This window comes from Arcicella sp. (genome assembly GCF_964672035.1).
Map to the genome: position 1 here is coordinate 1 of NZ_CBABQS010000026.1, position 50,623 is coordinate 50,623.

43 protein-coding genes and 2 pseudogenes are annotated in these 50,623 nt (G+C 36.4%); 15 read left to right on the forward strand and 30 right to left on the reverse strand.

The features are described from left to right. Both AC1W31_RS09430 and folP read left to right on the forward strand, forming a co-directional pair. Window positions 1-660: hypothetical protein (locus tag AC1W31_RS09430; protein ID WP_481734183.1), on the forward strand; the 660-nt coding region annotated here is incomplete at its 5' end. 31 nt (window positions 661-691) lie between these two features. Then, window positions 692-1,516, forward strand: a complete 825-nt coding sequence (gene folP, locus AC1W31_RS09435; protein WP_481734184.1) for a dihydropteroate synthase — start codon at window positions 692-694, stop codon at window positions 1,514-1,516. 60 nt (window positions 1,517-1,576) lie between these two features. Here folP and AC1W31_RS09440 read toward each other — a convergent pair whose 3' ends face one another. Continuing rightward, complete coding sequence (locus AC1W31_RS09440) at window positions 1,577-2,311, reverse strand: MlaE family ABC transporter permease (protein WP_481734185.1); 735 nt, start codon at window positions 2,309-2,311, stop codon at window positions 1,577-1,579. Between the two features lie 160 nt (window positions 2,312-2,471). Here AC1W31_RS09440 and AC1W31_RS09445 point away from each other — a divergent pair, with 160 nt between their 5' ends. After that, complete coding sequence (locus AC1W31_RS09445) at window positions 2,472-3,146, forward strand: SDR family oxidoreductase (protein WP_481734186.1); 675 nt, start codon at window positions 2,472-2,474, stop codon at window positions 3,144-3,146. Window positions 3,147-3,192: 46 nt separating this feature from the next. Here AC1W31_RS09445 and AC1W31_RS09450 read toward each other — a convergent pair whose 3' ends face one another. The 5 genes from AC1W31_RS09450 to AC1W31_RS09470 all read right to left on the reverse strand — a co-directional run bounded on the left by AC1W31_RS09450 (window position 3,193) and on the right by AC1W31_RS09470 (window position 10,684). Further along, window positions 3,193-3,933: an SDR family oxidoreductase gene (locus AC1W31_RS09450; RefSeq protein WP_481734187.1), complete on the reverse strand. Its 741-nt coding sequence runs from the start codon at window positions 3,931-3,933 to the stop codon at window positions 3,193-3,195. 171 nt (window positions 3,934-4,104) lie between these two features. Further along, on the reverse strand, window positions 4,105-4,860 hold the full coding sequence (locus tag AC1W31_RS09455; protein WP_481734188.1) for a hypothetical protein: 756 nt from the start codon (window positions 4,858-4,860) through the stop codon (window positions 4,105-4,107). A gap of 117 nt (window positions 4,861-4,977) precedes the next feature. Next, window positions 4,978-5,718, reverse strand: coding sequence for a hypothetical protein (locus tag AC1W31_RS09460; protein WP_481734189.1), 741 nt, complete (start codon window positions 5,716-5,718; stop codon window positions 4,978-4,980). A 220-nt stretch (window positions 5,719-5,938) separates the two neighbouring features. Then, window positions 5,939-7,375, reverse strand: a complete 1,437-nt coding sequence (locus tag AC1W31_RS09465; RefSeq protein WP_481734190.1) for a DUF1501 domain-containing protein — start codon at window positions 7,373-7,375, stop codon at window positions 5,939-5,941. A 3-nt stretch (window positions 7,376-7,378) separates the two neighbouring features. Further along, complete coding sequence (locus AC1W31_RS09470; RefSeq protein WP_481734191.1) at window positions 7,379-10,684, reverse strand: DUF1553 domain-containing protein; 3,306 nt, start codon at window positions 10,682-10,684, stop codon at window positions 7,379-7,381. Window positions 10,685-11,053: 369 nt separating this feature from the next. Between AC1W31_RS09470 and AC1W31_RS09475 the strand changes: the two genes are divergently transcribed. Next, window positions 11,054-11,356, forward strand: coding sequence for an isoamylase early set domain-containing protein (locus tag AC1W31_RS09475; protein ID WP_481734192.1), 303 nt, complete (start codon window positions 11,054-11,056; stop codon window positions 11,354-11,356). Window positions 11,357-11,445: 89 nt separating this feature from the next. Here the strand turns inward: AC1W31_RS09475 and AC1W31_RS09480 are convergent, their stop codons facing one another. Both AC1W31_RS09480 and AC1W31_RS09485 read right to left on the reverse strand, forming a co-directional pair. Further along, on the reverse strand, window positions 11,446-12,555 hold the full coding sequence (locus tag AC1W31_RS09480; RefSeq protein ID WP_481734193.1) for an acyltransferase family protein: 1,110 nt from the start codon (window positions 12,553-12,555) through the stop codon (window positions 11,446-11,448). A 138-nt stretch (window positions 12,556-12,693) separates the two neighbouring features. Beyond that, window positions 12,694-13,932: a M16 family metallopeptidase gene (locus AC1W31_RS09485; RefSeq protein ID WP_481734194.1), complete on the reverse strand. Its 1,239-nt coding sequence runs from the start codon at window positions 13,930-13,932 to the stop codon at window positions 12,694-12,696. A gap of 121 nt (window positions 13,933-14,053) precedes the next feature. On the opposite strand from AC1W31_RS09485, the gene AC1W31_RS09490 reads away from it, so the two are divergent. Then, window positions 14,054-15,175 carry a tetratricopeptide repeat protein gene (locus AC1W31_RS09490; protein ID WP_481734195.1) on the forward strand — a complete coding sequence of 374 codons (1,122 nt, stop codon included), beginning with the start codon at window positions 14,054-14,056 and terminating at the stop codon, window positions 15,173-15,175. Window positions 15,176-15,290: 115 nt separating this feature from the next. Here AC1W31_RS09490 and AC1W31_RS09495 read toward each other — a convergent pair whose 3' ends face one another. After that, window positions 15,291-16,037 (reverse strand): ABC transporter ATP-binding protein, encoded by a 747-nt coding sequence (locus AC1W31_RS09495; RefSeq protein WP_481734196.1) that lies wholly within the window; start codon window positions 16,035-16,037, stop codon window positions 15,291-15,293. 248 nt (window positions 16,038-16,285) lie between these two features. Further along, window positions 16,286-17,818, reverse strand: a complete 1,533-nt coding sequence (locus tag AC1W31_RS09500; RefSeq protein ID WP_481734197.1) for a cryptochrome/photolyase family protein — start codon at window positions 17,816-17,818, stop codon at window positions 16,286-16,288. Window positions 17,819-18,266: 448 nt separating this feature from the next. Between AC1W31_RS09500 and AC1W31_RS09505 the strand changes: the two genes are divergently transcribed. The 4 genes from AC1W31_RS09505 (at window position 18,267) to AC1W31_RS09520 (ending at window position 20,953) form a co-directional block, all read left to right on the forward strand. Further along, the gene (locus tag AC1W31_RS09505; protein WP_481734198.1) at window positions 18,267-18,704 is read left to right on the forward strand and encodes a PH domain-containing protein; all 438 of its coding nucleotides are present in this window, start codon (window positions 18,267-18,269) and stop codon (window positions 18,702-18,704) included. A 9-nt stretch (window positions 18,705-18,713) separates the two neighbouring features. Next, complete coding sequence (locus tag AC1W31_RS09510) at window positions 18,714-19,250, forward strand: DUF1599 domain-containing protein (RefSeq protein ID WP_481734199.1); 537 nt, start codon at window positions 18,714-18,716, stop codon at window positions 19,248-19,250. A gap of 84 nt (window positions 19,251-19,334) precedes the next feature. Beyond that, the gene (locus AC1W31_RS09515; RefSeq protein ID WP_481734200.1) at window positions 19,335-20,435 is read left to right on the forward strand and encodes a BT_3928 family protein; all 1,101 of its coding nucleotides are present in this window, start codon (window positions 19,335-19,337) and stop codon (window positions 20,433-20,435) included. A 5-nt stretch (window positions 20,436-20,440) separates the two neighbouring features. After that, window positions 20,441-20,953 carry a shikimate kinase gene (locus AC1W31_RS09520; protein WP_481734201.1) on the forward strand — a complete coding sequence of 171 codons (513 nt, stop codon included), beginning with the start codon at window positions 20,441-20,443 and terminating at the stop codon, window positions 20,951-20,953. 78 nt (window positions 20,954-21,031) lie between these two features. On the opposite strand, the gene AC1W31_RS09525 is transcribed toward AC1W31_RS09520, so the two are convergent. Then, window positions 21,032-22,678, reverse strand: coding sequence for a hypothetical protein (locus tag AC1W31_RS09525; RefSeq protein WP_481734202.1), 1,647 nt, complete (start codon window positions 22,676-22,678; stop codon window positions 21,032-21,034). A gap of 143 nt (window positions 22,679-22,821) precedes the next feature. Beyond that, window positions 22,822-23,976: a hypothetical protein gene (locus AC1W31_RS09530; RefSeq protein WP_481734203.1), complete on the reverse strand. Its 1,155-nt coding sequence runs from the start codon at window positions 23,974-23,976 to the stop codon at window positions 22,822-22,824. Between the two features lie 446 nt (window positions 23,977-24,422). On the opposite strand from AC1W31_RS09530, the gene proS reads away from it, so the two are divergent. Next, the gene (proS, locus tag AC1W31_RS09535) at window positions 24,423-25,904 is read left to right on the forward strand and encodes a proline--tRNA ligase (RefSeq protein WP_481734204.1); all 1,482 of its coding nucleotides are present in this window, start codon (window positions 24,423-24,425) and stop codon (window positions 25,902-25,904) included. A 103-nt stretch (window positions 25,905-26,007) separates the two neighbouring features. On the opposite strand, the gene AC1W31_RS09540 is transcribed toward proS, so the two are convergent. The 6 genes from AC1W31_RS09540 to AC1W31_RS09565 all read right to left on the reverse strand — a co-directional run bounded on the left by AC1W31_RS09540 (window position 26,008) and on the right by AC1W31_RS09565 (window position 31,989). Next, on the reverse strand, window positions 26,008-26,427 hold the full coding sequence (locus AC1W31_RS09540) for a GNAT family N-acetyltransferase (RefSeq protein WP_481734205.1): 420 nt from the start codon (window positions 26,425-26,427) through the stop codon (window positions 26,008-26,010). 24 nt (window positions 26,428-26,451) lie between these two features. Beyond that, complete coding sequence (locus tag AC1W31_RS09545) at window positions 26,452-27,849, reverse strand: hypothetical protein (protein ID WP_481734206.1); 1,398 nt, start codon at window positions 27,847-27,849, stop codon at window positions 26,452-26,454. Between the two features lie 20 nt (window positions 27,850-27,869). Continuing rightward, window positions 27,870-28,931 carry a hypothetical protein gene (locus tag AC1W31_RS09550; RefSeq protein ID WP_481734207.1) on the reverse strand — a complete coding sequence of 354 codons (1,062 nt, stop codon included), beginning with the start codon at window positions 28,929-28,931 and terminating at the stop codon, window positions 27,870-27,872. 198 nt (window positions 28,932-29,129) lie between these two features. Then, window positions 29,130-29,663 (reverse strand): hypothetical protein, encoded by a 534-nt coding sequence (locus AC1W31_RS09555; RefSeq protein ID WP_481734208.1) that lies wholly within the window; start codon window positions 29,661-29,663, stop codon window positions 29,130-29,132. A gap of 128 nt (window positions 29,664-29,791) precedes the next feature. Beyond that, window positions 29,792-31,036 (reverse strand): ATP-dependent Clp protease ATP-binding subunit ClpX, encoded by a 1,245-nt coding sequence (clpX, locus tag AC1W31_RS09560; protein ID WP_481734209.1) that lies wholly within the window; start codon window positions 31,034-31,036, stop codon window positions 29,792-29,794. A 248-nt stretch (window positions 31,037-31,284) separates the two neighbouring features. After that, window positions 31,285-31,989 (reverse strand): ClpP family protease, encoded by a 705-nt coding sequence (locus tag AC1W31_RS09565; protein ID WP_481734210.1) that lies wholly within the window; start codon window positions 31,987-31,989, stop codon window positions 31,285-31,287. 396 nt (window positions 31,990-32,385) lie between these two features. Here AC1W31_RS09565 and AC1W31_RS09570 point away from each other — a divergent pair, with 396 nt between their 5' ends. Next, entirely contained in the window at window positions 32,386-32,739 is a 354-nt protein-coding gene (locus tag AC1W31_RS09570; RefSeq protein ID WP_481734211.1) for a helix-turn-helix domain-containing protein, read from the forward strand. 233 nt (window positions 32,740-32,972) lie between these two features. Continuing rightward, window positions 32,973-33,650 (forward strand): hypothetical protein, encoded by a 678-nt coding sequence (locus tag AC1W31_RS09575; RefSeq protein WP_481734212.1) that lies wholly within the window; start codon window positions 32,973-32,975, stop codon window positions 33,648-33,650. A gap of 67 nt (window positions 33,651-33,717) precedes the next feature. On the opposite strand, the gene ffh is transcribed toward AC1W31_RS09575, so the two are convergent. Beyond that, entirely contained in the window at window positions 33,718-35,052 is a 1,335-nt protein-coding gene (gene ffh / locus AC1W31_RS09580; protein ID WP_481734213.1) for a signal recognition particle protein, read from the reverse strand. A 92-nt stretch (window positions 35,053-35,144) separates the two neighbouring features. Here ffh and AC1W31_RS09585 point away from each other — a divergent pair, with 92 nt between their 5' ends. Beyond that, the gene (locus tag AC1W31_RS09585; protein ID WP_481734214.1) at window positions 35,145-36,596 is read left to right on the forward strand and encodes a hypothetical protein; all 1,452 of its coding nucleotides are present in this window, start codon (window positions 35,145-35,147) and stop codon (window positions 36,594-36,596) included. A 44-nt stretch (window positions 36,597-36,640) separates the two neighbouring features. Here the strand turns inward: AC1W31_RS09585 and AC1W31_RS09590 are convergent, their stop codons facing one another. The 7 genes and pseudogenes from AC1W31_RS09590 to AC1W31_RS09620 form a co-directional block, all read right to left on the reverse strand. After that, complete coding sequence (locus AC1W31_RS09590; protein ID WP_481734215.1) at window positions 36,641-37,405, reverse strand: class I SAM-dependent methyltransferase; 765 nt, start codon at window positions 37,403-37,405, stop codon at window positions 36,641-36,643. Beyond that, window positions 37,395-37,766 (reverse strand): hypothetical protein, encoded by a 372-nt coding sequence (locus AC1W31_RS09595; RefSeq protein WP_481734225.1) that lies wholly within the window; start codon window positions 37,764-37,766, stop codon window positions 37,395-37,397. Before AC1W31_RS09595 ends, AC1W31_RS09590 begins: the two co-directional genes overlap by 11 nt. A gap of 159 nt (window positions 37,767-37,925) precedes the next feature. After that, window positions 37,926-38,297: pseudogene (locus AC1W31_RS09600) on the reverse strand (glycosyltransferase); the annotation flags it as partial. Between the two features lie 21 nt (window positions 38,298-38,318). After that, window positions 38,319-39,407: a DegT/DnrJ/EryC1/StrS family aminotransferase gene (locus tag AC1W31_RS09605; RefSeq protein WP_481734216.1), complete on the reverse strand. Its 1,089-nt coding sequence runs from the start codon at window positions 39,405-39,407 to the stop codon at window positions 38,319-38,321. A 3-nt stretch (window positions 39,408-39,410) separates the two neighbouring features. After that, window positions 39,411-39,797 (reverse strand): sugar 3,4-ketoisomerase, encoded by a 387-nt coding sequence (locus tag AC1W31_RS09610; RefSeq protein WP_481734217.1) that lies wholly within the window; start codon window positions 39,795-39,797, stop codon window positions 39,411-39,413. Between the two features lie 643 nt (window positions 39,798-40,440). After that, window positions 40,441-42,015: a RagB/SusD family nutrient uptake outer membrane protein gene (locus AC1W31_RS09615; RefSeq protein WP_481734218.1), complete on the reverse strand. Its 1,575-nt coding sequence runs from the start codon at window positions 42,013-42,015 to the stop codon at window positions 40,441-40,443. Between the two features lie 54 nt (window positions 42,016-42,069). After that, window positions 42,070-45,213, reverse strand: a complete 3,144-nt coding sequence (locus AC1W31_RS09620; protein WP_481734219.1) for a SusC/RagA family TonB-linked outer membrane protein — start codon at window positions 45,211-45,213, stop codon at window positions 42,070-42,072. Between the two features lie 389 nt (window positions 45,214-45,602). Here AC1W31_RS09620 and AC1W31_RS09625 point away from each other — a divergent pair, with 389 nt between their 5' ends. Continuing rightward, window positions 45,603-46,436, forward strand: a complete 834-nt coding sequence (locus AC1W31_RS09625; RefSeq protein ID WP_481734220.1) for a glycoside hydrolase family 16 protein — start codon at window positions 45,603-45,605, stop codon at window positions 46,434-46,436. Window positions 46,437-46,500: 64 nt separating this feature from the next. On the opposite strand, the gene AC1W31_RS09630 is transcribed toward AC1W31_RS09625, so the two are convergent. Beyond that, complete coding sequence (locus AC1W31_RS09630; RefSeq protein ID WP_481734221.1) at window positions 46,501-46,743, reverse strand: hypothetical protein; 243 nt, start codon at window positions 46,741-46,743, stop codon at window positions 46,501-46,503. Window positions 46,744-47,233: 490 nt separating this feature from the next. Between AC1W31_RS09630 and AC1W31_RS09635 the strand changes: the two genes are divergently transcribed. Then, the gene (locus AC1W31_RS09635; protein WP_481734222.1) at window positions 47,234-49,351 is read left to right on the forward strand and encodes a peptidylprolyl isomerase; all 2,118 of its coding nucleotides are present in this window, start codon (window positions 47,234-47,236) and stop codon (window positions 49,349-49,351) included. 283 nt (window positions 49,352-49,634) lie between these two features. Here the strand turns inward: AC1W31_RS09635 and AC1W31_RS09640 are convergent, their stop codons facing one another. The 3 genes and pseudogenes from AC1W31_RS09640 to AC1W31_RS09650 all read right to left on the reverse strand — a co-directional run. Further along, the gene (locus tag AC1W31_RS09640; RefSeq protein WP_481734223.1) at window positions 49,635-49,970 is read right to left on the reverse strand and encodes a type II toxin-antitoxin system RelE/ParE family toxin; all 336 of its coding nucleotides are present in this window, start codon (window positions 49,968-49,970) and stop codon (window positions 49,635-49,637) included. Beyond that, window positions 49,967-50,221, reverse strand: coding sequence for a hypothetical protein (locus tag AC1W31_RS09645; RefSeq protein ID WP_481734224.1), 255 nt, complete (start codon window positions 50,219-50,221; stop codon window positions 49,967-49,969). The genes AC1W31_RS09640 and AC1W31_RS09645 overlap by 4 nt, the downstream gene beginning before the upstream one ends. Before the next feature lie 46 nt (window positions 50,222-50,267). Continuing rightward, window positions 50,268-50,623: pseudogene (locus tag AC1W31_RS09650) on the reverse strand (DNA polymerase III subunit beta); the annotation flags it as partial.

The following is a 50,623-nucleotide window of genomic DNA, read 5'->3' on the forward strand; positions in this document are numbered from 1 at the left end:
TTTTTAAATCAACTTGATGAAATACTTATTGAGTTTAATACAGTCAAATCAAAGGCTAAATATGAGGATTTATCTGGAAACGTCACACCGCAAGAGATTTCATCATGTACATCAAGATCAAAAGCTGCTGTTGAAAGAATAACTGGTAATAAATCAGAATATTATAAAGATATTGAAGATACGTTAAAGAAGATAGGTATTCACGATGGTGAAAAGCTTCTACGTATTATGGGAATTGTTGTTGCTTTGAGAATTGACCTTGATAAAGGGTATTTAAAGTCAATTAACGAAATAATTCAATCAGAGGTTTTTTCTGATTATTTGGAAATGGCTGAACATCTTTTGCAAGAAGGATACAAAGACCCTTCTGCCGTCTTAATTGGTACAACTATAGAAGTCCATTTGAGAGAATTATGTATAGCTAATGATGTTAGTCTTGAGATATTAAATAATAAAGAAAAACTTATTGCCAAAAAAGCGGATGTAATGAATGCAGATTTAGCAAAATTGAATGTTTATTCTGGACTTTATCAAAAACAAATAATTGCTTGGTTGGGAATCCGAAATTCAGCTGCTCATGGGAAATATGATGAATACTCTGTCGAAGAAGTAAAATTAATGTTACAAGGAATTCGACAATTTATACTGGTAACAAAATAATCTCCTTTCTTTGAATTTACAAATTTAAAAAATGCTAATCAACCTAAAACAAACCCTCCTCGACCTCACAAAACCTCGCATTATGGGGATTTTGAATATCACACCCGATTCTTTTTACGAAGGAAGTCGCTTTACTGATTTGTCGAAAATTCTGAGCCAAACCGAAAAAATGCTTTCGGCGGGTGCAACTTTCTTAGATATTGGCGGACATTCTACTCGGCCAGGTGCAATGCCCGTGAGTGAGGATGAAGAACTTAAACGGGTCTTGCCAGTCGTGGAGGCAATTATTCATAATTTTCCCGAAGCCTTAATTTCAATTGATACTTTTCGTTCAACCGTGGCACAGCAATGCGTGGAAGCGGGTGCTGTGATGATTAATGACGTTTCGGGGGGAACTTTGGATGATAAAATGTTTGAAACAGTCGCAAAATTAAACGTGCCTTACGTATTGATGCACATGAGAGGAACGGTTGAAAGCATGACGCAAATGACGCATTATGAAGATTTGGTAACGGATGTTTTGGATGATTTACAGAAGAAAATCTATCAATTACGACAATTAGGGCAAAAGGATATTATTATAGATTTAGGCTTCGGATTTGCCAAAACAGCCGACCAAAATTATGTTTTATTAAATCATTTAGAAGACTTCAAGCTCTTGGATAGCCCAATGTTGGTAGGCGTGTCGAGAAAGTCAATGATTTGGCGAAAACTCAATATTTCTCCTAATGATTCACTCAACGGTTCAACGGTTTTGAATACGGTTGCCTTATTGAAAGGGGCAAATATTTTGCGGGTACATGATGTGAAGGAGGCAGTTGAGGCGGTCTTTTTAGTTGAAGAGTTAAAGAGTTAAAATTTAGTTACATTCACATTTTTAACTCTTTAACAGTTTAACTTCTATAACTGTTAAACTCTAATTCGTTATCAGCAATGAAGCCAATAAATAATCGGCAATCAATACGGCAATGCAACTATTGGTTACAGCCTTGGTACTTGACTGACCCACTTCTAAAGCTCCTCCGCTCGTGAAATATCCTTGAAAAGAAGAAATTGTTACGATTAAAAACGCAAAAAATACGGATTTAATCAAAGCAAAAGTCACATTAAATGGCTTGAATTCATATTGAATTCCTTGAATATATTCCTGTGGTGAAATTGCCCCTGTAAGCCATCCCGCTAAATATCCACCCCAAATGGCCAGAAATGCCGCTAAAGTTACTAACATAGGAAACACGATTATGGCTGCAATGATTTTGGGTAAAACTAAATAAGAAGTCGAATTAATTCCCATCACTTCCAAAGCATCAATTTGCTCGGTGATTCGCATCGTTCCTAATTCTCCTGCGATATTTGAACCTACTTTTCCTGCCAAAACGATACCCGTAATGGTTGGTGCAAATTCTAAAATGGTAGAATCTCGTACAATTAAGCTAATAATATAATGAGGCACAAAAGGATTATCCAAATTGGCGGCAGTTTGCACACAGGTAACTGCCCCCAAGAAGAAAGAAACGATGGACACAATTAATAAAGAGCCAATCCCGATCAGAACTGCTTCATCGAACACTAACCCAAAATAAACTTTAAATTTTTCTCTGTTAGTGAAAAGTTTTCCAATAAAAATTAGATAGCGACCTAATACTGTCATTTTTTTAGTTTTTTTAAAGAGTTAGAGAAGTTAAAAAGTTAGAAAGTTAAACAGTTGAAATTTATATCAGTTAAAAAGTGATTCCCCAAAACTATTTAACTACTTTGACTCTTCAACTACTTTAACTTTTTAACTTTACAACTTAATATAAGCAAAGATAATGAACAAAACGATAGTAGTAACGGGTGGCACAAAAGGTATTGGTAGAGCCGTCGTTAATAAATTTGCCCATGAAGGCTTCACGGTGTTGACTTGTGCGAGAACTGAGGAGGAGAATTTTCCAGAAAATGTCCACTTTTTTAAGGCAGATATGTCCAAGAAAGCAGAGGTTTTAGCATTTGCAGATTTTGTAAAAGCTACTGTAAATCAAGTAGATATACTCGTAAACAACACGGGTTTTTTCTTGCCTGGGCAAATCCACAACGAAGAAGAAGGCACTTTGGAGGCCATGATTGAAACCAATCTTTACAGTGCCTATCACCTCACAAGAGCCTTAGTTGGCGACATGATAACACGTAAAGAAGGCTATATTTTTAATATTTGTTCAACGGCAAGTATTACGGCATATACCAACGGAGGGTCGTATTGTATCTCGAAATTTGCTTTATTGGGCATGAGTAAAGTATTGCGAGAAGAATTAAAACCGCATCATGTACGGGTAACGAGTATTCTGCCAGGGGCAACACTCACCAACTCATGGGCGGGTGTGGAATTGCCAGCCGAAAGATTTATAGCTCCCGAAGACATCGCTCAAGTGGTTTGGACGGCATACAGTTTGCCTGATTCAACGGTTTTGGAAGAGATTTTATTAAGACCAATGTTGGGAGATTTGTAATAGATTTCTACTAAAAAACCCTCGAAGTCTAAAACTTAGAGGGTTTTTACGAATTGGCAAAGAAGTATTGATTCATCCTATTAAATGTTGCTCGTATCTCTTCTGGATTCGCTTTAGAGACCATTTCACTCATTCCAAACGTCAATTCAGTTTTGCCTTCTTTCATTTGTTGGAAAACTGAATCGATAAAAGCACTTACGGGAGGCGCATAATCATGTAAGCCTTTTCCGCCTAAATCAGTATTCAAAGCGGGTGGAATCATCTCAATTACTTCGATATTTTTCTCTTTTAATAAATGCCTTACAGAAATCGTAAACGAATGAAAAAATGCTTTTGTAGCGCAATAAACGGGTACTTTTGCCAATTGTACAAACGATAATCCCGAGGTGACGTTAATGATTGTTTTGAGCGAATCAAGCTTGGAAAATAGCGAGGTTAAATGAATGGGCGCTAAAATATTCGTGGTAACTTCTTCATTTGCTTTTTGATAAAAATCCTCATCAGTTACGTTCATCCAATTCTGAATACCCGCATTATTTACCAAAGCTGTTAAATCGGGATGGTTTTCGGCAACCCAATTATAAAGTTCAACACGTTCAGATTCTGACGATAAATCGCAAACTTTTGTAATGACAGTAGGAAATTTGTCGGACACTTCTTTCAATACTGGTTCACGTCTGCCACAAATGATAACAGTATTTCCTTCCTGAATAAATCTTTCGGTGAGTCCTAAGCCAATGCCACTCGCACCACCTGTAATTAAAATTTTGTTGTTTGTTAAGTTCATTTTTTGATTTTTAAATTTGATGACACAAAATTGGCAAAAAAAAGATGTATAAGTTACAAAATTTAAATTTGACGAAATATTAACGAAATCCTAAAGGAGCAAGAGAAGTCTGTTTTTTGAAAAAATTTGAAAAATGTACTATTTCCTCAAAACCTAAACAATAGGAAATTTTCAAAAAGCAATTCCTAATTCTAAACCAATACTGGGGGCTTGTAATTTTGAAGAAACTCGCTCTAATTTGTTCAGAAAACGGGGTTTGTAAGAGTCAATTCCTAATTGTTCGACTGGCGTAAAATCTTGAGATCTAAGATCATTTTCACGAGCTATTAAAACTAAATACGCAAATTTTGCTCGGATAAAAAATGTTTCTGATTTATCTAACCAAAATGTTTTTTCGATAATTGGACCCGCCACAATGGTATTCATAAATGCTTCAACGACCTTATTTTCGTAAGCATTTTTTACTTCCGCAGAATAATTCAAAAGTGCTTCAATATTGGCCGCTTCTTCGGGTAAAATGCCTCGGGTGATATTTTTGGGTGTATCCCGAATGCTAGCATTGAAAGTTTGGGCCGTTAGACCTATAGAAATATTTTTACCAAAATCCAGTTTGAGCTCACCGCCAAATTGGATTTTGGGTTCGGCAGCATTTCGCAAGTAGCCTAATTCATCCACGTATTCATTCTTAATTTTTTGTAAAATTACAAATACTAAATCTTGGTAACGCTTGGGCGTGAATCCTACAAACCCGGCCATTTGCAAGCGTTTATATTGCAACTCGTAGCCAACATGAACTCGTAAAGGAAACTGCGCACCTCCAAAGATACGGTGCCGAAAATCAGGGGCTTCTGAATAAACATTCAAAGAATTTTGAGAGAATACTGTAAAGCAGGAAAAAAATAAAAGAATGAAAAGGATATTCTTCATAAGTTTCGAGATAAGATTTATTGATAATTTCAAAACGGCTTTTTCCGAATGTTATTACAAAAATAGGGGTTATGAATCAAATTATATTGATTTATAAACCCCTTTTTTACCAAAATTCTAAAAAGATAAACCCAATTCTAAGCCGAAACTGGGTGCTTGAAATTGGGAGGAAATTTTATCGATTTTTCTCAAAAATAAAGGTTTAAACGTATCAATGGCAAGTAATTCTTCTGGCGTAAAATCTTGACTTTTAAGGTCATTTTTACGATTTGCTAAAAACCAGTAACTCAATTTTGTTCTGATAAAAAGGGTCTTTTGGGTATTTAACCAAAAGGTTTTTTCAAGCACTGGCCCTACTAAAATGGTATTCATGTAGGCTTCCACTTGCTTATTTTGATAAATATTTTGCGCATCGGGCTGATTGCTCAAAAAACTTTCGATGTAAACCAAATTTTCGGGTAAAATTCCCGCAGTGATGCCTCTGGGCGTATCCGTGATGTTGGCGCTGAAAGTTTGAGCGGTTGCTCCAATTGAAATTCCTTTGCCAATATCTAATTTTAATTCACTACCAAACTGTGTTTTGGGACTCGCAAAATCTTTCAAATAGCCCAGTTCTCCCCTATAGTCAGACTTGATTTTTTGTAAAATCTCAAAGACAAAATTTTGGTAATTTTGAGACATAAAACCCACAAACCCATTGATTTGCAAGCGTTTATATTGTAATTCATATCCCGCATGAACCCGTAAAGGAAACGTGGTACCTACAAAGATGCGATGATGAAAATTACTGTTTTCGGAATATTGGGCAAATGTTGAAAAAGACGAGAATAAGATGATTAAGAGGAAAATTTTCTTCATGGGTTTGTGCTAAATGGAAAAAATATAGACTACGCACAAAGATAAGGGTTAAGAAAGTAAAATACTTGCCCTCTTATAAATTTGAGTTAAGCAAGTACCAGTTGGAGATTAGTTTATGTTTGAATATGTTATAATTTGCTGATAAATAGTAAGTTGTAGTACTAATAACCACTAAAACCTAACCCATACCTATAATAAATAAAATCTGAGGTCTAATACTTTAAATCAAAACAGGTTTCACCACCTTCCCTGCCACATCGGTTAAACGATAACGACGACCTTGATGCTTGAAGGTCATGCGTTCGTGGTCGATGCCCATGAGGTGCATAATAGTTGCTTGGAAATCGTGTACGTGAACGGGGTCTTTGGCCACATTATACCCAAAATCATCGGTTTCTCCGTAAGAAAAACCCTTCTTCACGCCCGCACCCGCCATCCAAACGGTAAAACATCTTGGGTGATGGTCACGCCCGTAATTATCAACCGTTAATTTTCCTTGAGAATAATTGGTACGCCCAAACTCTCCGCCCCAAACCACGAGCGTATCGTCCAACATTCCACGTTGTTTTAAATCTTTTATCAAAGCCGCTGATGCTTGGTCAACATCTTTGGCGATTTTTGCCATAGAAGCAGGCAGGTTTCCGTGATGATCCCAACCTTGATGGTATAATTGAATGAATTTTACATCTTTCTCGGCTAATTTTCTGGCTAATAAGCAGTTAGCGGCAAAAGTACCTGGCGTGCGAGCATCTTCCCCGTACAAATCAAAAATATAATCGGGTTCTTTAGAAATATCCAACGTTTCTGGAACGGAAGTTTGCATACGATAAGCCATTTCGTATTGACTTACCCTCGAATTTATTTCTACGTCTTTTACATGATTAAACTGTTCGTGTTGGAGTTTTCCTAAATAATCTAACATTCTTCTGCGAGACGTTCTGTCCATGCCGTTGGGGTCGTTTAGGTATAAAACGGGGTCTTTTCCCGACCGAAACATTACGCCTTGATGTTCGGACGGTAAGAAGCCATTTCCCCATAATTTAGCGTAAAGCGGTTGATCATAATTATTTGAACGTGATAGTAAAACGCAGAAATTTGGTAAATTTTGGTTGTCAGAACCCAAGCCATAAGAAACCCAAGAACCAATACTCGGACGACCCGCTTGTTGATTGCCCGTTTGGAAAAAAGTCACGGCGGGGTCGTGATTAATTGCTTCGGTATTTAAGGTTTTGATGAAGGTTATTTCGTCGGCAATTTGGTGGTGATAAGGCAAATAATCACTCATCCAAGCCCGAGATTGACCATGTTGATGAAAAGGCACTTTACCGATGGCCAAAGGAAATGATTTTTGAGCCGAAGACATTCCCGTGAGGCGCTGTCCATTCCGAATTGATTCGGGCAATTGCTCGCCAAACATTTCTTTCAATTTGGGTTTATAATCGAATAAATCCAATTGAGAAGGAGCGCCCGATTGAAATAAATAAATAATCCGTTTGGCTTTTGGGGCAAAATGTGGGCCTTTTACGCCATCACCCGCAAGAGCTTCCAAAGGATTCAGCATCGAACCCAAAGCGGCGGCACCAAGCGTTAAACCCGACTTGAATAAAAATTCACGACGGCTTAATTGATGTTCAACTTCTTGTATGTGATTTTTCATTTCTTACCTTTTTATAACCGTTCCATCAAAATTTATCAAGGTCATCGCCAAAACTGTATTTGCGGCTAACTCTTTCTGATTTAAGGATTTATCAACTTCTGATTCTCCGATTGATAATAATTCTTTTATTCTTTTGGGATTTTTTTGAATATCCAATAATTCTGCTTGATACATTTCTTTCAAAATAGTAACCTCTTCTTTCCGTGGATAACGAGATTCCATTGCCTTGTATGCGAGTGTGATGCGTCCTTCTTGCGTTGTACCTCCTTCACGCATCATTCGTTCGGCCAATTTGCGGGCAGCTTCGTTGTATTGTGGGTCATTCATCATCACTAATGACTGCAAAGGCGTTGAAGTTTTCTGGCGTTTCACCACACAGAAATACCGTTCGGGAGCATCAAAAGTTATGGCGGACGGGGGAGGGGAAGACCGTTTCCAAATGGTGTAAAGTCCTCTGCGGTACAATGAATCGCCGTGCTGTTGTTTGTAAGAAGTCGCATTTCGAGTTGCCAAAGCCTCCCAAATGCCAGCGGGTTGGTAAGGATACACACTCGAACCTCCAATTTTATGAACTAATAATCCACTTCCTGCCAATACGGCATCCCGAATTTGTTCGTGCGAATAACGATAACTTGGCCCACGAGCCAATAAGCGATTTTCAGCATCTATTTCCATCAAATCTTTTCGTTTCAAAGACGATTGTTGATACGTTGCCGACATGACAATAAGCTTCTGCATGGCTTTTACGTCCCAATTTGAAGTTCTAAATTGCGTAGCCAACCAGTCCAAAAGCTCAGGATGAGAAGGCATTTCACCCTGATTTCCGAAATCATCAGCGGTTTTTGAAAGTCCATATCCGAAGTAATTTTGCCAAAAACGATTCATTACTACTCGGGCAAATAGCGGATTTCGATCATCTAAAAGCCATTGAGCAAGCCCCAAACGGTTTTTAGGAAAATTATCATCGAATGGTAAAATTCTATTAATTACGCCATACGAAACCTCCGTAGAGGGTGCATCATACGAACCACGATTTAAGATAAATGTTTTGCGAGGCATTTTGAGGTCGCTCATGACCATTACCTCCTTTTCATCCGTGATTAATTGTGTTTCTTTGGCTCTCAATTTTATCAAATTTCGAGCATAAACATCAAAATAAGGGTCAAAATTGAGTCGGTAATAATCAAAAAGTGCTTGGTATTGTTGCTCCGTCCAGTCCTTTTTAGGAGTTTTCAAAATAGCCGAAACTTGTTCTTTATTTTTGGCAATTCCCAACACTTCAATAGGAGCCAATTGGCGTTCATATATTTTGAATTCGTCCACGGCAAAATTATCCAACGTTTCATGAAATTCCTTGCCAAGCATTAAAGGTAGGTCAGTCCAATGAGTATTATGTTCGCCATGTTTCATTGATTTTGTTAGATTATCGACCAACAAATTCCGTTGCATTTCTTTGCCATCCAGATAAAGTTTTACTCCCGAAGCCTTACTACTTCCATCGTAGGTTAAGACAATATTTTGCCATTTCTTATACGTAATTTTTTCAGTTGTAACAAAATCAATGCAGTTGGCGGGCCAAACGTAGCTGAAACTAACCTGTAAAGTGCCATCTTTCAACAACCAACAACGATATCCTCTGCGTCCTTCAAATTCACCATTATCAGAAGTATATATGGGTCCAAATTGCCCAGGTTTAAGCGCATTTACCCACAAACTAACTGAAAAAGGTTGATTTCGTTCAAAATCTAATTGTCTATGAAAATCAATCCCACATTCGCCTTTTAGTAATAATCCATTACCAACAGCGCCTTTAATAAACTTAGGTCGTCTATCCCAATCGCCTGCAATATAAGCGTTTATAGAATCAATCGCCATGTTTTGATAAGCGGCTGGCTTGAATTTTACGACTTCCTTTTTAAGTTTATCATCCATTTTTTTCTCCTTTTTAAGAATATTTCTTTCAAAAGGAAAATCGGCAACAAGGTGCTTTTTGCTAACGGCATATTTTGCTGGATTTTTTTGAGCTTCCACAATCCATTGCTCAAAATTGGCTTTATAAACAGGCTGAGATGGTTTTATGGCATTTTCCTGTGGAGCAATTTGCGTGCGGATATACTTCAATTTTGCCGATATTTCAGGCGTAGAAATAATGACGGTTGGCGATGCTTCACCGTTGTAGGGAATAATCCCTGATTCGTTATTTTGATTAAAAAAATGAGAAAGTTGATAAAATTCCTTCTGGGCGATGGGGTCATATTTGTGGTCGTGGCATCTGGCACATTCAACCGTCAAACCTAAAAATGCCTTGCCAAACATCCCCACTCGATCCAACACATATTCGGTACGATATTCTTCTTCAACCACGCCACCTTCTTGAGTTTGGGGGTGATTTCTGAGAAAACAAGTGGCTAATTTTTGCTCATTTGTGGCATTCGGTAATAAATCACCCGCCAATTGGTAGGTTATAAATTTATCGTAAGGAAGGTTTTTATTAAAAGAATTTATTACCCAATCTCTCCACGGCGATACATTACGCATGCCATCATCTTGATATCCGTGCGAGTCGGCGTAACGAGCTAAATCAAGCCATTCAACGCCAATTTTTTCGCCATAATGCGGAGATTTTAATAACCTATCCACCACTTTTTCGTACGCATTGGCAGATTTCTCTTTCAAAAAATTGTCTAATTCTTGTACGGTTGGAGGAAGTCCAATAATATCCATCGAAACTCTACGTAACAGGGTTTCTTTATCGGCTTGGTCGGAATGTTTTATCTTTTTTTCTTCTAATTTTTGTAAAACGAAATTGTCGATTGGATTCTTAACCCACTGTTTTTCAGAAACTTCTGGAACATTTGGATTCTCGATTTTGGCAAAAGACCAATGTTCTTTATATTCCGCCCCCTGCTGAATCCATTTGATAAGGAGCGCTTTTTCTTCATCGGTAAGCAAAAGATTAGATTTTGGCGTGGGCATTATCTCTTCGGGGTCGTGCGAGAGAATCCTTTTTACCAATTCACTTTTATTGATATTGCCAGAAACGATGGCGTGATGACCACTTTTGAGTTTTTCGGTTGCCCCTTCAAAAGTAACCAATTGCAAACCTGCTTCCACTTTGGTTTTGTCAGGGCCATGGCATTTAAAACACCTATCCGACAAGATAGGCTTGATATGCAGATTATAATCAACAGTTTGGGGAAGTTTTTCATCAAAAGCTACTACGGTAGGTGGAATTTCTTTTCCACCACAATTTAATAAAATAATGCAGGATAAAATGGCTGAAATTTTTGCTAATATTCTAATGATCATAACTTTACTTATTTTTAAAATATCTATGTAAATATAATCTTGAAAAAGTGATATTTCAAGTGTTATCAGATTCAAGCCTCTAAAAATGTAGATTTATGCGCACAGAGCATGGTAAGATTTTTTGAACTGAAGTACAATGGGAAATGCTCCAAAACGAAATTGTGAATCAAGGAAAAAAATATTCTAACTTCTTTTTTACAAATTATTTTTACTTATTATTTTATAAAATATAATTATTTAAACAATTTAAAAAATTAAACTGTTGATTATTAGGTAATTATAAAATTATTTTTTGAATATTTGCAGTAAATTATAAAAATCGCAATTAATCTTTAAGTATAAAATATTAATCTTAAACAATTAACAATTATGTCAATTAGCAAAACGTATTCTAAAAGCAAACCCGTTTGTAAAGTAACATTTGAAGTATCTGCAGAAACGGTAAACGGTGCAAAATCAGTAAGTTTAGTCGGAGATTTCAATGAATGGAATCCAACGGCATTGAAGAAACAAAAAGATGGTGCTTTCAAAGCATCAGTTGAATTGGAAAAAGGAAAAGAATTTGCGTTCCGTTATTTAGTGGATAACGATGTTTGGATTAACGACGAAGCAGCGGATAAATACATTCCAAGTGGTGTATCTTATGATGAGAATTCGGTAGTAATATTATAGGGGAGGAAAGTAGTAGAACAGGAAGGGAGACAGGAATTAGAAGAAAATCTTTTTCCTAATTCCTGTCTCCCTTCCTCCTGAAATTCCTTTTACACTTTCACAATCATCTTCTTCTCATACATCACCCAAAGGATGCCTAACCAAATGACGATAACCATCAAAGCGCCTGCCAAAGAAGCGTGATAAGGATTTGAAAATACTGAAACAATCCAATTTTTATACATCCACGTTTGCGAATTTACTTGTTCTCCACTCGCATCCGTAATTTTTATCATTCTCAAAATTCTTGGAATTAATCCCGACAAAAAGAAAACGGTAATGGCATTTACACCATAAACGACAAACGGTTTCGTCCATTTTTGGTAGCCTTTTACATCAATCAGCCAATAAAAACTTGCTAAAAAACACACCGCCAAACCAGAAGTCAAAAGTACGTAAGAACTCGTCCACAGAGCTTTATTGATGGGAAAACCTGCTGAATTCCACGCCCAACCCAATGCCATTGATACGCATCCGAATAAGTACATAAAAATCAATTTCTCATTAACTTCTTTATCCTTTCGTTGTAGCCAATTCCCTGTCAAAACGCCCGAAAGTCCCGTGGCAACGGCTGGAAGCGTACTCAATAATCCTTCTGGATCCCACGTTTTAGCAGCTTTGTATAAATGTGCCGTTCCGAGAATAATTCTATCAAAATATGCGCCTAAATTGAATTCAGGTTCAAGATTGGCAGGGCCAAAATGGGACACGGGAACGAAAGTCATCAAAATCCAATAGCCGATTAAAATTACCGCAAAAATGATTTGTTGCGTTCGGTGTTTTGTGGTTAAAAATATTAAAGAACAAACTAAAAATACCATCGCAATCCGTTGTAAAACCCCAGGAATTCGAACGATAGAAATATCGAATTTTGGAAATAAAGATAGAAAAAGTCCTAAACCAAAGAGTTTGAGCGAGCGAGTGAATATTTTTATAACTGTCTGCTTATCAGCGATTTTCCCTTGAAAAGCGAAAGAAATGGACACGCCAACGATGAATAAAAAGAAGGGGAAAACTAAATCCGTGGGTGTGCAACCGTTCCATTCGGCGTGGTCGAGGGGAGCGTAAAGATGTCCCCAATCGCCAGGATTATTGACCAAAATCATCATGGCTACCGTCATACCACGGAAAACATCGAGTGAGAGTAAGCGTTTATTCATAAAATGTATAACGAACTTTCCAGTTCGTATTTTTCAATTTTCAGTTTGTGATTTTACGAATTTACCGTTTTTTCAATGCGATACAACCAAAAAGACCCCCAAATTTGGGGGTCTTTTTGCTGAAAATAAATTTTATTGCTAATTCTCCGCCCGATAATACATGGTAGAACAATTCTCTTTCGTTAAAGTTTTATTTGCCTGATGAGCAATATCCGAAGTTGTAACTGCTTGAATATTAGCAGATTCCTGATTGGCATATTCCACATTTCCTGCATTGGCAGCAAAAGCTAAATTCATGGCACGGTTCAATAATTCTACTTCCGAAAACACCAAAGTTGATTCTGCCTGATTTTTTACTTTCGTTAATTCTTCTTCAGAAACTGGATTTTTCAAGAAATCATCCAGCACATGTTGAATAGCGGCATCGCCTTCTTCAATGCTTACGCCTTGGTTCAAATTTCCTTGAATAACCATCAATCCTGGGTCGAGCGAAGCCGTTACGTAGGCATTAACCGAATTGAAAATCTGATTTTCTTTTACTAACTGATTGTATAACCTCGACGATTTGCTTCGTCCCAACATATCACTCGCCAAATCAAGGGCATTAAATCCCAAATCATGTCGTCCTTGAGTGTGATAAACCTTGTAAATAGCATCTAAAGGCACTTTTGCCGAAGTTTCCAAGAATCGGGCGGAAGTTTGAATTGCTTCTACTGGCAGATTTTTCTGCGCCACATTTCCCGCTGGAATTGGCTCAAACCATTTTTTGCACAATTGTTTTACTTGCTCCACGGTCACATTTCCTGCCACCACTAAATTGGCATTATTGGGCAAATAATGTTTGTAGAAAAATCCTTTTACATCATCCATTACGGCATTTTCGATATGTGAAATTTCTTTGCCGATCGTTGCCCATTTGTACGGGTGCGTTTCGTAGGCGAGCGGACGAAGTTTCAACCAAATATCTCCATAAGGTTGATTTAAGTAACGTTGTTTGAACTCCTCGATAACTACTTTTTGTTGTACATCTAAAACCTTCTGGTCGAACGAAAGTGACATCATGCGGTCGGATTCCAACCAAAAAGCCGTTTCCAGATTGACAGACGGCAAGGTGATATAATAATTTGTAATATCGGGGGAAGTAAAAGCGTTATTCTCCCCACCGACCTTTTGGAGAGGCGTATCGTAGGAAGGAATATTCTTTGAACCACCAAACATTAAATGTTCAAATAAATGGGCAAAACCCGTTTTGTGTTCTTCTTCGTCCCTTGAACCCACATTATAGACAATATTCACCGCCGCAAATGGTGTGGAATGATCTTGGTGGACATATACTTTTAATCCGTTATCTAATATAAAATGTTCGTACGTTATCATTTTTAAGCGATAAGCTGTGAGCAATTAGCCTTCAGCTTTGTTTTAAATTTTATTTTTCAGTAATTTTCAATTAACAAATATACGCTATCTAAACTGTTTCTATTAAGCAAACAATCCCAATATGACCAAAATACTTCAATTTCTTTTCATTACTCAAATCTCATTGCTCATTGCTTATCGTTCGAACAGTCAAATCCTAAGTGATGTCGTAACTCGTCAGCAAATTTCACAAGGTTTAGACAAAATGTATTCGTATGATTTTAAAGAGTCGGCTGAAATTTTTCTAAAGATCAAGGCAAAATATCCAGCACATCCCGTTTTCTATACTTTGATGGCTATTCAAACAGAGCTTCAATATTCTCCCCTGAAAGATTACCCTGCCCAACAAAAAGTCTATCTGGCATACCTAAACCAAAGTAGAAATTTGGCGGAAATGATGTTGGATAAAGATGAAGACGACATTGAAGCCAGTTTTTTCGAGTTGGCAACTTTGGGGTATTTAGCCGCTCATGATGCTGATAATCAAGAATTTATAAAAGCAGTTGGCGTGGCAAAAAAGGCTTATTCTCACCTAAAAAGAGGATTGTCATTAACCGAGAAGCAACCTGAATTTTTATACACTTCGGGAATTTACAATTATTTACGAATTGAGTATCCCGAAACACATCCCATGATAAAATCGGTAATTTGGATGTTTGCCGATGGGAATAAAAAATTAGGTTTGCAGCAATTGGATTTGGCTACTCGCAAGACTATTTTTGTGAAAAACGAAGCAACTTTTTATGCAGGATACATCTACACAAAGTACGAATCAAATTTTGCCAAAGCGCTGACCTATAATAATATACTAATAGAGAAATACCCCGATAATTTGCTCTACCAAATGCAAAGAACTGAGTTTTTGACAGCAGTTGGACGTTACGACGAAGCAGAAGATTATGCCGATAAAATTATGAAACAGAAGGGAATAATGTTTCAATGTGCAGGAAATATCTTTAAAGGATTGATTGCAGAGAAAGCGAAAAAAGACGATAAAACAGCGGAGATTTTATTGCAAAGAGGGGTAAAAATGCCTTTTGATGAACGTTTTACAAAGGATTATCACGCCCTTGCTTATATGGGACTCGCACAGATTGCCAAGCGTGCAGGGGAAATGGATAAGATGAAAGAGTACGCCAAAAAAGCCTCAAAAATGGCAGAATATAAATCAACATTAGCCGAGGCGAAGGCAATGTTGAAATAAGTTGATGGCACACGGATTGAACGGCTTAGACACAGATTTTTATTTTTCAAAAAAAAATATCGTTTTCGTAAGAAAACTTAATCCGTGTCTAATTCGTTCAATCCGTGTGTAATCATCACCTACGCATTTCTTGCAATAATTTATTGGCAAAAATAAATTCGTTTAACTCTGGCACAGTTGAGGTACGAATATTTGAATTATCCCCTTCCCAGAGTTTCTGGCCTTTATATAAGAACATAATTTTCTGTCCCATTCCAATTACAGAATTCATATCGTGCGTAATTACCACCGTTGTGATATTGAATTCATCGGTTATTTCTTTGATTAATTCATCAATTTTCACAGATGTCAGTGGGTCAAGTCCAGAATTTGGTTCGTCACAAAAAAGGTATTTTGGGTTCATCACAATGGCCCTTGCAATGCCCACCCGTTTCTTCATTCCACCCGAAACTTCGGAAGGCATTCGTAAACCTGCATTTTCTAATCCAACCCGTTTTAGGCAAAATTCAGCTCGTTCAATCTTCTCTTTTTCCGACATATCCGTGAGCATATCCAAAGGAAATTTTACATTATTCAAAACTGTTTTAGAGTCAAATAATGCCCCACCTTGGAATAAAACGCCCATTTCTCGACGAATTGCTTTGCGAGTTTCTTCGTCTGAATTGTGAAAATCACGGCCGTCGTAAAGTACTTCACCCTTTTCTGGCTTCACGATACCAATCATACATTTAAGCAAAACACTCTTTCCCGTGCCACTTCCACCGATAATTAAAGAGGTTTCGCCAGGTTTGAAAGAACCGTTGATTCCTACCAAAACGTCTCGTCCGTTGAAGGCTTTACTTATGTTTTTTATTTCTATCATTGTATTATGGATTAGAGGAAAAATTTCATAATCTTTTTTTAGACATTTCTTGTGAAAATATAATTCTCTCAAATTTACCTTCTTTTACTTTTTGTCTTGATACAAGAAGTAACAAAAAAATCAAGAAATCCCTAAACTCGCTAAGCTCAAACAGAGGAATTTCGCAAATAGCTTACAGGTTTTTTCGTAAGTCACTCATTTTTAAGGAATTATACATTTAGTTGATAACTTTAGTTTTTTAGCCAATCCTACAAATTTTCAATGTCATTCAAATACATTTCTGCCTGTTTCAAAATCTCCACTTTTTGTTCGGGCTGCATTTTGTTCCATGTTATGTAAGCCATGCCGATACGTGGATTTTTGGAAAGTTTATCGGCGTGGCGGTCATAAAAATTCCAATAAAGACTATTGAATGGACAAGCCTTATACCCAATCTTCTTAGATTTGTCATAAAAACACGTGCCACAATAATGACTCATTTTATCGATGTAATTTGCTGAAGAAACGTAAGGTTTCGACCCCACAATGCCACCATCAGCATACTGGCTCATACCTCTGGTATTGGTGATTTCGACCCATTGAATAGCATCAATATAAATGCCCAAATACCATTCATCCACTGCGTCTGGGTGAATACCTGCCAGCAAAGTAAAATTACCGATTACCATCAATCGTTGGATATGATGAGCGTAGGCATAATCCAAACTTTGCCCGATAGAATGTTTCAAACAGTTCATTTTAGTCTCGCCTGACCAGAACCAGTTAGGGAGCTTTCGGTCATGGTAGAAATAATTAAGGGTTTCATAATCAGGCATTTTAGCCCAATAAATTCCACGCATATATTCTCGCCAACCAATTATTTGCCGAACAAAACCCTCAATTTGTGAAATGCTGATTCGGTCTTGGTTATCCTCCCAAAACTTTACGGCACGGTTTACCACTTCCAAAGGTGAAAGTAATTTGGAATTCATCGAAAATGATAATCTTGAATGATAAATTGACCAGTAGGATGGGTGCATAGCATCTTCAAAATTGCCGAAATTTTCTAAACAATTTTCAACAAAAAAGTCCAGCAAATGCAAAGATTCAGCACGAGAGGTTGCCCAAATAAATGTCTTTGGATTTACCTTTCCAATGGTTTTGATTTCTTGGTTTTGTATTAGATTATAAATCTCCGAAACATCCTTTTCAAAAATCAACGGCTCGATGGGACGATGATTATTTGGGAGTTTTTTACGGTTATCGGCATCATAATTCCATTGCCCTGTCAGTGGCTCAGCCCCATCCATCAAAATTCCATATTTTTTACGCATCATTCGATAAAAATTTTCCATCAAAAAGGACTTTTTACCCTTAAAAAAAGCATCAAATTCTGCGGACGAAATCATGAAATGTTCGGTGCTATAAATTATTATTTCTACCCCCAATGACACATAGTTTTTCAACTGCTCACTCAAACGGTATTCATCAGGTTGCTGAAAATTAAACACCTCAATATCAAGGTCTTGAATGATTTTATCAAGATTTTTAGATAAAGATTGGGTATTATTTTTATCATCTAATTTTATATAAATTACCTGATGTCCTTGCGAATGGAGATATTCTGAAAAGGCACGCATAGCCGTGAAAAAAGCAATAATTTTTTGGATATGATGATGAACATAATCAGTTTCCTGACGTATTTCCATCATGACATAGAAAACGTTTTGATTTGTTTCTTTAAACCAAGAATGTTGGTGATTGAGTTGGTCGCCGAGGATGAGGCGTAAAGTTCGTTTCATATAAAATCAATGTTCATTTGGGGAACGCTAATTTTAGAACTTTGGTTTGAAGTAAATTGTTGAAAATAATCAATAGATAATGGACGATCATTTTCCTTGAGAAGAAGTAAAAAAGAGAAAACTAATCATTTCAAGAAAATAAAAAGCGTTTCATCCTGTTTTTCAAAAAATCTGAAATCTTTTATATTAAGTACCCTTTATGATAATTCTTTACAAAAAGCCCACCTTGTCATTCTCTATCAATCTATTATCTAAATAGAATAGCTGATTATATCCCCAAAAATGTCATGATGAAGCACGAAAATAGTTTCTTAACAGAATGACGGGTAAGCAAACATTTAAGTCATTCTTCTTTAATTAATTCATTCTACATCATCATCTTGTATCTTATTAAATTGTGCTGAGGCTATCGACACAATTTTAGATCACTAATTCACAAACCCTAAAATTGCAAATCCCAAACCACGGCCGTATTTTTACAGAAAATTCAGCATTTTACAAAAACCTCATGGGACTTTTAAACGCTTTGATGGGAAATTCTTCAGAAGTTTCCCCCGACAAAATAGCACACGAATTTGAATCAATTTTGATTGATGGCGAAACCATTATTAAGTCTTTTAAATTGATTCGGGATATGTTTGTTTTCACGAATAAAAGATTGATTTTAGTCGACAAACAAGGCGTTACCGGCTCAAAAACCGACTTTATGACCATTCCTTATAAGTCAATCAACTATTTCTCAAAACGCTCTGCGAGCCTTTTGGACCTTGATGCTGAGATTTTAATTTGGATAAAAGGCTCGGATAATCCAATTCAAAAAGAATTCCGCAAAGGCGAAAACATCAATGATGTCTATAAAACGTTAAGTACTTTTGTGCTGGCGTAACCCCAAAAAATGACCAAAACAGAAACTGAATACCGACAAATTATTGCCATTTGCAAAACCTTATTCCAGAAGAAAAACAAGGACTACGGCACATCTTGGCGGATTTTGAGATTACCAAGCCTGACCGACCAGATATTTATCAAAGCCCAACGAATTCGTTCTATTCAAGAAAAAGGTGTTCAGAAAATTGAGGATGGTATCGAAGGAGAATTTATCGGGATTATCAATTATTGTGTAATTGCTTTGATTCAAAAAAAGTTAGAAAATTCTGAACAAAATGAATTTTCAGAACAAGAATTGAGTGATTTATACGATGAACAAGTGGAAGAAACGTTGAAGCTGCAAAAGGATAAAAACCACGATTACGACGAAGCATGGCGTGATATGCGGGTGAGTTCGATGACGGATTTAATCTTGATGAAGATTTTCAGAACCAAACAAATTGAAGATAATCAAGGCGTTACGTTGGTTTCAGAAGGCGTGGAAGCCAATTATCAGGACATGCTGAATTATGCGATTTTTTGTATGATTAAGATGAAATTATAAAATAAATCTTTAACTTATCATTAACAGCACTTTAATTTTTTAAGCACTAATTTAGTAAAATACATAAATTTATCGTTACACATTATGAAGTTTTTAGCACATTTTTCCAGAATTTTTGTTGGTATAATCTTTATCTTTTCGGGGCTGATTAAGCTCAATGACCCCGTTGGAACTGAAATCAAATTAGAAGAATATTTCGATGTATTCGCTACTGATTTCCCTTTTATGGCAGGATTTTGGCACTTCTGGGTTCCTTATGCCTTGTATGTTTCCATCTTTTTGTGTGCCTTGGAATTAGTATTGGGCGTTTGTTTATTAGTGCAATACAAACTCAAAACTTCTTCTTGGATATTGTTAGCCACCGTTATTTTCTTTGGTTTCTTAACTTTCTATTCGGCTTATTTCAACAAAGTAACTGACTGCGGATGTTTTGGCGAAACCATCAAATTAAAACCGTGGACATCTTTTTGGAAAGATATGATTCTGCTATTTTTCATCTTGATTATCCTTTGGCAACGTAATATTTTTACAGATAAAAAAACTGGCATGTGGGTTGGAATGTCGATTATTTTCTGTGCATTTTTAGCCATTTATGCCGTTAAATTTCTTCCACCTTACGATGGACTACCTTACGCAATTGGACAAGATATACCAAAAAACATGAAGCCTTCCGAACCGTTGAAGTTCAAATATATCTACGAAAAAGATGGTAAATCCATAGAATTAAACGATATGCCTACGGATACTACCTACAAATTCAAGCAAATGATAACCTTGAATGAGGATGCCGCCAAAGCAAAAATTACCGATTATAATATCTGGAAAGATGGTGATTCAACGGATTATAAAGCTGAAAGTTTTGTGGGTAAAAAATTGATGATTATTATTCCCGTGGTGGCAAAAGCAAGTACGGATGATATGGATAAAATTCGTAATTTGGCAAAAAGTTTGGAAGGGACAGACGTAAAAGTATGGCTTTTGAGTGGCTCGCCCGAAGAGGAAGTTGAAAATCTCCGTCACGAATTTCAATTAGGAATACCCGCATTAAGTTCAGATACAAAGGTTTTGAAAACCATCGGTAGAGCAAATCCAACCTTATGGTTGATTAAAGATGGCGTTGTGAAAGGGAAATGGGCTCATGCAAATGTGCCTGAGAGGGAGGAGATTTTGGAGGCTTTGAAGTAATAAACATGAAAAATATTTTCCTAATAGGTATGCCCTCATCGGGCAAAAGTACATTGGGCAGGCAGCTTGCCAAACGCCTTGACTATCAATTTGTTGATACAGATGATTTGATTGAAAATCAAGAAATTGCAACCGTTTCTGATATTTTCAAGTATAAAGGGGAAGAATATTTCCGATTGGTTGAAAGCAAAATTTTGAAGGGAATTGAAGCTAATCAAAAACTTATTGTGGCTACGGGGGGCGGAATGCCCTGTTTTCATAATGGAATAGCGTTTATCAAAGCGAATGGTACGAGTATTTTCTTGAATGTACCACCCGAAGATTTATTGAAAAGAATTCAAAAATCTGATGTCAATAATCGGCCATTAATTAACAAAACAACTTCCCAAGAAGATCTTTTAGAAAGCCTCAAAAAACGCTGTGAAGACCGTAAACAGTTTTATGAACAAGCTGATATTCAGATAGATGGGAGTGTTGATGTGGACCAAATTTTGTGGTTATTAGAGAAATTAACCTAAATTAAAAAGCCTTTCCAGATGTTTTGGAAAGGCTTTTTTGTACGAAACTCATGGAATAAGTAGTTTTAATAACTACTTTTAGAAAAATACCCCAAAACTCACCAATCCTTTCACATAACTATTATTAATTTTTGCCGAGGCAAAATCGCTACTACTTGCTAAACTGTAAGGCGTATATGATGCCTGTGTACTTCCGTAAAGCCCCGTTACGTCCACGTAAAACTCATTAGTCCTGTATCCAACACCCACCGAATAAATCATCTGTGAACGGTCAACAGTTTTTGTTCTATCGAAAGCTGTGCTGTAGGGATTTTGCAAGTAATTTACGCCACCCCTCAAACTCACATTTCCCATTCTATATTCCCCTCCAACTTTCATATTCAGCACATTATTATAGAACAATTTCACATTTTCAGTCGAATTTGTCAAATCATCATAAATTGGAGAATTACCATCTTGCGTACTTACATTCATTCCTTTGTAGGCTACATATTCAATATCGGCAGAAAGAAAACCTTTTTTCTTGAAAAATATCGCCGCCCCACCACTCACTTTCAAAGGTGTACGAAGTTGATAATTGTCCTGATATGTTTCGGTTGAAAGTTTGGGAATACTGGTAATAAAAATATCGCTTCCTCTTTTAACAATCTTATAACCAATACTTTGCAACCTACTTAAAATAGCAGCATCAGGATTTGAACCGATATTTACGCCTTTATTTGGATCCACGTTCACATCTACTGAACTGGAACTTGTCTCATCAACTTCATACCAAGTTGGTGTTACGACTGTCAAGCCAAAACGAATTTTATCAGTTGGTTTAATAATCGCACCAATCGTTAAATTCAAACCACTACCACTTGAGGTCAGTAAACGGGTATCGGTAAATCCTTTAATTTCCTGATAAGTCTGAAAAGTTTCCGAAAAGTTTTTGACTGCTTCATAATGATAACTTGGAATACCCAAGCTACCACCAATATAAAAATGCTCATTGGCAGTACCACCATAAGCAATGGTCCACTGACTCACTCGTCCCGTTGATTGAAAATCAAAGCTTTGATTAACTTTCGCATTTGGTTCTGTGCCAATAAAAGGCGTATTTGAATTATTTACAGCGTTAATTAAATATCCCCAATAATACAAACTTGAACTACTCGGAAAATTATTAGGTGCTCCATTATTTAATCCATTCAATAAACCATTTTGGGTTAAATTACCACTTTGGATTTGACGATTGACCGATTCTGCATAACTGTCTGTGATAGAACTTGTTGCCCCAGTTCCAGAAAAATTAATGTTATTAAAAAGGGTATTTTGACGTGAATAAGAAATGGCAAAAGAGCCTCTCCAACCTTCACGATAAGAAGGTTCGCCTCCTCCAAAAACTACTCCAATATTAGCAATATTGAAATTATTTACATTTGAATTTGTGGTACGATTTGGCTCAACTGCATAAGTTGCACTATTACTATTACTCTGAAAAGCGGGTGTGAAACTAAATTCTGAACGAGTATAAAATCCCAAACCCGCCGGATTGCCTGCGGCAGAACTTACATCGGCACCTAAAGCAGAATGATTGCCTCCAATTGCCTGAAAACGGGCTGAACCCGTGGTCGTTGGCTGCGAAAACATCTTCGCTAACGCTTCATAACTGTTGTCTTGTGCTTTCACTTGTAGTGAAAACAAGGTTAAAAATAGGACGAAAAAACCTAATGAGATTTTCATGTATTTAATGGAATTTTAAATGATGAGGATAAGAATACAACTGCAAATATGACAATTAAAAAATATATATCCCCTACTTTATAACGTAAAAAACCCCTCAAAGTTGCTAAACAGAGGGGTTTTAGTGTTAATAGTTTGTTAATCTATCTCGGTCCACGTGAGCCACCGCCTCCGCCACCGCCTGATGAACTACCACCCGTTGAACCACCGAAACCACCACTTGATGTTCCCGTACTACGATTTCCTCCCCAAGAAGAATTTGTAGTTGTATTTGAACTTGAATTATTATTAGACCAATTCCAAGAGCTATTTGAACGATTAGTAGCATTTGAATTACTACTATTTATCGTGCTATTATTACTTCCACTGTATCCATTATCACGTCTTGGACGAGAATAATAATCGCTATTTCCTGTGGTATTTGTGTTGTCAGTTCTACTGCCACGAATCACTGTATTTCCACCACGATTATAATCTCCGTTGTAGGCCGATGATGAATAAGTATCTCTTGCTCTGGGTGTACGTGGCGTTACTGGATTGCTATAATTTCCGTTTGCACCCGTTACATTATTTCCGTAGTTGTACACATAAGTATTTCCATAACCTCTTCCATAGAAGCTATTATAAGGGTCATAGAAGCTATTTCCGTAACCATAAGGGCTGAATGCGCCGTACCCGTACCCATAAGAATTGAATGGACTATATCCCCCAAATCCGAAAGGACTATAACCTCCCCCAAAACCGAAAGGACTATAACCTCCCCCAAAACCATAAGGACTATACCCAAAAGAATCATATCCGCCACCCCATCTATTCCATGAATTTCCAAAGCCGCTTCCGAAGCCTAAGCCAAACGAAATACCTGGATTTCCGTACCAGCTATTAAAGCCTGAGCCGTAGCTATTGAAAGGCGAATTGAAACCATTATTGTAATTCCCGTAACCTCCGTTGTTATAATTGTTATAATTATTGTTTCCGTAAGGCGTCGTTTGGTTTTGGTAATATTGACGAGAGTTTATCCAATTCTGCGAATAATATTCATCCGTTCCTTGTGTTTGGTTCTTAGCTTGACCTCTGTATTCAGGATTTTGGTTAACGTATTCCTCCTCTTGATTTTGCTGATAACGTTCACGACTTGTTAAGGAAACTGGGCGAGTTTCATTAGCAGAAGCATACATATCGTCATAAACCTCAGAATTATTAGAAGATTTGGCGACTTGCTTAGAGGAACTACATCCCAACGTAAGACTCATCAACGCTGCGGCTGAAAAGAATTTTATGGATTGTTGAATGTTCATGACTTTATGTTTTTAAAAAATAAGTACAAATAAAATAATCAAAAATGTATGCCAGAAATAGGTGTTTTGCAAATTTTCAAATTACTATCTTCACATTGCGTGTCAAACTTACTACAAAAACTTATCTTTGCAACAGATTTAACACCTAATTAACAAAATATTTTAATGGAATGTTCATAGTCAAAATTTGGATCTGCCAATTCAAAAATGAAAATCCTGTTAGTGATTTGGCATTCAGGTATTTATCTAAAAAATTAGAAGTAGAATTGATAATTTTTTTGGGTGAAAATCTTTAAATTTTAGTGTTCTTAGAACTGTACACTAAAGACAACCAAAGAATTTGTTACCCCTATATAATAAACGAATTTTTATTATAGTAAAGTGTTATTAGCTTTCTTTGAGGCCTAAATCTAACTGAAATCTAATACTTATTAAAAACCAATAAAATGAGCAAAAGCCTACCAAAACGTAGCGAAAATTATTCAGAGTGGTACAACGAACTCGTGAAAAGGGCTGATTTAGCCGAAAATTCTGCCGTGCGTGGTTGCATGGTTATCAAGCCTTATGGATATGCGATTTGGGAAAAAATGCAACGTGCCTTAGACGATATGTTTAAGGAAACTGGCCATGAAAATGCCTATTTCCCGCTGTTCGTTCCGAAAAGTTTGTTTGAAGCCGAAGAAAAAAATGCCGAAGGATTCGCCAAAGAATGTGCCATCGTAACGCATTATCGCCTTAAAAATGATCCCGATAAACCTGGAAAGTTGATGGTGGACCCCGAGGCAAAATTGGAAGAAGAATTAATCGTTCGTCCAACTTCAGAAGCCATTATTTGGAGTACCTACAAAAACTGGATTCAGTCGTACCGTGATTTGCCTTTGTTGATAAATCAGTGGGCAAACGTGGTGCGTTGGGAAATGCGAACACGCTTATTTTTACGAACTACTGAATTCCTTTGGCAAGAAGGCCACACGGCACACGCCACCAAAGAAGAGGCCGTCGAAGAAACGGAGAAAATGCTGGAAGTTTATGCCACATTTGCCGAAGAATTTATGGCTGTTCCCGTAATTCGGGGCATAAAAAGTGCTAATGAACGATTTGCAGGCGCAGAAGAAACTTATTGTATCGAAGCCATGATGCAAGACGGTCGGGCATTACAGGCGGGAACGTCGCACTTTTTGGGACAAAATTTTGCCAAAGCATTTGATGTAAAATTTGTCAGTAAAGAAAATAAACAAGACTACGTTTGGGGAACATCTTGGGGCGTTTCAACCCGTTTGATGGGCGCTTTAATTATGGCTCATTCGGATGATGAAGGCTTGGTTTTACCGCCAAAATTAGCCCCAATTCAAGTCGTAATTGTGCCAATTTTCAAAGGAGAAGAACAATTAGGGCAGATTTCGGAGGTTATTAATCCGATTGTAAAGGAATTGAAAAAGAGAGGTATTTCGGTAAAATTCGATGCTTCGGATAAACAGTCACCAGGTTTTAAATTTGCTCAATACGAATTGAAGGGGGTACCGGTGCGTTTGGCCATTGGAGCCAGAGATTTAGGCAATGGAACGGTTGAAATTGCGAGACGTGATACCAAAGAAAAAGCTACTTATCCGATTGATTCGGTGATAGATACGGTAACAAATTTATTGGAAGACATTCAAACGAATATTTACCAAAGAGCCTTAGATTTTAGAGCAACGCATACTTTCAAAGTGGACACTTGGAATGAATTTTTGAAAATAATTGAAAGCGAAAAATTAGGATTTATCTCAGCCCATTGGGACGGTTCGCCCGAAACCGAAGAAAAAATCAAGGAACTGACCAAAGCAACCATTCGTTGCATTCCGTTGGATTCGGTGGAAGAAGAAGGAACTTGTATTTTGACGGGTAAGCCTTCTGGCAAACGGGTGATTTTTGCGAAGGCTTATTGATAGTAATATTTATGCCATGACCTTGAGTCATGGCATAAATAATTATTTTCTATAAAAAGAATTAGCTGAGTTGTTAAAATAACTCTTCGTACGTAGATTCTCTCTACAAATCCTTGACAAAATGCAAACTACTAATCTGAAATCCTTTATTCAAATATAACCGATGTGCCGTGTGTCTCGAAGGTCCAGAATCAAGCGAAATACAATCACAACCTTTTGATATGGCTAAATTTACCACAAAGTCCAACAAAGCACTTGCGTGTCCTTTTCCTCTGACTTTATTGGAAGTTGTAAGGTCGTCAATATAAATTTGCTTACCATTGAAAAGCATTTGCAAATACCTAAAACCAATTGCCGAAACAACCTCTTCATCTTCTTCAATATAGGCAATTTGATAGCCTTCCGAAAACATTTCTGTCACTTTTTCTACAAAGGTACCTTCCTGTAAATGAGGGCGTAAAAGACTAAAAACGTGCCAACATTTTTGTATTTCTGAGGCTGTCTTGGCAAATTGTATCTTCATGATTACGTTTTAAAATTTACTAAATTACTCCTCCGAAAAATCGTCGGAAATCAACTTTCTTAGTTGCTGATGCGGACGTAGCGTTGGGCGTTTTGAAAATATGGTTTTATCGCCGCCCCCAGAACTTTTGGCTTTGTGCGCTAACGTACTGGTATCGAAATAACTATCTCTTACAAATTGATTTACTTCGTCATCGTTAATGACATCCCTAACCATCGAACCTTTCCCGAAGCCGTCGCTATACGCCCCAATTCTTGCATCTGTTTCTGCCAAGCGAGTTTCATTTTCAATGGCTTTTATTTCTTCTTGAAGATGCTGTTTTTGCGTTTGTAAGGACTCTAACGTTGGCAACAATTTTAGGTCATTTTCTAAAATATTTTTCTGAACAATTTGCCCTGCCATTTCTATTTCAACTGACTGTAAATCACCCGTTAAACGCTTTTGTTCCTTGCGCAAACGCTTGAGTTTAGGGTCGATTTGCAACCACCTTTGCCAGTAACATTGCAAGACTGGAAAGGCAATTCCCAAACAAATAGCCCCCGCCAAAGCAAACAAAATTCCCGACAAAACGAACGAGGCCAATGCCCACGAACTATTGACTAATTTCTCATTCAAAGCATCAAAAACTTTCATCTTTGATTCAATTTGTGCGGTAACTTCGGGCGGTAGTGCTGCCGATGGATTAAGTGGGTCAACAATCTGATTTTGAAGCTGTTTGATGGATTTATTCACCGATTCTTTCATTTTGTCAGTTTTGTACGCTTCGTATCTAAACCATCCCAAAATGAACAAAGTTGCCACCGCAAACACCACCGTTACACCCTTGAACCACGCATATACATGCTTGGAACGAGGAGAAGAGTTTTCGGAATAAGGATTTTCAATCAATCGTTCATAAGCTGGTTTTAACAAAACAGAAACCATCGCCAAACCACCCGCAAAAGCCCATGCTTCAAAATTATTACGGATATTGAGGGCGTAGGCAACAATTTCGTGAGAAATAATTAAATCCCCTGCCACAAAAGAAACACCTGCCAAGAAATAAATAAAGCCTGCAAAAAGTGAATATTTATGCCCAACTGAAATTCTTTTATTGGTAAATTGCTGGATAAAGCTATCATTTTCAGCCACTTGAGTTTCAATTCTGTCTTTATTTTTACTCGCCAAATTGACTTTTAAAAGTCGGTCTTGCAGTCCATCATAAGCCTCTTTGAATCGAGTTTTTACGTGATCGATGACTTTTTCTAAATCATAAAACTCTTGTTTCTTTTCGACTAATTGCCTTGAAAGGTATTCAAAATTAACCTGCGAAGACAAATATCCTTCGTAAGTATGTTTCTCTACGGACTCTAAACCGCTATGATAACCGTGTTGAAAATCGTAGTTTTCGGTATGGGTTGGGTCTGTGTTTTCGTTGTTCATGGTTAAATATTTTAAGGTTTCTACAAATCCTCCCCACCCAAAATCCCTTTCATCTGACTTCTACTCAAGCGATTACGATATTGGCTTGCCAAATGATATTCACTTTCAAAAACCTTGATGAGCATATCTCTTTGGGCTTTTATTTTTGAGTTTTGGGTACTAAGTTTGGTTAATTCGGGTAACACATTTTGCTTATCTTGTCGATGTTTTTCGATTTCGGTTTTGTATGTTGAAATCTCATTTTCCCAGTCTGCCACCTTCTTAATTTTATCATTTTGTAATTGATTTCTTTTCAGAAAAATACTTAAGTCGTCTTTCAAAACGGTTAGATTTCCTAATAATAATTTCCCCGAAAACATGAATAAAAAGAAAATAAAGGCAAACAATGCCCATGATTTCAAAGCGGGTTGAGTAGCATAAATCTGAGCAAAAACAAAGAATGCCGAAGCCAAAGGCATTCCGATTTCTTCCAAAATTCTTCGCCAAGAGCTGGTTTTGTCATCATCGTGCAGGAAAGAAATTCTACCAAATAAATTAAACATTCCTGCCCAAAATACACCCATTGCAATCAAACTACTTTGTTGAAATTGTCCACGCAGAGATTCTTCAATCAGAAAGTAATTTCCAACGGCAATTCCACAAGCTAACAGCAAGCCAACTACGGTTCTGGGCAAGTGATGTTGTTCGGTAAACTCTTGATTTTTAAGGTCTTGTATTTTTATTTCTAATTCTTTAACAAAACTTTCTTTCTCGTTTACCCAATAATTTAGTTCTCCGATTTTCTCTTCTTTTTGCTCAATAACACGGTCGGTCTCAGCCGTTTGTTGCGCAAAATAATGCCGAATAATCGATACTTTTTCATCAGGATTTGAGCCTGATAATCCAAAAATTACACCTTCATCTCGTAGAATATCTTCGTTAATGAGCCAATCGGGTTCGTTGTTGCGTACGTATATATTTTCTTTTGGAATATTGACGAATTCAACTGCATTATCATCACTAATAACTTCCACTGCTGGCACTATTTCTGCCGTTATTGGTGATTTTTTGAATATGGATTTTATTTTATCGAAGACGGACATTTCGGAGTATGATTGGGTTGTTATAGTACGGACAGCCTTGTCCGTAGGGTGTTAATTTATTCAACTACGGACAAGGCTGTCCTTATTACGTTGTCATTGCGAAATTGCATAATATTATCGTAATGAACAATCGAAATATGAAGAAAGGTCTTAAATAGCGATGAGTTTTTTCTCAAATCTCATAATTTAAGTTTATTCCTAAACCGAACTCAAAAGCCCTAAAATCGTGAAAAGTAAACCAATAAAGGCAGCAATTCCCCCAATTACTCCCAAGCCAAATATTGCCAAAACAATACCAATACCCAATAAAATTGCCCCGATTTTCAAAAATGGATGCCAATCGTGGAAGTCAACTGGTTTTGAGGCACTGGCTACTTTTTTCTGCATTTTTTTAAGGATAATTTTTTGTACAAAATTGAGTTTCTGCGGTTTTGAAACGGCTTTATTTTCTGCCAAAACCTGCTCTAATTTGACAATTTTCGCCTTGTATTTTACCTCCTCAGCAACTTTATTAGTAGCCGAAAAATCTTCAATCGTTGAAGTTGTTAAAATCGGTTCTGACTCAATGATTATTGGTTCTTCTGAAATTTCAATTGGCTCAATTACTTTTTTAGTTTCTACCTTATGGTAATTCTGAGCTACATTTTGTTGAAAATATCCTTTTTGTCTTGAGCAAGATTGAGAAAGGATTATCAATGAAATGATGGATAAAAAGCGTGCTGATTTTTGCATGGATTTAGACAGTTTATGTTTGTTTTTGTAACGATAAAATTTAATGGAAATTATTTTTAAACCATAAAAAATGCCCACAAATCAAATTTGTAGGCATTTGCTCTATTCTCTACAATCTATCAACTAAACTATGCTGCTTTTTTCATTTTATGAAAAACAGTTCGCTCGAACTTCTCACGAGCATAAGGAAGCGTAATATTGAGATGTTTAATTTCCGTTTGTGACGGCAACTCAAACATGGCATCCGTAATGATTGATTCACAAATTGAACGCAAACCTCTGGCACCCAATTTATATTCCATTGCTTGATCAACGATGTATTCCAAAGCCGCTTTCTCGAAAGCTAAATCAATCCCTTCCATCTTGAAAAGTTTGTGATATTGCTTGGTAAGGGCATTTTTAGGGTCAGTCAAAATCGTTAAAAGCGTATCTTTTGTCAATGGATTCAAATATGTTACTACTGGCAAACGCCCCAACAATTCTGGGATTAAACCAAACGATTTTAAATCTTGTGAAGTAACGTAACGCATCAAATGATTATCATCAAATTCTTCGAAGAAATTATCATCCGAACTAAATCCAATGGGTTGAGTATTAAGGCGTTTTGAGATATGGCGCTGAATTCCGTTGAATGCTCCTCCGCAAATAAAAAGGATATTTTCGGTGTTTATCGGAATCATTTTTTGGTCTGGATGCTTACGACCGCCTTGTGGTGGACAATTCACGACTGAACCTTCCAACAACTTCAGAAGCGCTTGTTGAACTCCTTCGCCCGATACGTCACGGGTGATAGATGGATTATCGGATTTACGAGCAATTTTATCAATTTCATCAATAAAAACAATTCCCATTTCCGCTTTCGCCACGTCATAATCAGCCGCTTGAAGCAAACGAGTTAGAATACTTTCTACATCTTCACCCACATAACCTGCTTCCGTTACCACCGTTGCATCGGCAATACAAAATGGCACTTGCAACATCTTTGCGATGGTTCTTGCCATATACGTTTTGCCAGTTCCCGTTTCGCCAACCATAATAATATTCGATTTTTCAATCTGAATGTCATCGTCTTTTGATTTGGGTTGCATCAATCTTTTGTAGTGATTATAAACTGCTACGCACAAATGACGCTTGGCTTCGTCTTGCCCAATAACGTATTGATCGATGTAGGCCTTCATTTCAATTGGTTTAATTACCTGAAATTTAAGGGCTTTTTTATTTTTATGTTTCTCAGAGTTAAGCTCCGTTTGGACAACTTGGTAGGCTTGCGACACGCAATCGCTACAAATATGTCCATCCATGCCTTCCATGAGCATGGGAACTTCTTTTTGAGAACGCCCACAAAGGACGCAATAAGGTTGCTGTTGTTTCATATCGTTTAGCCATGAGCCATGAGCTTTGAGCTATGAGTTTTTCTTTTTAAGAATGTAAAATTAGTTAATTCTTAACGAAGAATGCTTACCTCTTTGTGTAAAGAAGTAAGCATTTTTTAAAATCAATGAGTGAGTGATAGAATGAGTCAATAATGGCAAGTCAAAATTTTATTCGCCATTTAGAAAATTAAGAAGAACTGAAGTATCTCGAATAATACTGTATCTTTCACTCATTATATCATTGAAAATTACCCTCTCTTCAAAACCTCATCAATTAAACCATATTCTTTGGCTTCTGCGGCACGCATCCAATAGTCACGGTCTGAATTAGCTTCGATTTCCTCGAAAGATTTTCCAGAATGTTTTGCCAAGATTTCGTATAATTCTTGACGAATTTTAACGATTTCACGGGCTGTAATCTCAATATCACGAGATTGTCCCTGAGCGCCACCCGATGGTTGGTGAATCATAATACGGGCGTGTTCTAAAGCTGAACGCTTACCTGCCGCACCACCAGCCAACAAAACTGCACCCATTGAGGCTGCCAAAGACGTACAAATCGTACAAACATCTGGACGGATAAAGTGCATCGTATCATAAATTCCAAGACCTGCATAAACAGAACCTCCTGGTGAATTAATGTACATCATAATGTCTTTTTTCGCATCCGTTGATTCCATGAATAGCAATTGAGCCACGATAATATTTGCCATATAATCATCCACAGGAACACCCATGAAGATAATTCTATCCATAATCAAACGTGAAAATACATCAATCTGGGCAAAACGCATTGGACGCTCTTCGATGATATATTGAGTCATGTCCTCAATAAATGGACGGCTTGTACCACCCATTTGGTTCATGTATTGATCAACTGTCAAACCGTTCAAACCTCTATCGTGAACGGCGTATTTTCTGAATTCTTCCGAACTTAATTCTTTTGGAAACATATTTAATTTTAGATTTATTTTACGTGATTACAATAGCGATGAGCCATAAATGATGAGCTGTAGGACTTAATAAATTTTATCAAAAATAAAGCTTATCTCATCCATTATCACTCATAGCTTTTTCTAATAACTTATTGAATATATAAATAGTTCTTGAATGCGATTCTGAAACTTATCTAAACTTCATTTTTGTTATCTTTGAAACTCTGACAACAAAGATGCAAAAACTCTCAAATATATCTTGTCAGTTTAACCAAGAATTTATCAGAAAAAGCAATAGATAGTTATGAGTTATGAATTATGAGTAATGAGCAAAAAAACTCAATCCACTGATAATCAAAATATTACATCAAAATAAATCATTCTCAAAATTCAAACTTCAATAATTAGAATAATATGGAAATTGGAGAAAAAATACGATATGCACGCCTACAAAAAGGCTATTCCCAAGAAAACATGGCTGATTTCTTAGGGATTTCAACTTCTGCTTACGGTGATATTGAACGGAATAAAACTGAATTAACCATCAGCAGAACCAAAAAATTAGCCAGTATTCTCAAAATCAGTATTTTGGAATTATTGGGCGAAGAAATCCAAACGCCCGAAGTTTTAGAAAATACCGCTGTAAGTGATGTGGATAAACTGCGTTCAGAAGTTAATTATTGGCGAGAAAAATTTGAACAACAAGTAATGGTAGAAGCCTACCGTATGGTTCAGAATCAATATCAACGGGAGAAGATTGGGTTTTGAATTTGTAGAAAGAGGAAGCGTAAGCAAAAATAAGGAAGGAAATAATCGAAAACTTGTTCATTTTATTGCTGTTTAGTGAGTCGATAAAAACTCGTTGGTGCTAACTCAAAACAGTAGTAATTTATCATTCTATCTTGTAAAATAACCGATATATTATTTACATTTTCCAAAAATGTGCCTGATTTAGTAAGCGGTCTAAAAATCTATACATAAATTATAAAACAATCACTTACATGAAAAAAACAATACTTCTTTTATCATTTCTATTCGCCTCATTTTTTGGATACTCGCAAAGCCAACTTGCAGGTCCATCAGGACAAGTATTTCTGCAAGACGCCAGTGGCAGATACATCACTTCCAATAATTATACGGATGTAGCTGGAAATCCATATTTTCCAAAAGATTGGATTGAAGGGTCAATAACCTTAAAAACGGGCAAAAATATCGCTTATAATGCCCTCAGATTTAATACTATTTCGGGAAATTTGGAATTCAAATACACCGATAAACCTTACAACGTAACGAATTCAATCAATGGATTTGCACTGGGAACGATGCAATTTCGTAATGGTTTTGAACCCACAGAGAAACAAACTACCGAGACTTTCTACCAAGTTTTGTACGATGGGAAACAGAAGTTACTTTGTCACAAATTGGGAAGTATATACATTGATTCGCCCTATAATTCTGCCACAAAAACCAAGAAATTTCAATTGGATGAATCGTATTATTTGCAAAAGGTGGATGGAAAACTCTATGAAGTAAAAAAGAATCTTAAATATTTTTTGATTGTTTTAGGCGACAAATCAAACCAATTAGAGGAATATTGCAAGAAAGAAAATATCAAATTAAGGTCTTGGGATGATGCTGTGAAGGTCTTAGAATATGCGGAGGGTTTAGAAAAGCAGTAGTTCATAAAAAAAGCGTTCGTGCTGAAAATCAGAACGAACGCTTTTTTTATAATGTCAAAATCTATTCCTACCGCTTCATCATATTCTTCATATTCGGCATTTTCATTTTGCCATCTTGCACATTATTCATCATCTTCATCATTTTTTTCATACCTTCAAACTGTTTCAACAGATTGTTTAATTCCGTAACCGTTGTGCCTGAACCATCGGCAATACGTTTCTTGCGAGACATATCCAAAATTTCTGGTTTTTGGCGTTCCTTAACGGTCATTGATTGAATAATGGCTTCGATGTTTTTAAAAGCATCATCTGGCACATCCACATCTTTCACCGCCTGCGACATTCCCGGCACCATGCCCATCAAATCTTTCAAGGGTCCCATTTTCTTGATTTGTTGCAACTGCGAATAGAACTCTTCAAACGTAAATTGATTTTGACGAATTTTCTTATTAATACGTTCCGATTCTTCATCGTCAAACGCCATTTGAGCTCTTTCTACCAGACTTAATACGTCGCCCATGCCCAAAATACGGCTGGCCATACGGTCGGGATAGAATTGGTCGAGGGCATCCATTTTTTCACCCGTCGAGATAAACTTAATCGGTTTATCAACAATATGACGAATTGATAAAGCGGCACCACCACGAGCATCACCATCTAATTTGGTAAGGACAACCCCATCAAAATTCAGGCGTTCGTTAAAGGTTTTTGCGGTATTCACTGCATCTTGCCCTGTCATCGAATCCACCACAAAAAGTATTTCAGATGGCTTGATTGCGTCTTTTACGGCCGCAATTTCATTCATCATCATCTCATCAACTGCCAAACGTCCCGCAGTATCCACGATGATGACACGCTTACCCATTTTACGCCCATAAGCTAAAGCATTTTGAGCAATTTCAACGGCATTTTTATTTTCTGGTTCAGCGTAAACATCCACACCCACTTGTTCCCCAAGGACTTTTAGCTGGTCAATTGCCGCTGGGCGGTAAATATCACAAGCTACCAAAAGCACATTACGACCACCTTTCTTGAGGTATTGGGCTAATTTTCCTGAAAAAGTTGTCTTTCCAGAACCTTGCAAACCCGCAATCAAAATAATGGCCGGGTCGGGCTTCAAATTAATCGCTTGAACCGACGAACCCATCAATTTAACGAGTTCTTCGTGAACAATTTTCACCAACATCTGGCCAGGGTCAACGGCAATTAGGATTTTTTGTCCCATCGCCTCATCCTTAATATTGTCGGTGATTTCTTTGGCAACTTTATAGTTAACATCGGCATCCATCAAAGCCTTACGGATTTCTTTGATTGTGCTGGCTACATTTACATCGGTGATGCGTCCCTTTCCTTTGAGGGTACGCATTGCGGTGGTGATTTTACTGCTTAAATTTTCAAACATTACTTAATTCAAATTTGAGTTCTCAACAAAGGTACAAAATAAAGTCTAAACCTCTTTTTGCTAATAGATTCAAATTTAGCTAAATTTCAAGCATGAAATCAATCCAAACGCTCAAAATATCTACTACCTTATACCTCCTGATTCCTTCCGTTTTGTTTTTGCTCACATGGATTCACCTTTGGATTGGCATTCCTTGTGTACTTTTTATTGCTTTTTATACTTGGAAAACATGGCAAGAAAGTAAAGTTTCAACCGATAAAATCTTTATTTCTTCCCAAAACATTTTGCGATGTCTGGGCATTTCTGTAGGTTTAAATTATCTTTTAGGAATTGGTGAATTTCTCCCTCAAACCTATGATTTTCAAGCCAATAACTATAAATATTACGATTTAATTACGCATCAATTGCCCGTTTATTATCCTGAACAAAAGACATATCTGTGTTATTATACGGGCTATTATTTACCCTCAGCCTTATTAGCAAAAGTTTTTGGAATCGAGACTTGTCGTTATTTTTCTTTCGTTTGGAGTGTCTTCGGAATGACTTTAGTTTTTTGTTGGATTTCGACTTTTACCCGTAAAAATATCGTTGGATTATTGACAATTATTCTCTTTTTTGCCCATGCTTGGTTTGTCATAAAACTGTTGATGTATTTTGAATATTTCCAAGAATATCTGCAACCTTATTATATTCAGTTAAACCACTTTAAATTGATTACTTCGTCGCTCATTAAAAATTATGCTTGGGCAACGCAACATACCATTCCTGCTTGCTTGGGTGTGTGCGTGCTGATTGAAAATTTTAAGCATAAAACAGATTTAAAATATCTACTTTTAATGTTACTTTCTACTATGTTTTGGAGTCCGCTAACGGCAGTTGGCTTGGTTCCTTTTGTGGCTTTTTATTTCGTAAAAAAAATAAAAACCTTATTTTCAAGAAATTCAACAAAGGATTTGGGTCTAATGATACTATTAATATTATCCTTCTCTCCTCTCCTACTCTACTTCGTTAGCACCGAAGGGATTCATGAAAATAACACAGAATTTATTTGGCAAACGGGTATATCTTCTTGGTGGATTTTCTATTTAATTTATACAATTTCTAACTTCTTTATCTGGGGATTATTCCTGAATTATAAGCAAAATCAATACATTTTTTTGTGGAAAATTGCCGTAATATTTCCGTGTTTAATTGCCATTTATAGAATTGGCATATATAACGATTTTAATATTCGAGTTTCTTTTCCTTCATTTTTTATGCTATCTATTTTGGTAGGAATTTCGGTGGTAGAAAAGCTGAAACTGAAGTCTATAATTGGCATTGGAATTTTGATTTTGATATTCATAAATTCTCTCTCCAATTTTAGTCATATTTCCAAAAGTATTTCCTTCAAAAAACTACTCACTACGATTGAAAAACCGTTTATTTTCAAGGCAAAAAATATGCTTGAATTTCAGCGAGTTGCCTACGGAGATGAATCGGCGGTTTTGGAGTATTGTTTAAAGAAAGATTCGGTTTTTGAGAAGTATTTTTTAAAAAAGTAACATAGGCTTTAGCCTGCAATCGCCCAAATAGGCTAAAGACTACGCTACTTTTTAATAATCAAAAATGAAGAACTTCCAAAAAATCCTTTCTTCAAGATTTTCTCCTCCATTTTTACCATTTTATAAAAAAAATCATTCAACCAATAAGGGGGGACACTCACATCGGAAACCAATTTTGAAGTATCAATCAAACCCAATTTCAATTGAATTTGTTGAGAAATTCTAACAACTAAAACCAAAGGCGAAAGTACCCAAGTCCAATAAGAATGATATTGAATTTTGAGCGAAGTATTTGACGTAAATTCTTGAAAATCTTTGAGCGTAAACCGCCATTTTCCCCCTACGGCAATGTCGTGCGTACCGTAGAAAATATCAAATGAATTATTATTGGAAAGGAAAATTCCGTTGGGTTCCAAAAGGACTTCAATATTTTGTAAACCATTGATAATTTGCAATTTATCTAAACAATAAAAAACATCATTGCAAATAATTACATCAAATTGTTGGTTTTTAAAAACCACTGGAACATCATCAATGGAGCATTTTTGGACGTTTAAATTTCGCAATATAGAGAAATAAATTGAGGCATCAGAATAGTCAATTCCTTGCAGGTTTTGATAGCCATGTTGTCGTAAAAAACTCAACAATCCGCCCGTTCCACAGCCAATATCCAAGATAGAAACCTCTTTGTTTGAAGGGAATTTTATTCCAATTTCTGCCAATATTTTTTCGTAAAGAATTCTGTACCACCAAAGTTTTCCTTCGGCTTCATACATCATTCTGAATTCTTCTTTACTACTATCGAGCATCGTTGAGTTTAGTAATTTTGAGGGTATATTGAGGCGTATTGCTTTGGGTTAAAAAGGTCTTTCCGATGTATTCGCCCACAATTCCGATAGAAATGAGCTGAATTCCCCCAATAAATAGTACCAATAATCTGATTGGATAATCCACGATATTTATAAACTGTAAAATTGATAAAATTAAAGCAATAAATGTGGATAGAAAACCCAAAAACATCGCTAATCGAACTGGTAAAAGCGAGTAACCGAAAATTATATTCAAGAAAAGACTTGTCAATTTTTTGGCGGTATAGTTTGATTCTCCGTGATGACGGTCATTATGTTGAACCGTCACTTTGCCAACATTATCCGTTACATTAAAAATCAAACCGTCAATGTACGGATACGGTCCTTTATATTTACAAATCTCTTCAACAATTTCTTTCTTGATAATTTTAAAACTTGATAAATATAAATCTTGGGGCTTTTGAAATAAAGAGGTTGTAATTTGATTGACAAACCAACTCCCAAAATTCCGAAATTGATGATGTTTTTTCTCATCATATTGTCCATAAACTACGTCAAAATTGCCTTTCTCCGCTGTTTCTAATAATTTAACAATTTCGGAAGGCGGGTTTTGAAAATCATCGTCAATAATAACAGCATATTGCCCTTTTGCATAATTTAAACCACATATAACGGCTTGAAATTCACCAAAATTTTTGCGAAGCTAGAGAAATGAAATATTATTAAATTTTTCAGTAAGTTCGAGGCAAACTTTCTCCGAATTATCCTTACTTCCATCGTTTATTAGGATGATTTCAAAGGAATATATCCATAATTGTTCTTGTACATTTTCGACAAGTTTTTGAATGGTAACGGCCCCATGATAAACTGGTATGATTACGGAAAGAAGCATTTTATCAGTTTGGTGTGATATTTAGAATTGATTTAAAAAATGAATAATATAAGATATTTCTGGGTCGGTTAAAGCTGTATTTAAGGGTAAACTAACCACTTGTTCATGGATTTTTTCGGTAATTGGCAAAGACCTATCTTCCCAGCACTTATAGGCCAATTGTTTGTGAGGTGCAATGGGATAATGAATATCAGTTCCAATGCCTTTTTCGGACAAAAAAGTTCTAAACTTTTCTCTTTCTAATACCCGAACAACAAAAAGATGCCAAACATCGGAATCTACTGAAATGTGGCTTGGAAGGATAATTTTCGGGTTATGTATTTCCGTCAAATACCGTTTCGCAATCTTTCTACGATACGCATTTTCAGCATCAAGATTGGATAATTTCAAACTCAAAATTGCCGCTTGTATCTCATCTAAACGAGAATTATATCCTTGATAATCAAATATATACTTTTCATTCGACCCATAATTTCGTAATGCTCTTATTCTTGCTGCCAATGCATCATCGTTGGTCGTAATTGCTCCACCATCACCCATAGCACCTAAGTTTTTGGATGGATAGAAGCTAAAGCCTGCTCCGTCTGATAAATTACCCGCTTTTACGCCTTGATACGTAGCTCCGTGGGCTTGGGCGGCATCTTCAAAAACTTTCAGATGATACTTTTGAGCCAAGGCATTAATCTTATCCATCTCACAGCATTTTCCGTAGAGATGAGTCACTAAAATAGCTTTTGTTTTGGGTGTAATAGCTTCTTCAATTGCCTGACAATCAATTAGATAATCATGAAAATCGGGTTCAATAAGAACGGGAACAAAATTGGCGTTTGAAACGGATAGAATGGTTGCGATGTAGGAATTAGCGGGTACTATAATTTCTGAATTTGGAGGGAATTCAGCGGCTTTTAAAAGAATTGTGAGCGCATCTAAACCGTTGGCAACGCCAATGCAATGTTTTACGCCACAATATTGAGCAAATTCAGTTTCAAATTGTTTTAACTTTTCTCCTAAAATATACCACCCAGAGGACAAAATTTTAGTAACTATTTCTGCAATTTGAGTTTCATAAATTTGATTCGTTGCTTTGAGACTTAAAAAGGGTATTTGCATTTTTCAAATTTCTATGTTCACTGCTTGACTGTATGGTTCGAAAATATAATCCTCTTTTTCATACTCCGTATTTGCCATCACCAAAAGAATTGAAGATTCTGTAAATTCATCCATGACGTGCCAATCTTCGGGCGCCAATAATACACATTTTTCGGGAGAGTCTAAATAAAAAGATTCTTGCTTTAGATTATTATCAACAAAAACTCGGCAACTTCCAGATATACAAACCAATGCTTGCCAAGTTTTCAAATGTCGATGTCCGCCTCGTTCTTGTCCTTCTTTTCCTCGAATATAAAATACTCGTTTGATTTCCCCCGGTAATATTTTTTCAAAAACGGTAAGGTCACCAGCATCTGACTCAAATGTACTAAGGGGTAAAAATTTTGCCATAGATAGATTTGATAGAGTTCATTGATGATTTACGTAAATATAATAAGTTTCGTTAACATTAATAGATACCATCTTATAAATCCTACACAAAAATATATTTACAATTTTCAAAAAACCAAAATATATCATGTAATAAAAAAATTAATACGAAAGACCGTTACACTTTTCTGTTTCTTTTACAATTTATAAGTCACTGCTTCGCAAGGAGGTAAAATGAATCGACTTTTTACTTTATTTTTCAAATAATTTGTTGAATAATTGTCAATGACAATAGTAGCCTTTGAGGTATTTATTCCCATATTTACTACCGAATTTTTATCCGAAAAATTTAATAATAGTTGATAAACGATGGTTTCTTTTCCCTTTTTTTCGGAAATTGTCTGACAAAACCTTTCTTTGAAGGAATTGTGAGCGATAAAATTGAAAATACTAAGATGATTTTCACTTTGTTTATAATTGTGGTAAAATCTTTATTTACACGATAACTTCGCAGTTTTTGAATATTTATTGAAGTTAAATAACATGATGAAAATTCCAAATCTTAGGTTCTTTTCTAAACTTTGAAGTCTCAATCTCCAAATCAGTAGAAAGCAAAAAACCTCCCTTACTCAGAGAGGTTTTTGCTTTAAATTAATGGTGTTTATCAGTTCACATACCCTGGATTTTGAGGTGTTAAATTTGGGTTATTTAACATCTCTTGTTTTCCCAAAGGCAACAACAGATGTTTTTCTAACAAAGATTGCTTTGAGCTTTCATTCACGTGACCGATAAAGTTTTCAAACTTTTTGGTGTTTTCATTGAATGCTTTACGGAGGCGAATCATATCAAACCAAGTAATTTGCTCGAAACACAGTTCATGCCATCTTTCCTTCAAAACTGCTTCTCTGAACGAAGCCTGACTGTATGTTCCCAAGTCGGGCGTGACCAGTTTTGCTCTATCTCGGATGCGTTTGAAGGCGTCGTAAGCCTGTTGAGTGGGACTTCCGACTTCATTTTGGGCTTCGGCATACGTCAATAAAACTTCGGCGTATCGAATCTGAGGCACATTTAAGTTATCATTTCGAGTTCCTGCTACGCCAAAGGTTCCGTTGGCAGTTTGGTTGAAATGCTTGAAAATATAAGGCGCTCCCAAATCAAACTTTGCTCCGTTTCCATTCGTAAAATAAGTACTATAAAAATAGCCCTCTTGGTCTTTTGTCCGAAGATCTCCCGTTTCATAGGACTTATAAAAACTTGGCGTTGGCACCGTGCTACCCGTTCCGCCTGGGCCGTTGTAGGTAACAGGTTTGAAATTGGGATACATATTACCCATTGGATTTCCTGCTACTAACGTATTATATTGAATCATAAAGAGGTGTTCCAATTTATTTTTTTGGTTTTCTTTATGCACATCTGAATAAGTGGAAAAAAGGTTGATAGTAGCTGGATTAGCATTTGCATAAGTAATGATTTCAAAGGCTTTATCGGCAGCTAATTTATAGTGCGATGCTCCTTTACTTAATGGAAAACCTGCCATCGTTAAATAAACCGCTGCTAATTGTGCCTTCACTGCCGCTAAACCAACTCTTCCACTGGCATCCATCCAAACTAAACCAGCATTTTCTGCCTCCGTTAAATCTTCAATAATTAATTTATAAATATCTTCTTTAGGACTTCTTTTAGGTAAAAAATCGGCTGAACTTGCCGTTTGAGGATTGATAATTAATGGAATATCTCCCCAAAGTCTGACCGCAGTAAAATAGGCAGAAGCACGTAAAAATTTAGCTTCTCCAAGAATTTTTTTCTTCTGAGCATCTGGCATTGGTGTGATTGGTGGCACTTTCAAAATTACTTGATTTGCTTGTGCAATCACTTTATAAAGCCCATTCCAATAATTCACTACATGGGCCGTATTGCCATCGTGAACCAACCCATAAATATTATTCAAATCAGAATTTTGGGCAGTTTCAGTCGTTGAAGTTCCCGTCAAAGCTTCTAAAAGTTGCCAGTTGGAAGAGAAAATTCCTGCCCCTCCACCCATAAATCTTATATCGGCGTAGACTGAAGCAATCGCTGCCTCAGCATGGTCAGGAATGGTATAAAAACTTTCGGGGGTTAAGTTTGACGGAGCTTTTTCTTTTAAGAAATCTGAGCAACCCGTTTGTCCAATTAAAAATGCGCTTAATGCAGCAATTTTGATGGATTTTGATATATTTATTATTCTATTTTTAGCTTTCATGTTCATAATTATTTGTTGTAATATTTTATTGATTTGTTCAAAGACATTATGAAATCAAAGCGTCAGCTGAAAACCCAACATAAACGTTGATGGTTTTGGATAATTATGCCAAATCATCCCTTGCGAGAAAGCACTATTTCCATCGCCTTGATTGGTGGGAGTCACTTCTGGGTCACCAATTATTTTATCTTTAACGATTAAAAAAGTATTTTGAGCCGTTGCATAAACCCTCACACGGTTCATTTTTAGTTTATTCGTTAAAAGTGTTGGTAAGGTATATCCCAATAAAATATTCTTTCCACGGATGAACGAACCATCCTTAATCCACCAAGAATCTACATTTGTTACATATCCCGCTCTTGTGTCTCTAATTTCGGCAATCATGCTGTTCTGATTTTGCGGTGTCCAAGCGTTCAAGACCGAAGTATAACTGTTAGCTAAAGCCTGACGGTCTTCGCTTGCGTGGAGATTCATCATCATTACATCGTTTCCGTAAGAATATTGTAATTCGAGCGTAAAATCAAAATTGCCGTATTTAAACGTATTGGTTAAGGCTCCCCAAAACTTTGGGCTACCATTCCCAATGATTGAACGGTCGGCATCGGTGATGGCATTATCACCGTTTACATCCAGATATTTAATATCCCCTGGAAGTACAGTCAAACCATTTCTATAACTGGTAAATTTAGCCGCAGTTTCTCTTTCAGCTTCACTCCACACACCCAAACGGGTAAGCCCCCAGAATGCACCAACGGGTTCACCAATACGAATAATATTGGTTGGATTCGTAAAATTAGGACCTCCTACATTGAATATATCAGAAGGTGTTGCCAAAGAAAGTACTTTATTTCGGTTAAATGAAATATTGAAATTAGTGTTCCAGCGAACTTTTGACGTATTGATATTTACTGAATTTACAGCAAATTCAAATCCTTTATTTTCCATTGACCCCACATTTTTTCTTATTGTTCCGTATCCACTTGTTTGTGGCACTGGGGCATCAAGCAACATATCAGAGGTAAGACGATAATAATAATCCGCTTCGATATTGACCCTGCCATTGAACAACCCAACTTCTAAACCGATATCCGTTTGAGCCGTTTTTTCCCATTTCAAATCTGGATTTGCCAGCCTTGAAATACCCGTACCCGATACCCGAGTATCGTTATAAATCGTTGCGTAATTTGAACTAAGCAATGATAATGATGAATAAGATGGAATTTCAGAGTTACCTGTCAAGCCAAAACTTGTTCTTAATTTCAAATTACTGATTGTATTATTGCTCTTTAAAAATTCCTCTTCAGAAACTTTCCAAGCAAAAGCGCCTGATGGGAAAAATGCAAATTTATCATTTTCACCAAACCTTGATGAACCATCGGCTCTTCCTGTCACGGTGAATAAATATCTATTATTGAGGCTATAATTTATTCTACCGAAATACGAGTTAAAGGCAAATTTAGATGCTCCCGAACCAACAGCAGGAAGCGTTGAACCGGCTCCCAGATTGTTAAAACCAAAATAATCGGTGGCAAATCCTTGAACGCTCGCTCCGATATTAAAGAAATCTGTTTGTTGCCATGATAGCCCCAATAAAGCAGTTAAGGAGTTTTTTTCGTTAAAATTTTTGGTATAAGTCAAGAAATTTTCCAACGACCAAAACGTCTGTCTTTGATTTGAAACCGAAGCAGTTCCTTGCTGTCCAATTGCAAGCGTTCTGGTCTGCGACTGATTATTTTCTTGGGTAATTATATTTGCCCCTAAAACTGTTCTCATTTCTAAACCTTTGGCAAGGGTTATATTTGAGTAAACTGAACCCGTTGTTGTTTGCGTATTTAGAATAAATTGACGCCCCATCAATCTATGCACCGAACTGAAAGAACCTTCAGCATAAGGGAAATCACGATTATTGGCATACGTACCATCAGCGTATTGAACGGGAAGAAAAGGAAAATCTTCCACAATTTGGCGGGGTACTGCATCATTCACATCCGATAAATTTTCACTTTGACTATTATACGCAAGCGTTCCTCCCACTTTTAGCCATCTTTTAATTTGGTCATCAATCGTGAATCTTGCCGAATATCTTTTCAAATAAGTAGTTTTCAAAAGCCCTTGGTCATCTCTGAATCCTAATGAAAATGAGTATTGCGTTTTTTCAGTTCCGCCATTGAAACCCAATTGATGATTTTGCGAAAGTTTATTTTGAGTTGATTCTTTAAACCAATCTGTATCAAATAATGGATTACCATTTGCGTCAAAAACTCTCGGGTCGGTCCTTCGTAATTTCGGGTTCAAATAGGCCCATTTACCCGCATTCCAGCCTGTCGGATCATATTTTTCCATATTTTTCCACGCCAAATCCTCCACTGCCATGTATTGTTTTGCATTCAAAACTTCGGGACGATTAGGTCCGATGGTATTCACACTAAAATCAGCATTATAGGTAATTTGACCTTCACCCGCTTTACCCTTTTTAGTCGTTATCAACACGACTCCGTTTGCACCTCTTGCTCCATAAATTGCGGTTGAAGAAGCATCTTTTAACACCTCAACCGAAACAATATCGTTGGGATTAATATAGTCAATGGCACTACTAAATTGTGATTGATTACCTTGTGGAAGCATCACGCCATCCACTACATAAAGGGGATTATTGGAAGAGTTGATTGAGCTAAAACCTCGGACACGGATGGTTGTTCTACCCCCAGGTCGTCCAGAATTGGTATTTACTTGCACACCAGCCATTCTTCCAGAAAGTGCTTGGTTGAGAGAAGCGGCTGGACGTTCGAGGAGTTGGTCTTGTTTGACGGAACCTACGGAACCCGTTAAATCCGATTTTTTCTGCGTACCATAACCAATTACAACAACTTCATCCAAAACACTTTCATTGGACAATAAGACCATGTTGAAGCTGGTTTGATTGCCCACCGTAATTTCTCTCGTAGCAAAACCAACGTAAGAAAATATAAGTACTGATGAGCTATTTGGCACATCAATCTTAAACTTCCCACTGGCATCAGTTGCCATACCTCTTACCGTACCTTTAATGGAAATATTAGCCCCCACAATTAATTCGCCCTTTTCATCTTTAACAATTCCTGAAACTGAGATGGGTGTACTATTCTGACCGATGGTCATGAAGGAAAGGAGTAATAGAGGTATAAGAAGATACCTTGACAAATAAAATTTGCGTTCCATAATGAAAGTATGTTAAAAAGTTTAGAAATAAAAAAAACCATAAAAATGCCATTAGAAAGTAGAATTCAGCGAATACTTCCCTCAAAATCAACGATAGATTATTGGTTAATAGTGAAAAATAATTCTAATGCTCTGATAAGAAGATTATAATAATATAGTATTGAAACTCAAAAAAGTCGTTTCAAATTGAGCAGTATTTATGATGCACAAAAGTAGCTTTTAAAACGATTGATTATTATTCAAAATAGTACAAAACTTACCCCTTTTTGTACATAATCAATATTTTTAGAAAATATTGATTAATTAAAATCATATCTAAAATTTAATAAATATTTTATGTAGTTCACAAAATTGTCATTACGTTTGTGTAAATTAATCAACTCCCAAGTATGAAAAAAAACGCTATTTTATTATTAGCCTTATTTTGTTGCATTTGCCAGACAAAAGCACAGTCAAGAGCCATACCTCATCGTGGTCATCCGATAGACAAAAAAGCAAAATCTTCTAAACTGAAATTGGTTTGGGCTGATGAATTTAATTACAAAGGACTACCCGATAGCACAAAATGGGCTTATGACGTTGGCGGCGATGGTTGGGGCAACAATGAAGCCCAATTTTATACCAAAGCCGATACCAATAATGCGGTTGTTGGAAATGGTTTTTTATCCATTATTGCTCGCAAAGAAAAGCATGAAAACAAAGAATACACCTCCGCCCGCATAGTGACAAAAGGCAAAAAAAATTGGAGTTTTGGGCGAGTAGAATTCAGCGCAAAATTACCCAAAGGACGAGGCACTTGGCCCGCAGGTTGGATGTTGGGAAGCAATATCAACACCGTTGGTTGGCCTCAATGTGGCGAAGTTGATATTTTGGAACACGTAGGTTATGACCCAGATACGATTGTTGGAAGTATTCATTCAACTTCGTATAATCACACAAAAGGTACGCAAAAAACCAAACGAATTTTTATTAAAAATCCCTACACCGAATTTCATATTTATGCCTGTGAATGGGATACAAACAAAATGGTTTTTTATTTAGACGGAATGCCTTATTTAACCGTGCTGAACGAACATAAAACTGAAAAAGAATGGCCATTTAATAATCCGATGTATGTATTGCTAAATGTGGCAGTTGGTGGAAATTGGGGTGGTACTAAGGGCATTGATGAAAGGATTTTCCCTGTGCGCATGGAGGTGGACTATGTACGGGTTTTTCAGTAGAATTTAAAATTACTGAAAAAGTCGTCAAAAAATAGGTTAGTTATTTTACTCTTTTTAACTATTTTTACTTAACCACTTCTTCTTCCAAAATTTTAGTAATTATTTTTTTCCAAGCTTTCATTTCTTCTTTCGTGATTTTTTGTTCGTCAACTGGTATTCGGTCTGATTGACAGATTTTCTTTAATCTATTATAAGTCAGCTTATTGATAATACTTTTGTTCTGCCAAGCTAAAATCGTAAAATTTTCTTCTTCCAAAGTTTCCTCTCGAAAATGTCTTGCTAATAATATGTAGTCAATTTTTAACATCAGTATTAATGGTGTTATTAATAAAATAAATTCACCGCAGAGCGAGTAATTTATCAATTCATGGAGAAAATGCTTACCTTGTAAAAGACTAAAAAAAGAGTAATAGGTAACACAAATGGAATAAAATTTCTTAAAAAAATACTGTAACCTGATTTTTGCAAGTTAATAGAGTATAAAATTACCTACTTTTGCTTATTTTTTAACAAAGCCTATGACTTTCAAATACTTATAACTTTATAACACGTTAAATTTACATCGAAAAGCCAACGCAACATCCGATAAATAATTTTTTTAGCAAGGGTTTTGTAAAATAGGTATTGGCATAAGCGTTTCTTTATTTTGATATTAACTCAAAATGTGATTATTTTGCGTTTCTTTTGCGTTATTATTAAGCGCTTCGAGAAGATTTTTCATTCAATAATTATGTAAACAACGCTGTCAAAAAACCACACGACAGACATTCAGATAACAAATAAATAATAATTAAAAAATGGCATTAATTACCAAAATTAGAGAGAAGTCGGGAGTCGCTGCGGCTGCAATTGCTATCAGTTTAATTCTCTTCCTGGTTGGTGGAGACCTTTTTACGGGTAATTCACGTTTTTTCGGAGGTTCACGAAATGTAATTGGTGAAATCGGTGGTGAAAGTATTCAATACCAAGACTTTCAGAAGAAAGTTGATGAATTAACTCAAAATTATTCTCAACAGGCTGGACGAAGCCCTGGAGACCAAGAAACAACCCAAATGCGTGATCAAGTTTGGAATCAATACATTATGGATTTGGCTTATGGCAAAGAATATGAGGCTTTGGGTTTGTCGGTTTCTCCAAAAGAATTAGTTGACATGGTACAAGGTGATAATATTCATCCATCAGTTCGTCAGCAATTCACGAATCCACAAACGGGTCAATTTGACAAGACTTACGTGATTCAGTTTTTGAAAAACTTCAAAACAATGGCTCCAGCTCAACAACAAGCTTGGGCAAGTTTTGAAAAATCATTGTCACAAGATCGTTTGAGAGGAAAATACGAAAACTTGTTGAGAATGTCCACTTATACAACCAATACGGAGGCTCAAAAAGAATATGTTGCTCAAACTGCAAAGGTGAACGCTCATTATCTATATGTTCCTTTCTATTCTGTGGCTGATTCATCAATTAAAGTTACTGATTCACAGTTGGAAGATTATTTAGGCAAACACAAGGATACTTTCAAAGGGCAAAATACTCGTTCAATCCAGTATGTTACCTTTCCTGTGATTCCGTCAAAACAAGATACGGCATCTTTTTATAACGACATCAAGCGTTTGGCAAAAGAATTAGCAATTACGAAGAACGATTCAGCTTTTGCCATGATGAATTCGGATGTAAAAACACCTTATTACGCAACTTTAGCTGAAATTCCAGAAGCGGTAAAAGGTTCTTTATCTTCAATGACACCTGGTGGAATTTATGGACCTTTCAAAAACGGAATGTCTTATTCAATCTATAAATATGGTGGTGTTCAGAAAGATTCATTGTTTACAGTTCGTGCAAGCCATATTTTAATTAATGCTCCTAAAACTGCCCCAGATTCAGTAAAAGCGGCGGCTCGTACTCGTGCAAATGGAATCTTGGCACAAATCAAAGGTGGTGCATCTTTTGAAGCAATGGCTCAACAATTCGGAACCGACGGAACGGCTCAACAAGGTGGAGATTTAGGATATTTCAAAAATAATGGTGGCATGGTAAAACCTTTTGAAAACGCAATTTTTGGTTTTTCAGGTACGGGTTTATTGCCAGGAATTGTTGAAACTGATTTTGGTTATCACATCGTGAAAGTAACAGAAGCTAAAACAAATACACGTTATAAATTAGCGGCTATCAACAGAACAATTGCGCCAAGCCAAGCTACGATGGATGAGGTTTTGCGTAAAGCGGATGCTTTTGCAACGGCTAACGATACGAAAGATAAATTTGAAGCGGCTTTGAAAAAAGACAGAAATTTATTGATGTTGCGTGGAGATAAAATTCCAGAAGGCGCTGCTGGTTTCAATAACTTGCAAAATGCTCGTGATATTGTGCGTTGGGCATTCAATGACGATGCAAAAGTAGGTACAGTTTCAACGGTTTTCCAAAATGAAAATCAGTATATCGTTGCTTTAGAAACAGGTTCAACAAGCAAGGATAATGTAAAAATTGATGATTTCCGTGACGAGTTGACGGCACGTGTAAGAGGCGAGTTGAAAGCTGAACAAATCATTAAGAAATTAGAGGGTGTGTCTGGAACTTTAGAGCAAATGGCCCAGAAATATGGTGCAGGTGCTTTGGTAGAAACAGTAAATGATTTGACGCTTGCACAAGGCGTATTGACAAGCGCAGGCGCTGATCCAACGGCATTAGGAAAAGCATTTGGTTTGAAAGTTGGACAAAAATCTAAGCCATTCAAAGGAGATGCGGGTATTTTTGTAATGGAAACAACTTCTTCAACACCAGCCCCAGCCATGGCAGATTTGACGATGTATAAGAACTCCGCAAAAATGATGGCGGCACAAAGAACGTCATACTATATCAACGAAGCTATCAAAGAAAATGCGAAAGTTGTTGATAACAGAGCTAAGTTTTATTAGGAATAATTGGTTTTAAGATAGTAAAAAAGCACCTTGAAAGAGGTGTTTTTTTGTTTTTATACCTTTTGATTTTCAAAAGCTCCGTGTCGTATTTTATTTCTTTTAGATATGGAATTTTTACATTATTCTCACGAATACATACTATCTGGTTGTAGTGCTACAACCTAAGTAGGTTTGTGATTGATTACCTCAAACTCAGAAATTTATTAAAGATTCGTTGAGATTTACGTCTTAAAGATTCCACAGAAAAAAGGGTTGCGAAATAAAATTTTGCAACCCTTTTTTATATCAAATCATTAATTTCTAAAAGACTTTTCAGTTTACTATCTTCAATATTTTCTTTCTCAGATTTATCGTAAATAGAAAGTAAAATAACCATCTCATCTATAATTTTTACGCAAGTAATTATTCTTGAACCGCCCGATTTCCCTTTGTTTTTAGAAGCAATTGCCATTCTGATTTTATAACAATCTTTTCCAAGTGGTTCTCCTTGTATGGGGTCTATTGCAAGGCTTTCAACTAAATCGCTAATTTCAGAAGCAATTGAACGATACTTCTTAATTAATTTCTTGGCATCTCTTTTGAAATCGTCTGTTAATACTACATTAAACGAACTCATAAATAGCCTTCATTTTGTAGTTCTTGTAAAAAATCTCTTGCAGGAGTAGTTTTCATTTTCCCCTGTTCAATCATTTTTAAATCCTCAAATCCTTTTTTTACTGTAGCCCAAGTTTTTTTCTGAGCAGGAGTTAATTCATCTTCCAACGAAATTTTCTTACGTTCCTTTATTTTTACAAAGTCTAATTTTTTCATCAATTTGATAAAAAACTGAACTTGTGTATCTGGAATATTAAGTGTTATCTGTTCCATGATTTTAAAATGAATAATTATGATTCCGAACATCGAAAATCAAAATTTACGCATAAGTATTTAACATTACAGGCATTACCAATAATAAAATATCTTCGTTTTCTTTCTTATCCGATGGAATAATTAAGCCCGCACGGTTGGGTTGCGACATTTCCAAAGCAATCATATTAGATGAAATATTTCCTAACATTTCCACCATGAATTTTGCGTTGAAACCAATTTCCATTTCTTCTCCTTCATAATCGCACATTAGTCTTTCGTTGGCTTCGTTTGAATAATCTAAATCTTCAGCCGAGATTACTAAGTCGTTTTGCGCTAATTTCAAACGAATTTGGTGCGTAGTCTTGTTTGAATAGATCGAAATACGTTTCAAAGAACCCAAAAACTCCGAACGGTTTATCG

What these genes read in the sequence shown, in the direction of transcription:
- folP (WP_481734184.1), top strand. Translation starts at nt 692, where the DNA reads ATGCTAATCAACCTAAAACAAACCCTCCTCGACCTCACAAAACCTCGC.
- AC1W31_RS09440 (WP_481734185.1), bottom strand. Translation starts at nt 2,311, where the DNA reads ATGACAGTATTAGGTCGCTATCTAATTTTTATTGGAAAACTTTTCACT.
- AC1W31_RS09445 (WP_481734186.1), top strand. Translation starts at nt 2,472, where the DNA reads ATGAACAAAACGATAGTAGTAACGGGTGGCACAAAAGGTATTGGTAGA.
- AC1W31_RS09450 (WP_481734187.1), bottom strand. Translation starts at nt 3,933, where the DNA reads ATGAACTTAACAAACAACAAAATTTTAATTACAGGTGGTGCGAGTGGC.
- AC1W31_RS09455 (WP_481734188.1), bottom strand. Translation starts at nt 4,860, where the DNA reads ATGAAGAATATCCTTTTCATTCTTTTATTTTTTTCCTGCTTTACAGTA.
- AC1W31_RS09460 (WP_481734189.1), bottom strand. Translation starts at nt 5,718, where the DNA reads ATGAAGAAAATTTTCCTCTTAATCATCTTATTCTCGTCTTTTTCAACA.
- AC1W31_RS09465 (WP_481734190.1), bottom strand. Translation starts at nt 7,375, where the DNA reads ATGAAAAATCACATACAAGAAGTTGAACATCAATTAAGCCGTCGTGAA.
- AC1W31_RS09470 (WP_481734191.1), bottom strand. Translation starts at nt 10,684, where the DNA reads ATGATCATTAGAATATTAGCAAAAATTTCAGCCATTTTATCCTGCATT.
- AC1W31_RS09475 (WP_481734192.1), top strand. Translation starts at nt 11,054, where the DNA reads ATGTCAATTAGCAAAACGTATTCTAAAAGCAAACCCGTTTGTAAAGTA.
- AC1W31_RS09480 (WP_481734193.1), bottom strand. Translation starts at nt 12,555, where the DNA reads ATGAATAAACGCTTACTCTCACTCGATGTTTTCCGTGGTATGACGGTA.
- AC1W31_RS09485 (WP_481734194.1), bottom strand. Translation starts at nt 13,932, where the DNA reads ATGATAACGTACGAACATTTTATATTAGATAACGGATTAAAAGTATAT.
- AC1W31_RS09490 (WP_481734195.1), top strand. Translation starts at nt 14,054, where the DNA reads ATGACCAAAATACTTCAATTTCTTTTCATTACTCAAATCTCATTGCTC.
- AC1W31_RS09495 (WP_481734196.1), bottom strand. Translation starts at nt 16,037, where the DNA reads ATGATAGAAATAAAAAACATAAGTAAAGCCTTCAACGGACGAGACGTT.
- AC1W31_RS09500 (WP_481734197.1), bottom strand. Translation starts at nt 17,818, where the DNA reads ATGAAACGAACTTTACGCCTCATCCTCGGCGACCAACTCAATCACCAA.
- AC1W31_RS09510 (WP_481734199.1), top strand. Translation starts at nt 18,714, where the DNA reads ATGACCAAAACAGAAACTGAATACCGACAAATTATTGCCATTTGCAAA.
- AC1W31_RS09515 (WP_481734200.1), top strand. Translation starts at nt 19,335, where the DNA reads ATGAAGTTTTTAGCACATTTTTCCAGAATTTTTGTTGGTATAATCTTT.
- AC1W31_RS09520 (WP_481734201.1), top strand. Translation starts at nt 20,441, where the DNA reads ATGAAAAATATTTTCCTAATAGGTATGCCCTCATCGGGCAAAAGTACA.
- AC1W31_RS09525 (WP_481734202.1), bottom strand. Translation starts at nt 22,678, where the DNA reads ATGAAAATCTCATTAGGTTTTTTCGTCCTATTTTTAACCTTGTTTTCA.
- AC1W31_RS09530 (WP_481734203.1), bottom strand. Translation starts at nt 23,976, where the DNA reads ATGAACATTCAACAATCCATAAAATTCTTTTCAGCCGCAGCGTTGATG.
- proS (WP_481734204.1), top strand. Translation starts at nt 24,423, where the DNA reads ATGAGCAAAAGCCTACCAAAACGTAGCGAAAATTATTCAGAGTGGTAC.
- AC1W31_RS09540 (WP_481734205.1), bottom strand. Translation starts at nt 26,427, where the DNA reads ATGAAGATACAATTTGCCAAGACAGCCTCAGAAATACAAAAATGTTGG.
- AC1W31_RS09545 (WP_481734206.1), bottom strand. Translation starts at nt 27,849, where the DNA reads ATGAACAACGAAAACACAGACCCAACCCATACCGAAAACTACGATTTT.
- AC1W31_RS09550 (WP_481734207.1), bottom strand. Translation starts at nt 28,931, where the DNA reads ATGTCCGTCTTCGATAAAATAAAATCCATATTCAAAAAATCACCAATA.
- AC1W31_RS09555 (WP_481734208.1), bottom strand. Translation starts at nt 29,663, where the DNA reads ATGCAAAAATCAGCACGCTTTTTATCCATCATTTCATTGATAATCCTT.
- clpX (WP_481734209.1), bottom strand. Translation starts at nt 31,036, where the DNA reads ATGAAACAACAGCAACCTTATTGCGTCCTTTGTGGGCGTTCTCAAAAA.
- AC1W31_RS09565 (WP_481734210.1), bottom strand. Translation starts at nt 31,989, where the DNA reads ATGTTTCCAAAAGAATTAAGTTCGGAAGAATTCAGAAAATACGCCGTT.
- AC1W31_RS09570 (WP_481734211.1), top strand. Translation starts at nt 32,386, where the DNA reads ATGGAAATTGGAGAAAAAATACGATATGCACGCCTACAAAAAGGCTAT.
- AC1W31_RS09575 (WP_481734212.1), top strand. Translation starts at nt 32,973, where the DNA reads ATGAAAAAAACAATACTTCTTTTATCATTTCTATTCGCCTCATTTTTT.
- ffh (WP_481734213.1), bottom strand. Translation starts at nt 35,052, where the DNA reads ATGTTTGAAAATTTAAGCAGTAAAATCACCACCGCAATGCGTACCCTC.
- AC1W31_RS09585 (WP_481734214.1), top strand. Translation starts at nt 35,145, where the DNA reads ATGAAATCAATCCAAACGCTCAAAATATCTACTACCTTATACCTCCTG.
- AC1W31_RS09590 (WP_481734215.1), bottom strand. Translation starts at nt 37,405, where the DNA reads ATGCTCGATAGTAGTAAAGAAGAATTCAGAATGATGTATGAAGCCGAA.
- AC1W31_RS09605 (WP_481734216.1), bottom strand. Translation starts at nt 39,407, where the DNA reads ATGCAAATACCCTTTTTAAGTCTCAAAGCAACGAATCAAATTTATGAA.
- AC1W31_RS09610 (WP_481734217.1), bottom strand. Translation starts at nt 39,797, where the DNA reads ATGGCAAAATTTTTACCCCTTAGTACATTTGAGTCAGATGCTGGTGAC.
- AC1W31_RS09615 (WP_481734218.1), bottom strand. Translation starts at nt 42,015, where the DNA reads ATGAAAGCTAAAAATAGAATAATAAATATATCAAAATCCATCAAAATT.
- AC1W31_RS09620 (WP_481734219.1), bottom strand. Translation starts at nt 45,213, where the DNA reads ATGGAACGCAAATTTTATTTGTCAAGGTATCTTCTTATACCTCTATTA.
- AC1W31_RS09625 (WP_481734220.1), top strand. Translation starts at nt 45,603, where the DNA reads ATGAAAAAAAACGCTATTTTATTATTAGCCTTATTTTGTTGCATTTGC.
- AC1W31_RS09630 (WP_481734221.1), bottom strand. Translation starts at nt 46,743, where the DNA reads ATGTTAAAAATTGACTACATATTATTAGCAAGACATTTTCGAGAGGAA.
- AC1W31_RS09635 (WP_481734222.1), top strand. Translation starts at nt 47,234, where the DNA reads ATGGCATTAATTACCAAAATTAGAGAGAAGTCGGGAGTCGCTGCGGCT.
- AC1W31_RS09640 (WP_481734223.1), bottom strand. Translation starts at nt 49,970, where the DNA reads ATGAGTTCGTTTAATGTAGTATTAACAGACGATTTCAAAAGAGATGCC.
- AC1W31_RS09645 (WP_481734224.1), bottom strand. Translation starts at nt 50,221, where the DNA reads ATGGAACAGATAACACTTAATATTCCAGATACACAAGTTCAGTTTTTT.